The following is a 57,671-nucleotide window of genomic DNA, read 5'->3' as shown; positions in this document are numbered from 1 at the left end:
TTCAGAAGCAATTCGCTGCCTTGATTTTCAAAATCAAGCCCGATACCTATGTCCTGGTCTTTCGCGGCACAGACGACTCCATTGTTGGCTGGAAGGAAGACTTCCACATGACCTATATGGCTCAAATCCCTGCTCAGAAAATGGCCGCCCGCTACCTGCAGAAAGCCTTAGAAAATCTGCCCGGTAACTTTATCCTAACCGGCCATTCCAAAGGAGGAAACTTGGCTTCCTATGCAGCCAGTCAGATGGAAACGTCGCTTCAAGACCGTATTGAAGCCATCTACAGTTATGATTCTCCCGGTCTCAATCACTCTGTCACCGAAAGCGATGGCTATCAGGCCATAGTTGAAAGGATGAAACGCTACCTGCCTCAGAACTCTATTGTCGGCATAATGCTGGAAACACCTAAGGAAGCTAGGATTGTCAAAAGCAGTGCCATCGGCGGCTTTGCCCAGCACGATACCTTTTCGTGGAAGATCAAGGGGAACTCATTCCTATTGCTGGATACATTAGATGCAGAGAGCCTGCAGATAGACAAGACTTTTAAAAATTGGGTGAGCACCGTTTCAGATGAAGAACTTAAAGATTTTTTCGACCTCTTTTTCGGACTGATTTTGGATGCTGGTATCCAGTCTGTCGACGAACTATCCAATGTTGAAAACTTTAACAAAGTTCTCGATATCCTGAAAAATGCTCAATCTCTAACAGACCAAGAACGTGACATGCTGCTGCGCTTGTCCAAGCTCCTGCTGAATATGCGTGTTCAAAGCTGGAAGGATGACATTAGCATACCTAATCTTTCTGAAATTGGCAAAGATATCCGAGAAAACCTATCACGCTGGAGCAAGCAGTTGCCTTTTGGCCAGTCTGAGACTGACAAAGTGGAAGAGACTGCTACAGAAGTTCACGAGTAAAATCGTAAAAGTCCTCTTTATCTTATCCAACAGAAGACTTGTCCTATCCATACCAAAAAAGAAACAAGCTCTTATCTTGACAGCTTGTTTTTTCTTTGTTAGAATGTAACAAACCTATTTACAACTAAGTAGTAATAAAAATCAGAAAGGAAACCATCATGAAATCTATCAAAGGAATCGCCCTTATCGCCGTCAGCATAATCCTGACTATCTATGCTTGGGCTTCAGCTGGGATGACCAACTTTATCGTACCTGGTCTAGCCTTGACTACCCTCTCGCTGACCTTTTTACTTGCGACTCGGAACGCCCTATTGGAAAAATGGTTCCATGGCATCGAAAAGATGTACGCCTATCATAAGTTTACAGCTATCTTTTCCGTCGTTCTGCTTGCTCTCCACAATGTTGCCATGGGTGGCAGTCTCTGGGGCTCTCATCTGGCAGCCCAGCTTGGAAATGTCGGCATCTATCTCTTTGTCAGTATTGTTCTGGTGGCCTATCTTGGCAAGCACATCAAATATGAGGCTTGGCGCTGGATTCACCGCTTTGTGTATCTGGCCTATATCTTTGGTCTCTTTCACGCTTATATGCTGATGGGCGGTCGACTCCTGACACCGACCTTGCTAGGCTTCGTAGTCGGATTCTACGCTATCATCGGTTTAGCTTCTGGCTTTTATATCATCTTCCTCTATCAAAGTTTGGCCTTTCGACATCTGGGGAAAATTCTGCAGGTCAAACGACTGAACCACGATACCGTGGAGTTGAAAATCCAACTCAGTCAAAAGCTAGACTATCAGTACGGTCAGTTTGCCTTCGTCAAGATTTTCCAAGAAGGATTTGAACAAGCGCCACATCCTTTCTCTATCTCTGGCGGCCATGACAATATCGTCTACTTTACTATCAAGAACTCTGGCGATCACACTAAGAAACTTTATGACAAGATCCAAGAGGGAACCAAGGTCACCATTGACCGAGCTTATGGTCACATGATTCTGGACCAAGGGCAGGAAAAACAAATCTGGATTGCTGGTGGGATTGGCATTACGCCCTTCATCTCCTATATCCGAGAAAATCCTAATCTGAATCGTCCAGTCAGCTTCTACTATGCTTACACTGGAGCTGAAAATGCAGTCTACCTAGACCTACTCAAAGACTACGCAGCCAAGAATCCGCAGTTTGATCTTCATTTGGTCGATAGCAAGGTCTCCGGCTATTTAGACTTCAAGAATTATCCTCTGGATAACCAAACCACCGTCTTCATGTGCGGCCCTGTCAAGATGATGGAGAAGCTAGCCAACGAATTTAAAAAGACCAATCCTAAAGCAGATCTGGTCTATGAAGGCTTTAAATTTAAATAAAGAAACCAAAAAGAGGAGTTCTGAACCGCACCCCAAAAGTTAGACAGAAAAAATCTAACTTTTGGGGTGTTTTTAAATGAAATTAACTTATGAGGATAAAGTTCGAATCTATGAACTAAGAAAACAAGGAATCAGCTTAAAGCGACTTTCAGAAAAATATGGGATGAACCTTTCAAATCTTGACTACTTAATTCGATTGATTGATCGCTACGGAATAGATAGTGTCAAAAAAGGGAAAAACCGTTATTACTCTCCTGAATTAAAACAAGAAATCATCAATAAGGTTTTGATTGAAGGTCGTTCGCAACTAAGCGTATCTCTGGATTATGCTCTTCCAAGTAGTGGATTACTTCCAAATTGGCTGGCACAATACAAGAAAAACGGGTATACTATTGTTGAGAAAACAAGAGGGAGACCAGCTAAAATGGGACGTAAACGGAAGAAAACTTGGGAAGAAATGACAGAATTAGAGCGACTTCAAGAGGAGAATGAGCGTCTACGTACTGAGGTGGCCTACCTAAAAAAGTTAAAAGAGCTAGAAGACAGGGACGAAGCCTTACAGCGAGAAAGGCAGAGACAGTTAGAGAAATGGTTTCAGGAGGATTTCGATTAGATTTACTTCTTGAAACGGCACATTTAGCTCGCTCAACTTACTACTATCACTTAAAACAGCTAGATCAACCAGATAAGAATCAAGAACTTAAAGCTGAAATTCAGGCCATTTATAGTGAGCATAAAGGAAATTATGGCTATCGGAGAGTTACTCTTGAATTAAGAAATCATGGCTTCGTGGTGAATCATAAGAAGGTCCAACGGCTGATGAAAGTCCTTGGTTTAACGGCTCGAATTCGTCGAAAACGGAAGTATTCTTCCTACCAAGGAGAGATTGGCAAGAAAGCAGAGAATCTCATTCAACGCCAGTTTGAAGCAGCCAAGCCAATGGAAAAGTGCTATACGGATGTGACAGAGTTTGCCATTCCAGCAAGCAGGCAGAAACTCTATTTATCCCCTGTTCTGGATGGATATAACAGTGAAATCATCGCTTATCATCTTTCTACTTCACCAAATTTAGAACAAGTGAAGACCATGTTGGAACAGGCATTCACAGAGAAACACTACGAGAATACGATTCTCCATAGCGATCAAGGCTGGCAATACCAACATGATTCTTATCATCGGTTTCTAGAGAATAAGGGAATTCAGCCATCCATGTCACGCAAGGGTAACAGCCCAGACAACGGCATGATGGAGTCCTTCTTTGGCATTCTTAAGTCTGAGATGTTTTACGGTTATGAGAAGAACTTTAGGTCTTTAGAAGACCTTGAGCAAGCTATTGTGGACTACATTGATTACTACAATAACAAACGAATCAAAGTCAAACTAAAAGGACTTAGCCCTGTGCAATACAGAACTAAATCCTTTCAATAATTAATTGTCTAACTTTTTGGGGTCAGTACATTCAATCCTCTTTTTTAGTCTATTTGAATTCAACAGATTTTGAAAAAGATCAATGTTATATCCCTCAATATCCAAAAATAGACTTTTCAAACTACAAAAATATACGGAAAAGATTAATTCCAATCAGAATGAGAAAGAAAATAGAAAATCCGATAAACAAATATTTAAAATACTTTTCATTGCTGATGCAGCGCTCAACATATGCCTCTTCTGGATTCTTAGGATTATAATAGACCGTCATACCTGAGCCGATGGGAAATATTTTTTCAAATCTAGACTCCTATCCGAGCCGTAAACATAGTCACTTGAAAAAACATCTTTTTGGATTTTTCCTGAAGAGGCAGGGATAAACTGTTTATACTTAAGACTTTTTCGATATTGTTTTCCACGGACAGTATATTCTACAAGAGGCAAGGCTACCTGAGGTGGCTCGCCATAGCGACTATAGATAGAACTGTTCTATCCTATACTTTGCCTGATATTAAAGATGTAGATTTACTTCTAATAGAAATTTCTTTTCGGTAGTGCAGATAGAGTGGAAAAACAATGACTAGCCAGAGTAGCCCAAGCACCACAATCGTAATCATAGGATTCATTACTATCTCCTTCGTTACTTTGATATTCAATACATATTGTATCAAAATTTTCATCGATACCAAAGTCTCTATAGGATAGCTTTTTGACTTTATAAAAATTATCGTTTTTCGATATATTTTTCTTGAAATACAATAAAAAATAAATTATAATAAGAATAAAAGGAAAAGAAAATCTACTGCCGGCTGATTTTCGATAGAGGTAAGCATCATGAAAAAGATTGAATTAAAAAATAATTCTTTGCTCAAAGATATCGTTACTCTTCTGAATCTTATCATAGTGGGTTATGCTGCTATTCTGGTGTTTCTTACTATCCTAAGTGTGATTTCTTACACCGGTCTTTCCGACAGGTTTGGAATAAAGCTCAATGTTCAATTTCTGCCCTCAGTTGATTTTTCAAATTGGTGGAGTATTCTAGCCTTTGTTATAAACCTTCTCACAGCTTCTTTGACTATTTATCTCATCTATCTTGCTCGTAATTTCATCAAAAATTTGATTGGTGGAAAGATTTTTGATTCATCAAACACGCAACTAGCTGATAAGGCATGGAAAGTCTTTTTGGCTCTGACCTTTCTTTCCGTTAAGGTTGCTGCTTCAGGCAATCTCATCGCCCTCCCCTTCTCTTTTAACGCCAGTATGAGCTTTACACCTCTCTTGGGTGCTCTGATTATTTGGCTGATGATGAAAATTCTGGAAAAAGGGATTGATATAGCTGAAGAAAATGAATTTACCATCTAGGAGGCTGCTATCATGATTATCGTTAATCTTGATGTTCAGCTGGCCAAGAAAAAGATGAAACTGGGAGAACTAGCCGATATCATCGGCATCACAAACGCCAACCTTTCCATCCTCAAAACGGGCAAGGCCAAGGCTATTCGCTTTAGCACCCTCAATGCTATCTGTCAGGCCCTTGATTGCCAGCCCGGGGATATCCTAGAATTTACAGATGATGAAGAATAAAAAAACTCCCGTCCTAGCCGATTTCATTTAGCTAAGGATAGGAGTTTTTTTTGCCTATTCAATCATTTGTGTTTCAGCTAGTTTCTTATACCAGTGAGCGGATTTCTTCGGATAGCGTTCCTGCGTTTCGAAGTCTACGTAGAATAAGCCGTAACGCTTTTCATAACCGTTAGACCAAGAAAAGACATCCATCAGAGACCAAATAAAGTAGCCCTTGACATTAGCCCCGTCCGCAATCGCATCGGATAAAACTTCCAGATGCTGCTTGACGTAATCAATCCGAGCATCGTCGTAAACTGTATTGTCCACAAATTCATCTTTATAACCCAGACCATTTTCTGTGATATAAATCTTCTTGTAGTTTGGATAATCTTTCTTAATCCGCATGATCTGATCATAAAGACCTTGCGGATAGATAATCCAATCCCAATCAGTTTTCGGAATATGGGTTGGAGATTCTCTGCGTCCCACACCCTTAATCTGGTACTTGGAGCTTCCCTTTTCGCCTTTTCCGTTATGGATAATTTCTGTTTCACCGTCAAAGTCGCGCATCCAATCACTCATATAGTAGTTGATGCCAAGGAAGTCATTGAGGTCTTTAGCTGCTTCTAGAGCTGCAAAGTCTTCATCTCGCAGATCCAGCTGGCCACCATTGACTTTAAGGATGTGATTTACTCCTGCCAGAGTTACATCTGAATAGTGCCCCAGATAAGTCGCATCTAGGATAAACTTGTTATGAATAATATCTTCCAACTCTGCTGCTCTGACATCTGCTGGATTTTCTGGGTCATAAGGATATTTTGTCGGAAGTGCATGAACCACACCGATTTCACCCTTGTAGCCCTTATCCTTATAAAGCTTAACAGCACGGGCATGAGAGACCATCATATTGTGATGGGATTGGAAAACCTTGGCCAAGTCATACTGGATACCCGGAGGGAATTTTCCTACTAAATACTGACCATCACCAATGGGGCCAATTTCATTGAAAGTCGTCCAATAGCGAACTTCTGGAAATTCTTCAAAACAGAAAGCCGCATAGTCCACAAAGTGCTCAATGTTGTCCCGATTAAGGAAATCTCCATTTGAATGAAGGGCCTCTGGTGTATCAAAGTGGTGAAGGGTCACAAAAGGTTCTACATGACGCTTGTGGCATTCTGCGAAAAGATTATGGTAAAATTCTACACCTTTTGGATTGACCTCGCCATAGCCTGTCGGGAAAATCCGTGACCAAGCGATGGAGATTCGAATGCCATTGACACCATACTCTTCAGCCAATTTCAGATCCACAGGGTATTTGTGGTAAAAGTCGCTGGCAGGTTCTGCCGTATACCAGTAGTTATCCTCTAGGTATTTATCCCAGGCAACAGGTCCTTTTCCATCTGTGTGAGTTGCTCCCTCAGCTTGATAGGCCGCTGTTGCACCACCGAAAATAAAATCTTTAGGTAAGCTTTTTGTCATCTTATTTTCCTTTCAATAGCATTTGAGATGAAGGCAAGCTTGATGACATTCTTATCAAGTTGCTTCATCTCAAATAAACAGATTTAGTTGTTAAATTGCTCCTGAACGAAGGCAAGCGCCCCTTTACCATCACGAGTGAGCTTGATGTATTGGCCACCTTCAGTCTTAGCTAGCTTGATGCCTAATTTATCTGTTTCCGCTTTCATATCTTCAAAGTTGGAAGCAACTTGAGGAGCCAGGATAACGAGATTAAACTCAGGCAACATTTCACGGTGAGCACCGTAGCCGCCAGCTGCTGCTTTGACAGGAACATTGTATTCAGCTGCTGCTTTATTCAAAGCGTTGGCCAGCAATCCACTAGTACCACCGCCTGCACAGAGCACCAGAACATTGGTTTCTTCGCTAATATTGTTTTGAGATGGAGCTTCTTCATCCACTCCTGCTTTTTCAAGGATAGCGTCTGCTTTAGCAGTATTAAAGTTAGCTGCTACTTTTTCTTTCAGAGCATCGTTAGCTTTGCCGGAACGTTCTTCTTCTAGGATTTGTTCGTCATAAACCTTGACAAATGGATAGTAAATAATCACATCCACCACTACCAGAAGGGCTGCAAGAACAAAGGACAGAAGCTGGAAGTTGGTACCCAGCACAATTCCCAGAGGTCCAGGTGTCACCCAAGGAAGGTTGGCTGAGAAGGAGTTCATGTTCAAAGTATCAACAAAGAATTTGAAAATCCATACGTTTGCGATAGGTGCAAAGATAAATGGAATGAAGAAAATCGGATTCAGTACGATTGGAGCACCAAAGAGAATAGGCTCATTGACACCAAAGAAAGTTGGGACAACAGATGCTCGACCAATTGCACGGTTACGCTCGGACTTACAGATCCACATGAAGAGGAATGGAACAATCAAGGTCGCACCAGTACCACCCATGGTAACGATGAACATTTGAGTACCAGAAGTGATGACCTTATCCGCATGCTGACCAGCTTGTACCAGAGCCAAGTTGGCATCGATATTGGCATAAGTAATGGCAGCAATGGCAGGCTCAACGATAGACGGACCGTGAATTCCTACGAACCAGAAGAAAGCATAAGCACCAAAGATAAGAGTGATTCCCAGATAGCCATCAGCTGCTGAGAAAAGCGGAGCAAGAAGCGTTCCGATGGATTCAGCAACCGTTACTCCCAGACTTGCTTTAACAAGCAGTTCCAAACCGTAGAGCAGAACAACTGATACAGTAAATGGAATCAAGTCTTTAAATACTTGAGAGATATTTGGTGGAACTTCTTCTGGCATGCGGATGGTGACATTATTTTTTACACAAACCTTGTAGACATTAACCGTAACGAAGGCTGCGATGAAAGCTGTCAAAAGACCTTTGGTTCCCATGAAGGCAGTCAGGAAGCCACCTTCCTTGGCAGGCTCAGCTGCCATGAGGAGGAAGCCGACCATAGAAGCCAGCATAGTAGACAAGAAGTTAATCTGGTTTGTAGCAGGCAGGTCGCGATTGACAGAGTCTGTCAAAGCCTTGGCAGTGGTCCCACCCACAAAGAAAGCCAGAATCCCCATCGAATAGCTATAAGGGGTCATTAGGAAAGTTTCAATGTCCTTAGACCAATGGAAGCCCCATGCATTTGGAACATAGGCAATCAAGATAAAGATAGATGAGAAGAGGATGACTGGCATACCAGCGATAAAGCCATCCCGAATGGCACGGAGATAGATATTCCGAGAAATCTTCTCAAAGAAAGGCTTCCCTTTCTCAATAAGTCCGATGAGTTTGTTCATTATTTTACTCCTCTTTTATATAATTCAATCAAATGGTGCATCATGTCCTTTAGCAAAATAGTAGTCATTAAGTGATCTTGACCGTGCATCATGGTCACACTGTAAGCCAAGTCCTCACCAGCCGCTTCTTTTGTCAAAAGACTGGTCTGAGCATGGTGTGCTTCGGCGATACAGCCATTGGCTTCTTCTACCAAGGCGTCTGCCTTAGCAAAATCCCCAGCCTCTGCTGCTTTCAAAGCTTCTAGGAGCTTGGAGCGAGCGTCACCAGCGTAGGCTACAATTTCAAAACCGAGCAATGTTACTTCTTCTCTATTCATGAGAGTTCCTCCTTGTATTCTTATGTAAAATGTTATTATTTTCTATTTATAAAAGACGTTGAATATGCAGCACCAGGTAGACCCGTTCGCTGCGGTAGAGATCAATTCCCGTCTTCTGGGCAATAATTTGGTAAATATCACTTCCGACCTGATAGGCTTGAGGATAGGTCATCTGAATCTGACTTTCCATTTCCAGCAGGGAAACATTGTCATCACGGCTTCTGTCCAGATAGTCTAAAAAGTAGTTCAGGTGAATCATAAAACGGTCATAAAAATTGCTGTTTTCTGCACTTCTTTTAATGCCATTTTTCTTCAGCTCTGCTTCAACTGCAGCCAGAATATCTTTTCGCTTGCCCAAGTGACTTTGCCCCTCGGGATTGGTCTCCCCTTCGGCATTGATAAAGTGATAGGCAATGCGATTGACCTCGTCGCTAGGGAAATTATCCAACAACCGCTCGCGGTATATGGCTACCGCTTCCTGAGCAATCTGATAAGGGACAGGGTATTTGTCCGAAGCATCTGGCAGGTCACTCTCCTTGTACCGCCCCTGCTGCAGAGCCTGATATGAACAGTAGATGTGATCCGTCAGCGTGACATAGATATAGTCCTGGACAGGGTAATCATACTTCTTAGAAAGGGTATCAATCACATCATAGGTCACTGTGATAAAGTCCAGTGGAACATCTTTGAGCAAGGCCACAAAGTTTTCTTTAGACTCTTCCGTTCTTAGGCGAAAGATTTTCTCAATCTTACTTTCCAGAACGATGTCACCCTTCTTTTTATTAAAAGCTATGCCACTGCCAATCAGAACAACCTCTTCACCATTTTCATGTTTGGCTAGAGCAACATTGTTGTTCATAGGATGTATGATTCGATACATATCTCCTCCTCTTCATTTTCTAGGGTTCTGGCAAAACAAAAAGACCACAAACAAACCGAGGCTATATCTTCCCTCAATTTATTTGCGGTCACGCCTAATCCAACTTAGTAACGCTCACCCTATTCAATTTCTGATTTCATTATAGCATATCAGTCGCAGAATGTAAACCCTTACTTTATTTATTTTTTAACAAATTTTAGGCTCTTTCTTTCCAAGAGGTAGCTGTTTTTTGAAGAACCTTGTTGAGCTCATCAATATTTTCAAATCCTGTTGTACGAAGCCACTTGCGAGCTGCTTCTTCACCTTGCTCAATGTAGTCTTTGACACTGCCAGCCCAAGTCGCACGTCCGCAAAGAACACCGTTGAAGTTAGCACCTGACTCATGAGCAAACACAAGAGTTTCTTGAAAGAGTTTCGCAGATACACCCGCACTCAAGTAGATGTATGGCAGGTTAGTTGCCTCATCCTGTTCCTTGAAGAAGGCAGCTGCTTGTTCTTTAGTATGCACCACTTCACCATCACCAAAGCCTTCAACGTATTTAACATTGACTGGAACTTCCACTTTCAAGACATCAATGTTGAAACGTGGATCAGAGAAGACCTTCATAGCTCCGATAACCTTATGAGGCTTGACTTTAGCATACTCAGCGCTGGAAGCATCCGCAATCTTTTCATCGTAAGCCAAGATTTCAAGGAAGAATGGAATATCTTCTGCCACACACTCAGAACCCACACGCTCGATATAAGCCTGCTTTTGTTGGTTGAGTTCTTCGGAACTGTCTACGTCATAGTAAAGAAGGAATTTCACTGCATCCGCACCTTGTTCTTTGATGCGTTTTGCAGACCAAACATCCAGACAGTCTGGCAGGCGCTTGGTGCTTGAAGTATCATAGCCTGTCTTTTCATAGGCCAATAGCAAGCCAGCTTTCTTGTCCAAAGCCTTAGTAGCAGGCAGTCCATACTCAGGATCCAGCAACATAGATGAAGCATAAGGAGTTAGCTCTTCTGCGACCAAAACTTTCAGTTCTTCCATTTGAGCTACTGTTGGTTCTGCTTCCTGGTGTTGAGCCATAAGGCGTTTCAAAGCACCGCGTTGGTCAAATGCCAAAGCAGAAATGATGCCATTCTCATCAGAAAGTTTTTCCATGTACTTGCGTTTTTGTTCTGTTAATACCATTCTTTATACCTCTTTTACTGTGATTTGATTGTATAGGCCATCGTAGTTTTCAACGTTGACATGACCAGTCATTTTTTCTTGGGCATTGAGCATGCCCAGAACATTTGCTTTTTTGAGCAGAGAGACATCATCTTCTTGATGACTCAAGGCTGAAGAGATCCCTGCAACAGTTGAGTCTCCAGAGCCAACTGGATTGACCACTTGGATTTTAGGAATATCTACTTTATAGAAAGTATCCCAGTGCTTAGCAAAAGCTCCATCTGCACCGAGTGATACGATGATCCACTCGATTCCATCAAAGAGCGGTTCTGAAAGGACAGCTTTTAACTCATCCAAATCTTTGGAAACTTCGCGACCCAATAACTGAGAAAGTTCCTCGTTATTTGGTTTGATGGCAGTTGGTTTCACTTCTGATTTAAGTACAGCTTCCAGAGCTGCCCCAGAGCAATCCAGCACCACCTTATTACCAGCTTGATTAGCAATTTCAACCAATTGAATATAATATTCAACAGGTAAACCGGTTGGTAGACTTCCCGAGATACTGACAACATCTGCCTCAGCCATCAAAGACCGGAAGTGTTCTTGGAAATCCCTCGCCTCATCTGCTGTAATAGTCGGACCGGCTTCCAGGATTTCTGTTTGCTTACCTTCATGCAAGACAGCAATACAGTTTCTCGTATCTCCTGAAATGTTATAAAAGCATTGTTTAACATTAGGATGAAGGTTTTGTAATAAGAACTCTCCATTAGTCCCACCAATCAGTCCCGTCGCAGCGACATTGTCTCCAATTTCTGCCAAGACCCTGGTTACGTTGAGGCCTTTGCCGCCCGCTGTTTTACTGACTTCCGCAACACGATTAACAGTATCTATTTTCAATTCTTCTAAAGGATAGGAAATATCGATAGAAGGATTCATGGTCACTGTAAGAATCATCTGGCTACCTCACTAGTCGTGGTACTCTCCACGATCCCATTTTTCAAGAAATTCTGTAAAGAAGTTGGCATCTGTTTGATGAGCATTGTGAGTCTCAACGTGCTCAATTTTTGCGATCAATTTTTTATTTTCTTCAGTTGGCTTGTACTCCGCATGAATGAAAGCTTCAATGATGTCACACATAAGGAGCTCACCAGTGATTTTTCCGCCAAAACCGATAACGTTGGCGTTGAGCTCTTCTTTAGCATAGAGAGCTGAAGTCATGTCACGTACCAAAGCTGAACGAACACCAGGAACTTTATTTACAGCGTTGTTGATACCGACTCCTGTACCGCAAATACAAACACCAAGATCCGCTTGACCACTAACGACTGCTTCCCCTACTTTTTTACCAAAGATTGGGTAGTGAGTACGAGTATGGTCATAAGTACCAAAATCAAGAACTTCATAGCCTTTTGATTTTAGAAAATCTGAGACTGCCATTTTTTCATTGGTAACGATATGGTCACATCCAATTGCAATTTTCATTTGATTTCTCCTTTTCTTAGCACATCTTGTTGAGCATGTCGACCCGGATTTGGTGGCGGCCACCGTCGTATTTCCCATTGACAAAGCCTTTGGCAATGTTCTTAGCCAGACCTTCACCAACGATTTCAGCTCCCATTGTAATCATGCGAGAGTTGTTATGGCCGCGAGTCATGTAGGCAGAGCGTTCATCTGAGACTTCCGCCGCTACCATACCTTTGATTTTGGTCGCTACCATAAATGGACCAGCACCATAAGCGTCAATGACAATACCAAGATTTTCCTCTTGTTTATTCACCTCAGCCGCAACTGCAAGGGTCACATCAACAAAATCTTGACCTTCTTTCGTCACATCCACCACTTCAAAGTTTTCTCCGACGAGAAAATCCTTGACCACATCTTTCAGCTTGCTTCCAGCAGCATCTGCTCCAATAATAATTGCCATGAGCATTCTCCTTTGTTTGATTTTTTGCACAGAATATTGTTTATAAAAAACACTTTCTGTTTCCTATAAGCATACTATACTCCTTTAAAAGTTATTTGTCAACAGATTTTTGTTTATTTTAATCAAAATATTTTTAAAGATGATTAAAATAAACAAAAAAAGCCCTAAAAAGAGCTTTCTGATAATTTTTTCATCCATTTAAAATAAACTAAGAAATAATCTTGGTATAAACCTCCAGTTCTTCTTGAGCATTTTCAGACATCTGGTCTGTGATAACAGCTGTAATATCAGCCAAAGGACAGATAGAAGTGAAGTCTTCCTTGCCAATCTTAGAAGAATCAATCAATAGGTAAGTCTCTGTCGAGCGCTCCAAAGCTAGCTTCTGAGTATAGGCTTCTTCAAAAGAAGAGGTCATAATCTGCCCGTTTTTGATACCATTGCCACTGAAAAACATCTTAGTAAAGTACATCTTATCCATGATGGCATTGGTCATCTCGCCGACAAAGGCTTGAGTCGCTTCCCGCATCTCCCCACCAAGGAGAAAGACTTTGAAGGTATCCGACTTCTTCTTCAGAAGATCATGAAAGATCGGAAGGCAGTTGGTAATCACGCGCAGATGATGATTGCTGATTTCCTCAGCCAGCACTTCCACAGAAGTCCCCGGTCCAAGAAAAATAGTATCTCCATCTTCAATCAGCTCCACAGCCTTCTTGGCAACAGTCCGCTTGGCCTCGATATTCTGATAAAGCTTCTCTTCATGAGGTATTTCCCTGTACTTGAGGTGCTGATTACTTTTAGCCCCACCGTGAACACGAGTCAGCAACCCTTTACTTTCCAGCTCAATCAAGTCCCGCCGAACCGTCATATCTGAGACCTTCATACTCTCTACAATCTCAGCAACCGTCACTGTCCCAGCTCGATCAACCAGTTTAACTATTTCGTCCTGTCTCTGATTTTTACCCATACTATTCCCTCTCTACACTCTAGTTTTGTTTATTATAACTCATTTTTCTGTTTTTTTCCATATTATTTGTTTGTTTTAAACAAAATGTGATATAAAAATCCGAGAACAGAAATAGTTACTGTTCTCGGATTTTTAATTTTTCCTACTCTTTATAGTAGTATTGATCAGCAGGGACATTTCCGATATTCTGACCAAAAACTAATCTCGGTCTACTACTATCAGATTGATCACCATACGGATTTCTAAAGCCAATTTTAAATAAAGCAATCATAGCCCCTGAATTCCCTGACCGAATGTTGAGTGTTGGAAACTTAGAATTGGAAATCGAATTTGGTGAGATACTCTCATTTCTGTTCGTTTTTCCATCTGCGGATATAATTACTTCCAGACCTTCTCCATTTTTCCAGACACCTGCTAAAGTCGCATAATCACCTTTCATAATGGATTCAATGTCCAAATCTTGTTTCTCTACTGAGTCAGTAGTATATTTTTCCCACCACTTATCTTGATATTCTCTAAAACTAATTTGATTTGTTTGATCAAATATTATTCTTTTTTCTGAGCTAATATCTCCATTTGGTCCTTCAATATTTTCTGGAACCAATAACACTGAAATTTCTTTACCCTCTACAGCTATTTGGTTTACTCCAATAAAGTATGCTTCATAATAATCTCCTATTTTTCTAGGCAGTTTATTCTCATTCAACTTATATTGCATATGAGAAGAGCCACTCCAAAAATTCCAATCATTGCTTTTTCCAGTAATTCTTGGGAATACACTGGTTCGATTTTGAAAATAATCTTCAGGCTTATATGCATACAAAGTAAATCCTGAATCAGCTATTGATTGTTCCAAATCGTCATTGGAATAAACACCGTCAAATGAAGATAAGTTCCCCTTGAGTACTAAGTCCTGGTCTTTGGCATTATCTGATTTAAAAAAATCTTTTTGATTGGAAAATATCATTTCATGGTTCAAATCACCATCAGATAAAGTAACTGTAACAAGTTTAGATTTCTCATCAAATACTTCAATAGTAATATTAAAACTATCATAACCATCAGATTTTTTCATTTTGCTAGTAGATGTTTTTTTCTTTTCCTCTTCTTTCCAACTAGTCTCAAAAATACCAGAAACCTTACCATCGGAGGTTTGATAGTCTATTTTCCACTTATGATCAAGGGAACTAATTACAGCTTTACTGCCAGTATTAGAAATNTACTCCCCTGTAATATCAACTTTATCCGAACTATATATATGTTCACTAACTTCTTTAGTATTTTTCGAACTATATTGCTTATAGACAAAAAAACAAACTAAGCCTAGGATAGTTATAAAAATAATAGAACCCCAAAATATAAATTTCTGTTTTTTAACTCTATTTGTTCCCCTGTAACTTTTTCTCATATTTCCCTCCGATTCATTTAATAATTTTTAACTCCCTTATAAAACCAATGTCATTATAACTTTTTGATTTTGAATTGTAAATCCTTAAAATAAATATATGAGTTATTTCTAAATAGAAAATACTAATAAATCCCCCAGCAGCCTTCTGCTGGGGGATTGTCATTAGATAAAAGATTGTTATCCAATCAAACTTCCATTTGGGACTTTTTCATCCACGGTAAGGAGAGTCAGTTGGTCGCCGTGCTCGGCTGATAGAATCATACCTTGGCTGATGCGGCCCATCATTTTGCGCGGTTTGAGGTTAGCTACGATTTGGACTTTCTTACCGACCAGTTCTTGCTCGTTTGGATAATATTTAGCAATACCAGAGAGGATTTGGCGGTCCTCACCGTCTCCTGCATCCAAGCGGAATTGAAGAAGCTTATCTGAGCCTTCAACTTTAGAAACCTCTTTGACTTCTGCGACACGGATTTCTACCTTGTCAAAGTCGTCAAACTTGATTTCCTTGCGGTTAAGTTTGAGCTCGACTTCTTCTGGATTCCATTCTTTTTCAACCGCAGGTTTGTTGCCTTCCATTTGTCCCTTAATATAGGCAATTTCTTCTTCCATATCCAGACGAGGGAAGATTGGTGTTCCTTTTTCTACAACTGTCAGACCTGCTGGGAGTTGGTCAATTGCTAGGTTTTCCAGCGAAGTTGCTTGAGGCAAGCCAAGTTGGCTGAGGACAGCCTTGCTTGTTTCCATCATGAAAGGATCAATCATGTGTGCCACAACACGAAGGCTGGCTGCCAAGTGGCTCATAACTGCTGCCAGTTCTTTGATTTTGGTTTCATCCTTAGCCAGAACCCAAGGAGCGGTTTCATCGATATATTTATTGGTGCGGGAGATGAGCGTCCAGACTGCTTCTAGGGCGCGTGGGTAGTCTACTGCATCCATGTGTTTGTAGTAGTCAGCGATGGATTCAGATGCCACCTGAGCCAGAGCTCCGTCAAAATCCGTCACATTTTCTTCATAGGCTGGCACTTGACCGTCAAAGTACTTGTTAATCATAGAAACAGTACGGTTGAGCAAGTTTCCAAGGTCATTAGCTAACTCATAGTTGATACGACCTACATAGTCCTCAGGTGTGAATGTTCCATCAGATCCCACCGGAAGACTACGCATGAGGTAATAACGCAGGGCATCCAAACCATAACGTTCTACCAGCATTTCCGGATAGACCACATTCCCCTTAGACTTGGACATCTTGCCATCCTTCATGACAAACCAACCGTGGGCAATCAAGCGGTCGGGCAGCTTAATATCCAGCATCATGAGCAGGATTGGCCAGTAGATAGAGTGGAAACGCAGAATGTCCTTGCCCACCATGTGGAAGACTGTTCCATTCCAGAATTTATCGTAGTTAGCATGATCATCCTGACCGTAGCCAAGTGCTGTCGCATAGTTGAGTAGGGCATCAATCCAGACATAGATAACGTGTTTAGGATTGGATGGCACCGGCACACCCCAAGTAAAGGTCGTCCGAGATACCGCTAAATCTTCCAGGCCCGGCTCAATGAAGTTTTTCAGCATTTCATTAAGACGTCCGTCCGGCGTGATAAAGTCTGGATGAGATTTGAAAAATTCTACCAAGCGGTCTTGGTACTTGCTGAGACGGAGGAAATAAGACTCTTCTGATACCCACTCCACTTCATGTCCAGATGGTGCAATTCCGCCGGTTACCTTTCCATTTTCATCACGGAAGACTTCTGCTAGCTGGCTTTCAGTAAAGAATTCCTCATCAGAGACCGAATACCAGCCTGAATATTCACCCAAGTAGATATCATCTTGAGCTAAGAGTCGTTCAAAGACATCGGCTACAACCTTTTCATGGTAGTCATCTGTCGTCCGGATAAATTTATCATAAGAAATATCCAGCAGTTTCCAGAGTTCCTTGACCCCAACTGCCATACCATCGACATAAGCTTGAGGACTAATGCCAGCCTCCTCCGCCTTGGCCTGAATCTTCTGTCCATGCTCATCAAGACCAGTCAGATAGAAAACATCGTAGCCCATGAGACGCTTGTAGCGAGCCAGAACATCACAAGCAATGGTGGTATAGGCAGACCCGATGTGGAGCTTACCAGATGGGTAATAAATAGGTGTCGTAATATAAAACGATTGTTTCTCAGTCATTTTTTAATCCTTTCAAGGCTAATGAAACCTTTTTTGATAGCACTTCATTATATCATATTTTGTTAAGTTTGCGAAAAGACATTCATTTACAATAAAATCAATTAAAAAACCTAGAAAATATTCTAGGTTTAATAGGTCACAACATTCAAGTTGCCGCTTTCGTATTCTGCGATGAAGATGTTAGAAATATCAGTATAGCCGTCTTTAGCCAGTCTCGCCACCAGCCAGTCTTCTGTTTTGTCAATAGACTCCAGAATATCTATCTGGACAACACCATCTGTGATAAGGGGATATTTAGGATTCTCTTCACCAACCTGTACGATGATGAGTTGGCCATTTTGCTCCAAAACCGCTCTCTTGACCTGCTTGAGCTGGAAAATACCTTGGCTGCGCAGCTTCAAAGCTACATCTGCTGCTGAAAGACCAACTGAACGGCAGGCTTCGGGACTCAGTTCTCCATGCTTAATCAACGTTGTCGGCTTACCATCAATCAAATGCTTGACCGCACGGACATTGTTATTGAGCCACTTCAGGCTTAAGACCAGGATGGTCCACATGATGAGAATGACCGCATACTGGAGGATGTTAATGGAGCTATTGTAAATCACCCCACCGATAATACCACCAAGAACATAGTTTTGAATCTGGTCGATCGCTGAATTAGGCGCCAGATTTCCTTTTCCCGTCACGTTGATGACAAAAACTAGTGAGAAAAGCCCCAGCGCTAGTTTAATTAGGATTTCAAGAAAATTCAATGTCATTTTTCAACCTCCACTATTTCGATATCTGTTGTCTTATGCAAGTCAATTTTTTCAAGCAGATATTTATCCGGCTCACTGCCGCTCATAGCCCGATAAAAGTTCTTTCCGACCTTCAAAATCGCTCCATCCGTCGCGGCTGAAGTATTGACATAGACCTCCGACTTATCCACACCCAAATCTTCTGAAATGACCTCAATAAAATGCAGAGAGGTTTGAAACTGGTTGTTAGAGTCTTGGTCAGTCTGAAAATTGCTAATGCCAATCAAGACCATAGCCACTAAGGCCAAAACAGAAATAATGGCTAATTCCCGGAATTTTGAATCGCGCTTATTGCGATAGGCCTTAAAAGCAAAAAATCCTGTCACAAGCAGCAGCAAGACAGAAAGTGCAACTGTCACCCAGTTTTGCTGGCTAATCTGACTCAAAACATAATCATAAGAATAGAATTTCATGGTTTCTTCCCTCTATTTTTCTAGGATAATTATAGAAAAATTTTCATTATTTTTCAAGCTTTCTTACAATCACTTTGCTATAAATCAGTCCTAAATTTTGTTATAATAAACTCAGCAAACTTCTACTAGAAAAGGAAATTTTATGAAACTCATCTCTTGGAACATTGACTCTCTCAACGCTGCATTGACCAGTGATTCCGCCCGAGCTAAGCTCTCTCAGGCTGTCCTTCAAACCTTGCAAGCAGAAAATGCAGATATTATCGCCATTCAGGAAACAAAACTGTCTGCGACAGGTCCGACTAAAAAGCACTTGGAGATTTTGACAAATCTTTTCCCAGACTATGAAAACACTTGGCGCTCCTCTCAAGAGCCGGCCCGCAAGGGCTATGCTGGAACCATGTTCCTCTACAAAAAAGAACTGACGCCAACCGTAACCTTCCCAGAAATCGGCGCTCCGTCAACCATGGATGTCGAAGGCCGCATCATTACGCTGGAATTTGACAGCTTCTTTGTCACTCAAGTTTATACGCCTAATGCTGGCGATGGACTCAAACGTTTGGATGACCGTCAAGTCTGGGATGCCAAATACGCTGAATACTTGGCAACACTAGATGAACAAAAACCAGTCCTCGCTACTGGCGACTACAATGTGGCCCACAAGGAAATTGACTTGGCCAATCCAGCCAGCAACCGCCGTTCACCAGGCTTTACTGACGAAGAGCGCGCTGGCTTCACCAACCTGCTGGCTAAAGGCTTCACCGATACCTTCCGCCACCTACACGGCGATATCCCTAACCAATACACTTGGTGGGCGCAACGCAGCAAGACTTCTAAAATCAACAATACAGGCTGGAGAATCGACTACTGGCTGACCAGCAACCGTGTAGCTGACAAGGTAACCAAGTCTGATATGATTGACTCCGGTGCGCGCCAAGACCACACACCCATTGTCATGGAGATTGAGCTCTAAGGAGAAAGCTAATGGACTATCAAGCTGTCATTCCCGAATTTGTGGTATCCAACATCGAAAAGTCGCGCCACTTCTACTGCGACTTGCTGGGATTCTCTGTCGAATATGAGCGTCCAGAGGAGAAATTTCTCTTCCTCTCACTTGAAGACTGCCAACTTATGCTAGAAGAAGGCAGCGTAGAAGAATTAGCCCAACTAACCTATCCTTTCGGGCGCGGTGTCAATATTTCCTTTGGCATTGAAAATGTCCCTCAGCTCCACCAAAAACTACTGGAAGCTGACTATCCCATCCATCGTCCTCTGACGAAAAGAGAATTTCGAGTGGGAGATAGCTTTATTTATCCCCATGAATTTGCGATTTTGGATCCAGATGGTTATTTTTTAAGATTTAGTGAATAAGAAAAGGAGGCTTCTAGCCTCTTTTTCAGTAGGTAAATATGAATTAACAGACCTGTAAATCCAGTGAAAAAACCTTTGCTAAAGCCCATGAAATCAGTATGTCAAAGAACTTTGATAGTCATTTTTTGTATAATTGAGTAGAATGAAATCAGGAAGCGAGGAAATCTTATGCAAGTCGGAAAACAAATCCAGCACTATCGTAAAGAGAAAAATTTATCTCAAGACGATTTAGCTGAAATAATCTTTGTCAGCCGTCAATCCATTTCCAACTGGGAACGCGGCGCGACCTACCCTGATATTCAAAACCTGCTCTTACTGAGCAAGGTCTTTGAAGTGTCGTTGGACAAACTAGTAAAAGGAGATTTGGAAACCATGAAACAAATTATTCACGACCAAGAATTTATGCGCTATCAAAAAGATGGAGTGGTCTTTAGCTTGCTGCTAATTGGCAGTCCTATCATAAGCATTCCCCTAATTCTTTATTTGGATTGGTACGGCATCGCTATTAGTTGCTTGATTTTTGCTATCGCGATGTTCTACGCCCTACGCATTGAGAAATTCAAGAAAAAGCATAATCTTCGTACCTATCGCCAGATTGTCGCCTATGATCAAGGACGCAGTCTGAGCGAGATTGAAGAAGCCGAAGAAAGAGGTAAAGCTCCCTACCAAAGAATCATCCTTCCTATTCTATTCGGACTTGGAATTGGCACTATTGCTCTGCTGTTTTACTGGGGCTTACTTACTTTCTTCCCTATCAAATAAAAGCGAAGTCATCAGACCTCGCTTTTTAAATGTCTTTAAAGTTATAGAGTTGCGGATAGTGATCGCACTCGGGATTTTTAGGATGGCAGATGGCTCGGCCAAAGTAAATCATGGCCTGATGGGCAGGCAGCCAACGTTCCGGTGGAAGGACATCCATAACTCGCTTTTCTACTTCCAGTGGCGTTGCCGACTTTTTAACGATATCATGGTGCTTGCAGATGCGCTCCACATGAGTATCGACAGCAAAGGCTGGAATACCAAAGCCCACACTCATGACCACATTGGCCGTTTTTCGACCAACACCAGCCAGACTTTCCAATTCCGCCCGCGTTTGTGGCACTTGACCGTCAAAGTCGTCCAAAAGCTGCTGGGCGCATTTCTTCAAAAACTTGGCCTTGTTGCGATAGAGCCCTAGGCGGGAGATGTATTTGGCAATGTCTGCTTCACCAGCCGCAGCCATATCTTGAGGACTTGGATAGGCTTCAAACAGAGCTGGCGTTGCCTTATTGACCGCAGCATCTGTCGTCTGAGCCGACAGCATGACCGCTACCAAAAGCTCAAAGTGATTGCGAAAATCCAGACTGGGCTTGGCGTCAGGGAAAAGAGCAATAATCTCTTCAATCACATGACGAGCCCGTTTTTTTGATAAAACCATGATTCTTCTTTCTAAGGTTGAGATAGATTTATTATATCATGAAAGGAAGAAGCATCCAAAAAACATGATTGAGAAAGCAGCTGGTCTTAATATTTCACAAACCTAACTCTTCATACGCCTTTCGGTAGCCAATCTGCAAGATTTGGTTATCTCGAACCAAGAGCGGTCGTTTAATCAGCATGCCGTCTGTCGATAATAAATCAGCAGCTTCCTNGGATGTCAAATGCGGAACTTTTTCTTTGAGACCTAGCTCACGGTATTTGAGACCGCTGGTATTGAAAAAAGCCTTGAGCTCAAAATCAGAATTCTGGATCCAGTCTAGGAGTTGGTCCCGGCTAGGTGTATTTTGGACAATATCCACCGCTTCAAAGTCCACTCCTAATTGATTGAGCTCAGCCTTGGCCTTGCGGCAGGTAGAGCATTTTGGGTATTCGATAAATTGTAACATTGTTTTTCCTCCGTCCCTATGATAGCCCAGATAGCTCTTTCTTGTCAAGCCGAGACTCATTAGAAAAAGCCGACAAGCGAAAGGCTCATCGGCAGGCATAGACGCATTCCATAAAGAAACACGTCTATTTTTCGATTATTTCTTAATCAGACGCACGCGCACAATATTGTCGCTATTCTCAAATTTATCAACCAGCTCCTGAATCTTGCTTTCATCCGACTCATCCAGATCCAGCAAAGTATAGGCATAATCACCCTTGGAACGATTGATGATATTGTCGATATTGATATTCAAATCACTAACCGCTGTTGAAATTCGAGCCACAATATTCGGTACATTTTTGTTAATCAGGGTAATCCGATAAGGCGCTGAGAGAGCCTGACGGACATTAGGGAAATTCACTGAGTTAATAATCTCGCCTGTTTCCATGAAGCGTCGAATGGTTTTCCCAGCCATAATGGCACAGTTGAGCTCAGCTTCCTCTGTCGAGCCACCCAAATGCGGAAAGACTGTAATCTGCGGATGACGGAGTAGCTCTTCCACACCAAAGTCTGTGATATAGCGCTTGATAACACCAGCTTCTATAGCTTCAAAGAGGGCAGCATTATCCACCAGCTCGCCACGGGCAAAGTTGATAAGGGTTGTTCCCTTTTGCATGAGACCAAAAGCCTCCTGATCAAAAGTAGCACGTGTATCCTCAGTCAGGGGCACATGAATAGTGATATAATCACTCTTCTCAAAGATTTCCTTAATGTCTGCTACCCGCTTGACATGACTAGAGATATTCCAAGCTGTTTCAATGGATACATAAGGGTCATAGCCCAGGACATTCATTCCCAGACGATAGGCATCGTTAGCAATACGGCCACCGATTGCTCCTAACCCAATGACTCCCAAAGTCTTCTCTGCAATCTCTGTCCCAGCAAACTGCTTCTTACCAGCTTCCACTTGCTTGGGAACATCATCTCCAGAAAGGCCGTTAGCCCAACTGTTAGCTGCGATATAGTCACGCGCAGACAGGAGAATGGAAGCCAAGACCGCTTCTTTCACCGCATTGGCATTAGCTCCTGGTGTGTTGAAGACCACAATTCCCTGAGATGTTGCCTGGTCAACAGGAATATTATTAGTTCCTGCACCTGCTCTCGCAATGGCTTTGAGCTTGCTTGGAAATTCCTGTCCATGCAGGTTTTGACTGCGCAGGATATAAGCATCTGGATTGTCAGACTTGTCTCCGTCAATCTGAAAAGCATTGCCCAGCTCCTTAAGCCCGATTTGATTGATGTTGTTAAAGGTTTTGACACTAAAGACCATAGATTCCCTCCCTTAAGAATTTTCTTCTTCAAATTTCTGCATAAAGGCAATCAAGTCCTTGACACCTTGAAGCGGAAAAGCATTGTAGAGACTGGCTCTCATGCCGCCTACGCTGCGGTGCCCCTTGATATTCTTGAATCCCGCTGCTGCAGCCTCTTTGTTAAATTTGGCGTCCAGCTCTGGGCTAGGAGACACAAAGGGAATATTGGCGACTGAGCGCTGCTCCTTGTAACGGACTGGACTGCGATAAAAGTCAGACTGCTCAATGAAGTCGTATAAAAGGCTAGATTTTTCACGATTGCGCTTTTCCATTTCTGCTACACCACCCAGCTCCTTGACCCACTCAAAGACCAGTTTGGCCATATAGATGGCGAAAGTAGGTGGTGTATTGTAAAGAGAGCCATTGTCCGCCTGAATGCGGTAATCCAACATGCTAGATAGAACTGGTTCGTCATCCAGCAGGTCTTCTCGAATGATGACAACTGTCACGCCGGCAGGTCCGATATTCTTCTGAGCCCCAGCATAAATCAAACCAAAATCCTCTACTCGGTACTGAGCAGCCAGGATATTAGAAGACATGTCCGCCACAATCGGCACGCCATTGGTCGTAGGCAGATCATAAATAGCCGTTCCTTCGATTGTATTATTGGTTGTCAGATGCACATAAGCCGCCTGCGGATCAATCTCCTTCTCATCAAAAGAAGGAATTTCCGTGTAATTTAAATCCTCTGACGAAGCCAAAAGAATCGGCTCAAATGGAATGAACTTAGACAGCTTGACTGCTTCAGTGTAAGCTTTCTTTCCCCAAGATCCAGCTACTAGGTAGTAGGCCTTGCCGCCTTGGGCTAGATTAAGCGGAATCATACTAAACTGAGTAGAAGCTCCCCCCTGCAGAAAGAGCACGCGGTAATTGTCCGGAATATCCATAAGCTCACGCAGCAAGCTCTCAGCTTCTTTGATAATATCGTCAAATTCCTTGGATCGGTGGGACAGCTCCATCACACTCATGCCACTTTGGGCATAGTCTAAAAACTCAGCCTGAGCTTTTTTCAAGACTTCCTTGGGCAATACTGCCGGTCCAGCAGAAAAATTGTAAATCGTCATATCCTACCTCCAAAATTTATTTTGTATATCATATCACAAAGTTTAGAAAATATCTATTTTATTTCAGAAATCAAGCACTTTTTTAGCCAATTCCCGAACATTGTTGAAATATAGATAAGCAAAACCAACTGTCTAATCTAGATAACAAAAAAATCCTGAGTTTAAGTCAGGATTACTAAGTCTGAAGACATAGAAAAATTAAAGATTTAATTTCTATAGAAAGTGTTCAATCAATTTTCATAACTTCCTATATCTTCCTCTTCCAATAAATTCTATAATCCCTTTATCTCTTAGCAATTGCAATTGTTGGCGAATCTTGTCCTTAATATGATGGTTGTTAGGGAAAATGACTTTTATTCTTTCTTCAAAAGAATACATATCTTCAAGCGTAAACTCTCTCTCCTTGATTTTATCCAAGCATTTGAGAATTTCCAGCAACCATCCCCTAGTAGCAAAAGATTGCTTTCTAAGAAATAAGGTCTCTCTAAATTCTTTATGCACTAGTTCAGGCTCTTTAATCTGACCATTTTTAACTAGAAATATTCTTCCCTTTGACGGCACTTGTGACAAATCGATATTGCAGCCTACCCAACCCGCTCGTCTTGCAGTCGGACCAAGTGGNTTCCTCTTAATTATAGTGTCAACTGTTATAAATTGCTTGGGAAGGACTATAAAATTTTGAACTTCATAAGTTTCCGAATAGGTCAAAAAGAAAAAGTTTGGATTATTATCTGCTTGTACTCTCTCAACCATAGTTGCATAAGCACCGTCATTGATAATAGAAGAAAAATTTCCCTTCTTACTTTTTAGTTCAAATTCTTCTGAACAACTCTGGCAAAAGAAGTCTGCAACAGGGCGATTATTTTCAAAGTGTTTCAAAGGACTTTTACCACAATTTGGGCAATAGCTATGACGAGCAACCCAATCTTCTGTCAAAACACGAGCCTTTTGACTGTTGCTTTTATAATTTTTAATCAAAGCTAAGTTAAACTGTAATTGCATAAGAACCTCGAAGTACGATAAACATCAACAACCTACTATAAAAATTTGACAGCAAGGAGCATGATTAAACACATTTTTAAAGTCTTCAACTTTCTCTTAGTGCATGATAAACCGCATAGAGCTCGCTCTTGTTCCTGCCATATTTCTTGGCCACTTCCTTGATGGCCTGATTTTTTTTGCTGCCGGCTTCAACTAAAAAATCAATTTCAGCTAGGATCTGCTCTTGAGAAATTTCTTGTGGAGCATCTTCTGCCGCCCCAGCTACAATCAAGAGACACTCTCCTTTAGGCGGATGTTCAGCCGTATAGGCCAGCAACTCTGAAATCAGCCCTCGCTGATACTCTTCATGAATCTTAGTCAGCTCACGCACCAAGACCACTTGACGGTCACCATAAACTGCCAGCATATTTTCCAGCGTAGCCCGAACCCGGTGAGGGGATTCGTAGAAAATCTGGGTCTCAGGATAGAATTTTTTGCTAGTGAAAAATTCCTTCTGCTGGCCAGCCTTTCTAGGCAGAAAGCCATAGAAAATATGCGGTTGGGGAGCCAATCCGCTAGCAATCAAGGCTGTTATTCCAGCACTAGGACCAGGAATCGGCACTACAGTAATTCCAGCTTCTAGCGCTGCCTGAACCAATTCATGTCCAGGATCAGAAATACTGGGCAGACCAGCATCTGAAACCTGGGCTATATCACTTCCACTTTGAAGCATGTCCAAGAGAACTGGGATTTTCTCCTTGGCATTGTGCTCGTGAAAACTGATCTGCTTGGTCTCAATCCCAAAGTGCTTGAGCAGCAAACCCGTATTTCTTGTATCTTCAGCCGCAATCCTGTCAACCTCTTTCAAAGTATTAACCATACGGATGCTCATATCCTCCAGATTGCCGATAGGAGTTGCGACCAGATAAAGCTTGCCGTAGGCAGTTTCGCCCTTAAAACTTTTTTGAACCTGCATCGCTACTCCCTAAATAACAATTCATCACAGAACATGCACTCTGCGTCATTCTCCCGGCGCTGACCGTAGAAATCCGTACAGACATGAAAGCCGTCATAGTAAAGCTTACGCAGATTATCCCGGTTTTTCTTGGTCTTGGTCGGAGCTTCCTTCTCCACCTCTCCTAAGCGCTCCCGCAGCTTGTCATTTTCCAGATGCAGAGCAATATTTTCCTCTACCACATTCTTGAGATTTTTCTTGACGGCCTCCACCTCAGCAAGAGTCACTAAAAGCGTCTGTGAAAAATCATCCAAGGCGTCAAATAAATCTTTTTTATCCATTTTATACTCCTGTGATGCCTCTTTTTACTTTCCCTTCAAAGTCATATATTCTAAAGCATTTTGAAAAGATACATTGGCCTGCCACATCTTCCGAGCCAGCAAAAGCTGCTCCAAGGCCTGTCGACCGCTTTCTGTTGCTATGTCTTTATAAAATAATACTTCCAAGAGCTTGAAGACCTGTTCCTGCTTCTCCTTATCATCAGCCATCTTTGCCAGACGTGAAACCTGCAGAAATGCCTGACTGGAGAGAGTCTGAAAATCCTTGACAAAGCGCTCGCATTCACTGACTAATTCAAAAAAGGAATTATTATGAGCCAAGCTTTTCGCTTCTGACTGAGTCTGACTATAGGCAGCTAGTAGCTCTGCTCGACTTTTAATCAAGCCATCCTGCTCCAAGCCGTGCTGCAAAGCAGCTGTATTTTTCAAAAAATGATAAACCTGAGTCCGACTTCGAATTGTCGGCAGAATCAGCTGTTCATCAGCAGTCAGGAGAAAGATATAAATCTCGCTCTGCGGCTCCTCAATGACTTTAAGCAAAGAATTTGATGCATTGACGTGCATCCGATCCGCACCGCAGATAATGAAAACCTGCCGACTGCCTTCTAAACCACTTTGAGAGAAGTTTCGGACTAGCTCCCGAACTCGATCAGTTTTGATAATGTTATTAGCTGGTCGCACCACCGTTACATCAGAAAAATCTTCTTCTGCAATCAAACGGCAGGAACGACAAGACTGACAAGGCCAGACGCCCTGCTTATTCTCGCAAAAAAGACTTTGAGACAGGATTTGAGCCATTTCAAAACTGCCAAAAGCTCCGGTAAACAAGTAGGCGTGACTAAGCCGTCCCTGTTCCAAAATATGCTGAAACTGCTCAAACAAGCTGGGCTGGATTTGCTGTAAATCTTTTATCTTCATGACGGATTCCCAAATCGTTCCTGAATGATGGCCAAACTATCAGCCACTACCTTATCCAAAGGTTGGCTGGCATCTACCTTGACAAAGCGCTCAGGCTCCTTGTCAAGAATCGCCAAATAGCCCTGCCGAACCCGCTGGTGCAAGTCCAAACCTTCCAGATCAAGCCGATTCACCTCTCGGCTTTCACTCTTAGCAATCCGCGCCAGCCCTTCTTCCACATCAATATCAAAATAGAGGGTCAAATCAGGCTTGAGTCCATCTGTCGCAAACTGATTGAGCCATTCAATGTCTGCTACATCCAGACCCCGTCCGTATCCCTGATAGGCCACTGAACTATCAATAAAACGATCCATCAAGACAAGCTTCCCTTGCGTTAAAGCTGGCAAAACCCGTTCAGCCAAGTGCTGACGGCGGCTGGCAATGTACAGCAAAAGCTCAGTCTTAGCATCCATCGCAGTATGACTAGGTTCCAAAATCACTTCGCGGATAGCCTCAGCAATCTGGACGCCACCCGGCTCCCGCGTTGTAATCAGGCCAGTACCATAATTTTTCAAAAAAGGAAGCAAGGCTTCCAACACACTTGACTTTCCAGCCCCTTCTGGACCTTCCAGCGAAATCAAAATACCATTTTTCATCTTTACCTTGAATCTCTAACTTCTATTTTTCGTTCTTTATAAGAAAATGCAGATAAGACTTGCCCTAAAGCTTGATATAAGCTACTTTTACAGCATGTCCAAACGGCTGAGCAGCCTGATAAGAGCCGAATTCGTCAGCTCATTATTTTCATCCCACTCTTTTTTATCTATTGTTTATTTTACCAAAAAAAAAAGCTAAAAGCCCATCATAAGAAAAGACTTTAAAAATTTTTTCAAAGTCTTTCATAAAGGCTAAATTTTTGGTAAAATATATTCAGAAGAAATTTCTGGAAATAGATTTAGGAGGATCTTATGTTTAAATTAAAAAACGTACTGGCCATCATTTTTGGGGCTGGAATTTTTTCTTTTGGGATTCATTATTTGGTCATTCCCTTTCATTTGTATGAGGGTGGAGCAACGGGTCTGACCTTGATTACCTACTATCTATTTAAAATCCCTGTCTCGACGACCAACCTAGTGATTAACATTCCTCTCTTTATTATTGCATGGAAGCTACTNGGTTCGAGAACCCTCTACCTCAGTATTCTAGGGACTTTCTCTGTGTCAGCCTGGCTCAAAATTTTTGAAATCTTACCTGCCTCCAAACACCTGCAAGACTATTTTATCTCAGCTCTGGACGGCGATGTCTTACTAGCCTGTCTTGGAACGGGGATTATTATGGGGATTGGACTGGGCACCATCTTTAATGCTGGCGGAACAACTGGCGGTACGGACATTGTGGCCCGCATCTTCAATAAATACACCAGCATTTCCATGGGCAGACTCATGCTGACGGTTGACTTTGTAGTCATTACCTTGGTTCTCCTAGTCTTCAAAGACTTACGCATGGTATCTTACACCCTCATGTTTGTCTTTATCACCTCCCGCGTCATTGACCTAATTGCAGAAGGAGGTTTTGCTGGTAAGGGATTCCTTATCGTTACCAGTAAGCCCACTGAGCTAGCTGAAGCTATCAATGACAAGCTGGATCGTGGAGTGACCTACCTCAAGGGGCAAGGCTTCTATAGCAAGCAGGATCTGCAAATTGTCTACTGTGTTGTTTCCCGTAATGAAATGCAGCAAATGAAAAAACTCATTAACCAAGTCGATCCATTTGCCTTTACTACTATTAGCGAAGCCCATGAGATTTTGGGCGAAGGCTTCACTTTAGATGCTAACAAACAACCTATTGTACGTTAAAAACCTCATCTAACGATGAGGCTTTTTTATGTTATTTATAAAGTTTTTGGAGCAGTATGTGTAATCTCAGCCAGCTCAATAGCATGCTCTTCAAATTTTTTCTTGAGAAGCTCCATGTCTATATCACCAGCTAACTGTACTTCAATGACGACTTTGCCATCCTTGCGTGGTATATTGACTGTATTGGAGATGTTGAGATTTTCTTCCACCAGAAGACGGATAATCTGCTCAAGAACCCCCACCTTATTCTCAGTGACAAAACGCAGCCGAACTCCCTCTTCACCATAGCCAGATACTTCCAAGAAGGCCTTGAAAATATCACGGTCTGTGATAACTCCGTAAAGCTGTTCATTGTCCACGACAGGCAGGATGCCAATCTTATTTTTCAGCATCAGATAGGTCGCATCTTCCAGACTGGCAAACTGAGAAATCGTGACCACATCACGAATCATAACATCACCAACCTTGGTTTTGTTGAGAAGATAATTCATCTCATAAATGGACAGGCTCGTTGCCTTAGACGGACTAGCTTCTGCAATCGTTCCTTCTGTCACCAGTCCCACTAGTTGGTCATTCTCAATCACCGGCAGACGGTGGAGCTTCTGCTCACGCATCATATCTGCCGCATGAGCAATCGTTGTATCTGGGCTGATATAAACCACCTTACGCGTCATAAAATCTTTAACTGCCATAAGAGTTCCCCCTTCTTCCTATCCAAAATTCTTATACTTATTATACTTTATTTTGCAGCTAATTTCAAACGCTTCCAAGTTCTTTGCCTAAGTTTTCAAAATTTAGAAAAATCCTACGATTGGCAAAAATTGAAGATAGGAAATGCCTAGCTAAAATATTTTAAGCATCTAAGAGAAAAAAGTACAAAGGGCCTTATCAAGCGAAAACTCGCTACCGCGAGTTCCCATCTGCAACCTGAAACAATCCCCTAGGCATCTTGAAGAAAACACTGTTTTCTTTAGCTCCAACTTAAAAAGGTCCAATGGACCTTTTCAAAATGTTAAGTTACTACCGTAACTTTCTATCCACAACCTAAAAATGTCTCCCAGACATTTTGAAGAAAACTCGCTCTCGTGAGTTTCCATCTGCAACCTGAAACAATCCACCGACCATCTTGACGAAAACCTTGTTTTCTTTAGCTGCAACTTAAAAAGGTCCATTGGACCTTTTTAAACTGTTAAGTTATTACCGTAACTTTCTATCCACAGCCTAAAAATGTCTCCCAGACCTTTTGAAGAAAACTCGCTACCGCGAGTTCCCATCTGCAACCTGAAACAATCCCCCGGATTGTTTCAGCCACCTAGATATGCTTTGCGGACTTCGTCAGAAGCGAGGAGCTCTTGGCCGGTTCCGGACAGAACGATTTTGCCTGTTTCAAGAACATAGCCGCGGTCGGCGATAGAGAGAGCCTTGTTGGCATTCTGCTCAATCAAAAGCACAGTTGTTCCTTGTCGCTGAATATCTTGGATAATATCGAAGATTTCCTGGATAAAGATCGGCGCCAAGCCCATAGAAGGTTCATCCAAAAGCAAAAGTTTAGGAGTAGACATCAGCGCCCGTCCCATAGCCAGCATCTGCTGCTCACCACCTGAAAGGGTTGCAGCATCTTGATTTTTACGCTCTTCCAAGCGTGGGAAACGAGAGAAGACCTTTTTGAGATTGGCTTGATTTTCTTCGCGGTTTGTTTTGAGAAAGGCACCCATTTCCAAATTCTCCAAAACGGTCAGTCCTGGAAAGACATGTCGACCTTCTGGTACTTGCGAAAGTCCGGCTGCTACGATTTTTTGAGCAGGAACTTTTTGAATTTCATTGCCTACAAATTCAATTTTACCAGCACTTGGACGAACCAAGCCTGAAATAGTCCGGAGAATGGTTGTTTTCCCAGCGCCATTAGCACCAATCAGGGAAACGACTTCTCCTTCGTTTACTTCAAAGCTGACATCACGGACAGCCTGAATCATGCCATAATGGACAGAGAGATTCTCAACTTTAAGCATGGACATTAGGCTTCACCTCCTAGATAAGCTTCAATAACGCGTTTGTCATTCTTAATTTCATCAGGTGTTCCGTGCGCAATCAAGCGGCCGTACTCCAAAACATAGATTCGCTCAGTGACTTCCATTACCAGACTCATGTCATGCTCAATCAGCATGATGGTAATGTTAAATTCGTTTTTAATCCGTCGAATCAATGCAGTCAGCTCTGCTGTCTCCTGAGGGTTCATTCCTGCAGCTGGCTCATCCAAGAAGAGAATCTTTGGCTCCGTTGCCAAGGCCCGAACAATCTCCAAGCGACGCTGCTGACCATAAGCTAGGTTCTTAGCCAAGGTTTCTGCTTCCTTGTCCAAGTCAAAAATTTTCAGCAACTCCAAAGCCTTGTCTTTGAGTTCTTCTTCGTTTTTGTAGTAGGCTGGCAGGCGTAGGAAAGAAGCTAACACATGAGCCTTATGATGATTACCAAAGGCAATCAGAACATTATCCAAAACACTAAGATCCTTAAAGAGCCGGATGTTTTGGAAGGTTCGCCCTAGACCTAAAGCAGCAATCTTGTAAGGAACCTTACCATTTAGCAAGTGACCATCTAGTGTCACTGTCCCTTCACTCGGCTCATAAACGCCCGTTAAGAGATTGAAAAGAGTCGTTTTTCCTGCACCATTAGGGCCAATCAGACCAACCAGCTCACCCTCGTTGAGTTCCAAAGTCACATCGCTGACAGCAGTCAGACCGCCAAAGTTTTTAGTTAGATTTTTTACATCAAGAAGTGCCATTATTCTTTGACCTCCTTATTCTTTTTGAAGAGCTTAGACAGACTGAGCTCCCATGTTCCCAAAAGTCCGCCTGGACGGAAAATCATGACCAAAATCAAGGCCAAAGAATAGACAATCATCCGAATGCTGGATACATCCTGCAGCAGCATATTGAGAATTCCCAATACTACTGCAGCTACAATGGTTCCAGTCATAGAGCCTAGACCACCAAAAACGACAATAATCAAGATATTGATAGTGTTGGTAAAGGAATAGTCCTTAGGAACGACTGAACCAACGAAGCCAGCTTGAAGAGAGCCAGCAATAGAAGCCGTGATAGCTCCCAAGACAAAGGCTGTCACTTTGATTCTAGTAGTATTAACCCCAACAGACTCGGCAGCAATCTCATCCTCACGGACAGACAGAGTACTGCGGCCAATAGGACTGCGCAGGAAATTCAAGGTCAAAATAGTTGTGATAACAACAAAGACATAGACCATCTGCCAAGAAGTAAAGGGCGGAATAGATAGGATACCAGCTGCGCCATTAGTCAAAGTACCGCCATTAATAATCAGAATCCGGATAATCTCTGAGACACCAAGAGTCGCAATCGCGAGATAGTCCCCTTTAAGACGTAGTGTTGGCAAACCAACTGCCAAAGCTACAATACCAGCAATGACAGCTCCCGCCAGCATAGCAATAAAGAAAGCTCCATAAGTTGGCGATTTAGAGCCAATAATTGCTACAGCGTAGGCACCGATAGCCATAAAGCCAGCATGCCCAAGAGAGAATTGACCCGAGAATCCGACGATCAGGTTGAGCCCGACCGCCAGAATAATATTAATACCAATCTGTTCTAAGATTTGAATGTAAAAAGCGTTGAGAACACCGGCACTAACCAATACTGTCATCAGCAAGTAGCCGATTAAGACAAGGCCAAGCCAGAAAATATTTATCTTTAAATTCTTTTTCATACCTTACACCTTCTCTTTCACATTTTTTCCTAGGATACCAGCTGGACGGATCAGAAGAATGACAATCAAAATCGCATAGACAATGGCATCGCGGAAATCAGAAAGTCCAAGTGCTGTCGCAAAAGTTTCCAAAAGACCGATAACAAAGCCACCAAGCGCAGCACCAGGAATGATTCCAATACCACCGAGAACAGCCGCTACAAAGGACTTAATACCTGGAGTCATCCCCATCAAAGGCTCTAATGAATTATAGTAGAGGGCAATTAGAACACCGGCAGCTCCTGCAAGAGCTGAACCCAACGCAAAGGTGAAGCTGATTGTCCGATTGACATTGATTCCCATGAGCTGAGCAGCATCACTGTCTACGGATACAGCGCGCATAGCCTTACCCATCTTTGTCTTCTGCACGATGAACTGCAAAGCCACCATAAGGAAAATCGAAATTCCCAAAATCAGCAACTGAATATTTGAGATAGAAATAGGTCCTAAGTTAAAGCGGACTGTTTTAATAACCTGCGGGAAAGATCGAGTATTGGCACCGACAAAGAAAATCATGCCATACTCAAGGAGAAAGGAAACTCCAATGGCTGTAATCAAAGCCGCAATCCGAGTCGAATTTCTCAGAGGACGATAGGCTAAAAACTCAATAAGCACACCGAGAATCGCTGTCCCAATCATCGCTAAAATGAGAGAAAGGAAGAAATTAAACTTCAAGATATTAATCAAGTAATAACCCATAAAGGCACCGATCATATAGATATCGCCGTGGGCAAAGTTAATCAGCTTAATAATCCCATAAACCATGGTATAACCCAAAGCCAGAAGCGCATAAACACTACCCAGGATTAGACCGTTGACTAATTGTTGGAGCATTAGACACCACTCTTTCTATAATAAAATAAGGAATGGGACAAAAATCAGCAGACTAGGTCGTGATTTTATCATCCCACTCCCAAAATACAAATAATAGTTGATTGAGAAACGAAGAAAATAGATTATAAAACAATACTCTTTCAAATCCGTAGATTCAGAAAGAAATCATCTACTAACTTGCTCAAGCAACTAAAAATAGAAAACAAGTCAAAGACTGGGATAGCCCCAGCCTCGTAACTATTATTCCGCTTTAACTGTTTCTACAGTATCTACTTGACCGTCTTTCAAGCCAATCATCAGAGCTGTTTTCACTGGATTGTGATCTTTATCAATAGTGATTGAACCAGTCACTCCATCGAAATCTTTAAGCTTAGCCAAGTTGTCTTTGATATCTACAGAAGTTTTAGCACCTTTGGCTGCTTCTGCCGCCATATAAACAGAGTCGTATGCCAGAGCTGCAAACATAGATGGCTCTTCTTTGTACTTAGCTTTGTATGCTTCAATAAACTTCTTAGCTTTTTCTGACATTTCACCAGAAGTTGTAAAGCCAGATACATAGTAAACATTTGTAGCTGCAGCAGGAGTTGCTTGCTCAACGAACTTAGCATCACCAAAGCCATCAGGACCAACGATTGTTTGGTCGATACCCAAACCACGCGCTTGATTGACAATTTTACCAGCTTCTGTATAGTAACCTGGAACAACCAGAGCATCAAATTCTTTGCCCTTAATCTTTGTCAAAGCAGCTTGGAAGTCTGTATCCTTAGATTGGAAGGTTTCTGTTGCTACAATCTCACCCTTGAACTCCTTCTTGAAGGCATCCGCTATTCCTTTAGCGTAGTCACTAGATTGGTCGTAGTAAAGAACGACTTTCTTAGCTTTCAAGTTGTCAGTAACATACTTAGAAATGATTTTACCTTGGTAGCTATCAATAAAGGTAGCACGGAAAAGATAATCTTGCTTGTTGGTCAGGTCATCCTGTGTCGCACTTGGTGTAATGAGTGGTACACCCGCTTTAGCAGCATTTGCAGTAGCTGAAGCTGTAGCTCCAGAAGTCGCAGGGCCAATGATTGCATTTACCTTGCTTTGAGTAACCAAGCTAGTAGTGATGGTAGATGCTTCAGCAGTTTCTGATTTGTTATCCTTATCAGTAACTTCAATCTTCTTACCATCTACGCCGCCAGCAGCGTTGATTTCATCAACTGCCAACTGAGCACCATGTTGTTCAGCTGTACCGTAGGCTGCTACTTCACCTGATTCTTCAAAGTTAAAACCAAATTTAATCGTATCGCCAATTTCTGTACCAGTTGCTGTTGAGTTGTTATTGGATACTTCTCCACAAGCTGCGAGAAGAGCCGCACTAGCAAAAGCTACTAAGGATAGTGCAAATTTTTTCTTCATTCCGAAATCTCCTTAAGTGATTTGATTGATGATATAGTAAGAATATATCGAATTATCTGACAATTGTCAACCCCTTATAGAAATTTTATCAAATGATAACGTTTTCTTGCTCTCTATACAGGCTTCCGACAAAGTTTTGATCTAGTTCTTTTATATGAGAAATTCGGACTTGCTTAACATAGCGTTCCTTGGGCAGATTCTCCTGTAAGTTCTGGGCTTCCTCTTGATTGACATAGAGATGCAGATAGCGATGCTTCTTAGAATGATAAATAATATCCCCAAAGTTAGCTAGCTTTTTGGCATCTCGATTATAGTAAAGATAGACAATCAAGCCCACTCTTTCTTCTCTCTCTATCATAAAACTCCTTTCCAGTCCATGTAGTTCTTAGATGATTATAGCAAAGATAGGGCAAAAAAACTAGCCCTGAAAAGCTTTATGATTAGCTTAAAACACCTGAACTTGCTAGCTCGTCAGATTCAAAACAGCAAAAAAGGAGCCTCTTTTGGCTCCTCCTATGTTAGCTTAAATTGCTATTTTCCATGATTTCGTCAATAAAGCCGTATTCCAAGGTTTCCTGAGCACTCATCCAGTAATCACGTTCTGCATCCTTATGGATTTGCTCAACGGACTTACCAGAGTTCTCTGCCAAGATTTTTTCCAAGGTATTCCGAGTTCTAAGCAAGTGCTCAGCTACAATGGCCATATCTGTTTGCTGGGTACCACTTCCAGCTCCTCCCATTGGTTGGTGAATCAGATATTCTGCATTTGGAAGCATGAAGCGTTTGCCTTTGGCACCACTGGAAGCAATGACCGTTCCCATGCTGGCAGCTACACCCATAACAATGGTCTGAACATCAGACTTGATGAAGTTCATAGTGTCCACAATAGCCAGACCTGCTGAAACGGATCCGCCCGGCGTATTCACATAGAGATAAATATCTTTAGTATTGTCCTGTGCATCCAAGAAAAGAAGCTGGGCAATGACAGAATTAGCCATATTGTCCTCCACTGGACCAGTCAGCATGATAATGCGGTCTTTTAATAGCCGGGAGTAAATATCATAGGAGCGTTCTCCTCGGCTGGTTTGTTCAATAACTACAGGAATCATAGTTTTCTCTCTTTCTCTTTTTAAAATTTTCTATCAAACTAGGGAATAGAATTTCAAATTACGGAACTATTATATCCTTTTGGTCAAAAAAGGTCAAATAGAAACTTTTATTTAGTTCCGAACAGACGATCTCCTGCATCTCCCAGTCCTGGTACGATATAACCATGGTCATTGAGATGGTCATCCAGAGCCGCTGTGAAAATATCAACATCTGGATGAGCTTCCTGCAAGGCTTTTACTCCTTCAGGCGCAGAAACCAAGCAGACAAATGTAATGTGGCTAGCACCACGTTTCTTCAGAGAATCCACAGCCAAGATAGCAGAACCACCCGTTGCCAACATTGGATCTACAACAAAAATCTGACGTTGGTCAATATCTTCTGGCAACTTGACCAAATATTCAACCGGCTTCAGGGTTTCTTCATCACGGTACATTCCGATATGCCCAACTTTAGCTGCTGGAACCAAGCTCAGAAGTCCATCCACCATGCCAATACCAGCCCGCAGGATTGGTACAATAGCCAATTTTTTCCCTGCAATCTGCTTTTGGACCGTTTTCGTAATCGGTGTTTCAATTTCTACATCTTCAAGTGGTAAATCGCGCAAAACTTCATATCCCATGAGCATTGCGATTTCATCAACTAATTCACGAAAAGCCTTGGTAGAGGTATCTGTACGACGCAAGATAGACAATTTATGCTGAATTAGTGGATGAGCGATAACTTCAAGTTTTCCCATGATTGGATTTCCTTCTTTCAATTTATTCTTCTTATTATATCAAAAAAAGAGTGAAAAGGCTTGCCATAAGCAAGCCTTTTCAAAGATTTTCTTCACCTTATAGCCATTCTCTATAGCGCTTGATATAAAGGTGTTTAACAAGAGTTACACTAACCATATAAAGCACAATAATCAAGAAGAGGAAAAGGAAATAAGTGCCATTCAACGGAGCTGTCTTCAGAACTGACGCAAAGAGGCTGTATGGCAAGGAAGTAACAAAGAGAGCTGCTGCCATGGTCGTCACAATAACGGATAAAGCAGGACGGCTCTGCACAAATGGCAGCTTAGGTGAGCGCAGCATGTAGATGACCATGGTCTGGGTCCACATGGACTCAACGAACCAGCCTGTTTGAAAAAGAGTGATAAAGGTCTCTGCCTGTTCAGTGCCAGCTTGATAACTGCTTACTGTTATCATAGGAACAATGATAAAGTAGAGGGCTAAGTATGTCAAAACATCAAAAATGGATGAGATAGGCCCAATCCAAGCCATAAAGCGGGTAATAGAGTTAGCAGACCAAATCCGTGGTTTCTTGAGAAATTCACTGTCAACGTTATCAAAGGGCAGAGCGATACAGGACAGATCATAAACCAGATTAAGGACAATCAGATGAACTGGTGCCATAGGAAGAAATGGCAAAAAGATGCTGGCAAAGAGGAGAGAAAAGATATTCCCAAAATTGGAACTGACCGTCATCTTAATGTACTTGGTCATGTTGGCATAGACCTTGCGTCCCTCTACCAACCCCTTCTCCAGAACCATGAGATCCTTGTCCAGCAGAATGACATCTGCTGTTTCCTTGGCTATATCGACAGCTGTATCAACAGAAATACCCACATCTGCTACCTTCATAGAAGGTGCATCATTGATACCATCACCCATGTAGCCAACCTTGTGACCATTGTCCTTGAGTTGGAGAATGATCCGAGCTTTTTGGTCAGGTGAGAGCTTGGCAAAGACCGTTGTATTCTCTACCGCTTGGCTCAATTCTTCATCAGATAAGACATCCACCTCTACACCCAGCAAGATATTGTCTACATCTAGCCCAACCTTTTCACAGACTGCCTGGGACACCTTATCATTATCACCGGTCAAAATCTTAGTAGCAACGCCGTACTCAGCCAAGGTTTCAATAGCTGGAGCCGCAGATGACTTAGGTGGATCTAGAAAGGCCAGATAGCCCGTCAAAATCATGTTAGATTCATCCTTGACTTCATAGTCGTAATCTTCTTCTAAGTCTGACTTGTAGCTAACACCAAGCACGCGCAGCCCTTGCTCATTGAGTTGAGCCACTTCCGAAAGGATTTCCTGACGAATCTCCTCAGTCAATTCAGTAATGCGTTTCTTGTATTCTACATGGCTAGAGATAGCCAGCATTTCCTCCAAGGCCCCCTTGGTCACCATGCTGATAACATCCTCATCATCCTTGACAATGACACTCATGCGACGGCGTTCAAAGTCAAAGGGCAGTTCATCAATTTTCTTAAAGGTTTGGTCTAAATTACGGACAATCTCATGCTTTTCTGCTTCTTTCTCCGTCCGATTGATAATAGCTCGATCCATGAGATTTTTGAGACCAGTTTGATAGTAGGAATTGAGAAAGGCACGACGGAGCACTGCTAAGTCCAAATCACCATGAATATCCAGCGGGTATTCTAACACAATCTCATCTTGAGTCAGTGTGCCTGTCTTATCCGTACAAAGGATATCAATAGCTCCTAGATCCTGAATAGCGTTCAGCTTCTTAATCACGACCTTTTCCTGAGCCATAATAATGGAACCTTTAGCCAAGCTCGCCGTGATAATCATAGGCAGCATTTCTGGAGTTAGGCCGACCCCAACGCTGAGGGCAAAGACACCTGCTTCCAGCCAGTCGCCGTCTGTCAGACCGTTTATGAAGAACACGACTGGAACCATGACGAGCATCAGACGAATCAAGAGCCAGGAAATGCTATTCATCTCGCGCTCAAAAGAGGTCGGCTCATCATAGGTGTTAAGCGTCTGCTCAATGGCTCCCATCATGGTCTCATCGCCAACCACCAGCACCAGAGCTGTAGCTCTTCCGGAAATAACGTTGGTTCCCATAAAAGCCAGCGACTCTGTTTCTAAAAGGCTATCTAGATTTTGCCCATCCGACTTGGCCAAATAGACCTTTTCTACTGCATCGCTTTCGCCTGTCAGGCCGGACTGCTGAACAAAGAAATCACGCGAATCCAGTAGCAGCACATCTGCAGGAATCATGTCTCCGGCACTAAGCTTGATGATGTCTCCTACAACAAGCTCATCAATCGGCAGTTCCTGCTCTGCTCCTTCACGGATAACCGTAGCCGTGTTGACAATCAACTGAGACAGATTGCTAGCAGCGCGGTCGCTCCGCAATTCCTGAACAAAACGAATGCCTCCAGAAATCAGCACCAGAACAACAATGATGATGGAAGTTGTCGGATCTTCCTCACCAGGCTTAGCCAGCCAAACATTGGTCACTAAAGACACGAGGGCAATCACCAATAAGATGACTGTAAAGGGGTTAATGATAGACTCGTAAATTTTCTTTAGGATAGAGTCTTCCTGACCCTTTGTGATGATATTTTCACCATAAAGGTCACGATTTTCTTCAACCTGTTCTTCTGTCAGGCCGCGAAAAGAACTCTTGTAAAAAGCCAGAGTTTCTTTTACAGGAAGCTGCAGAGCAGCAACTAATCTTTCTTTTACTGTTTTCATTGGTTTCTCCTTGATGTATGATTAATAATTTTCATACACAGGGACCAATCACTTTATAAGGACAGAACGACACAAATCAGCGATTGGCTGTGTATGTGCGGTTCCGGATAATCGTCAATTTGCATCGCGTGTCTCCTTTCTTAATTTATAAAAACAATTAAAAGTCCCAAGATGCCTGCAAGACGTCAAAGGTGGCATTCATCTTCTGTGTCCAATCTTGCAATTCTGGAAAATTTTCTTTTAAAGAAAATCCAATAACTTCTTCACGTAAATTCCACCAATCTACAAGAGCAACTACTTGGATTGTTGCAATATTTAAAGAGAGCCCCTGCTCAGTAGCCAGTTTCTCTAACAAAGACAAACTCCGTATATTTCTCTCTTCAATTTGCTGATGTCTGTCTTTCCACCAATGTTCTTTTTCATGGAAAAATTTTTCCGCAACAATCGGCATTGTATTTTCCAAAATTCCTTCAGCAACGGACAGTATATTTAAAACATGCCATTTCTCCATTCCATTGGGGAAAAGTGAGACTTCCTGACCTAGTTCGTCTAAATATTGAGAAATTAAATCACTACCATATAACCATTCTCCACTGGAAGCTTGAAAAGCAGGAATTCTACCTAAAGGATTATCTTGATTGTGCGGTGAATTTCTATCAAAAGCCACCTGAACTTTCTGAATATCCACTTGCTCCTCTAAATGATGATGTAAAATTGTAACATATACTTTACGCGCAAAAGGACTGGTACTAGAATACCAAAATTTCATCACTATTCCTCCTTCTTTTTTCTTGAGAGGCAGGCAATCAACTATTTGCACTCTTGAAATATTTTCAGCAAAAAAGAATACCCTGCCAATTTCTCGGCAGGGTTGTTTGCATGTCAGGTTATTCGCTTCATTGTTTTAAGCACAGATAAAACAAGCATTCACCGTTCAAGCTTTAACTCCATAAGGCGATGAAATGAGCTTAGTCTTGACCTTGGCGATCAGGACTGTTGACCAACGAGTAGTGTCTCCACTGCTTTGCGGTAGTCATCCGTATCCTTATGGTAGCCTCACCTACCGATTTTCCACTATTACTATACTCCTCTTTGGAAGGATTGTCAATCATTTTTCTCACTTGAAACAAATTTCAAAAAATTTTTGATTTATTTTGGCAATACCTCTGCAATACGGGAGCAGATTTCTTCAACCATGGTCTCTGGAGCAGCAACATTTAGGCGGGCATGGCCTTTGCCTTCTTGACCAAAATCACTTCCTCTATTCAGGACGACCTTTGCCTCTTCTCGTAGCAGCTGAAAGAGCTGGTCATCTGTCAGGCCATAATCTGAAAAGTCCAGCCAAATCAGATAAGTCCCTTGAGGCTTCATGACCCGCAGGCGCGGTGCTTCCTTGGCAAAATAATCAACTACAAAATTCACATTCTTCTCAAGAACTTCCTTAAGCTCCATCAACCAAGACCAACCGTAACGATAGGCTGCTTCTGTCGCTAAAAATCCAAGACCAGGAATTTCATGCTGGTTGTTGGCCAGCTGGCGTTTTTTAAACTGATGCCGCAAGCTAGGATTCTCAATCACAGCATAGGAATTTTTGGTTCCAGCAATATTAAAGGTCTTAGTCGCACTGGCTAAAATCAGGCTAAAGTCCTTAAAGTCAGGCGAAACAGTATTAAAAGACTGATGTTCATGACCAAACAGCGTCAAATCTTGATGGATTTCGTCTGAGACCAAGAGGACGCCATACTTTTGGCAGAGGCGGCCAATTTTCTCTAACACTTCCCGTTCCCAAACTCGACCTCCGGGATTGTGCGGATTGCAAAGAACATAAATCTTGACTTCATTGTCTGCAATGTCCCGCTCCAACTGCTCAAAGTCAATCTGAAAGAGACCATCCTGCTCTATCAAAGAATTGGTAATAAGCTGACGATTATTGAGCTTGACACTGCGGGCAAAAGGTGGGTAAACAGGAGTGTTGATTAGAACGGCATCACCTTCCTTGGTAAAGGCTTGGATAGCTGTCGAAATAGCAGGAACAACTCCTTCTATAAATACCAAGGCTTCCCTATCAAACGTATAGTCGTGCTCATCCCGCTCCCAATCTAGCACGGCATTAATCAGCTCTTCACTGGCATAGGTATAGCCATAAACTAGCTGATTAGCATAGTCATGAACAGCTTGCTGGATTTCAGGCAGGACTTCAAAATCCATATCTGCAATCCAGGCTGGCAGAACTTCTTTGTCCTTCTCCACTTCTTTCCATTTATAAGTATGATGCCCTACACGACAGGGGGCTTTTTCAAAATTATATCTTCCCATATTATTCATTCTCCAAGGCTGCACGTAAATCGTCTACCAAATCTCGGCTATCCTCAATTCCAATCGACAGGCGCAGCAAATCATCAGTTAAGCCATAAGAATGACGCACTTCCACTGGAATGTCAGCGTGAGTCTGGGTAGTCGGATAGGTAATCAAGCTCTCTACTCCACCCAAACTTTCCGCAAAGGTAAAGACTTTCAGGCTATTTAGGAGATGAGGAATCTTCCCTTCGTCCACAACTTTAAAGGAAATCATACCACCCTTTCCTGGATAGAGAACTTCCTTTACCGCAGAAGATTTTTTCAGAAAAGCGAATACTTCTTGTGCATTCTGAGTAGAGCGCTCCATACGGAGAGCCAGTGTCTTGAGACCGCGCAAAAGCAGATAGCTGTCAAAAGGAGACAGGACTGGCCCAGTTGTATTGAGGTTATAGAATAGCTTGTCATAAATAGCAGCGTCATTAGTCATGATGGCTCCAGCCAAGACATCATTGTGCCCGCCCAGATACTTGGTTGCAGAGTGCAGAACAATATCAGCTCCATCCTCCAGCGGTCTTTGATAAATGGGACTGTAGAAGGTATTGTCCACAATGACAGCTGCTCCTCGCTCATGAGCCGCTTGGGAAATGCGGGCAATGTCAAACTCTACCATAAGAGGATTGGTCGGTGTCTCGATATAGACAATATCTATATCCTCTGTTAGACTATTCAGAAGTTCTTCTTCTGTATTGGCATAGGTAAAGGCAAAGAGCCCTTCTGCTTCAGCTTGGGCAAACCAGCGGAAAGAGCCACCATAGAGATCCCGAACAGCCAAAACCTTGCTACCGACCGAAAAGGCACTAAAGGCCAGCACAATAGCCGACATACCTGAGCTAGTCGCTAGGGCATAGTCTGCACTTTCGATAGCAGCCAGAGTCTCTTCCAAGCTAACCCGCGTTGGATTCTTGGTCCGAGTATAGTCATAACCTGTTGACTGGCCAAACTCAGGGTGCTGGTAGGTCGTTGAAAAATGCAGGGGTGTTGTCAAAGCACCGGTTGCTTCATCTTTTTTTACCCCAGCCTGAGCTAGTAGTGTATTTAATTTTACGTCCTTACTCATATTAACCTTCCAATCCTTCGCTAATATTTCACCCTCTATTGTAACATCTTTTGAAAACATTTTTCTTTTTTCTTTTCAAGAGCTAGCTATAGTTTGAAACTATAATGTTAATGTTTTAGAAAAACAAAGCTAAAAATTAAAAAGCCTAGCGGCTTTTTAATAGATATGAAAGCGTCGTCGCAGACTAGCCGCTTTTGAACCGATAAAGCGATCCATAAGGCGAACTTTGAGCGCTAGACCGCCATAGACAGCAAGACCGATACCGCCAATCAGAGCGATATAGACAAAGCTGGAAATCCGACCACTTGGATGAAGGAAGAGACCGATAAGAAGCTCTGCTACCAAGACAAAGATAGTCATCAGAACCGTCAGAATCACTGACAGGAGACTCCGTTTAAAGAGGTTCTTAGGATTCAGACCAGTTACCTGACGGATTTCCCGATACATGAGCAGGATTGGGATAATCAAGCCAACTGTCGTCGCAAGAAGAGGACCATAAGCTTTAAAAATATAAATCAACGGCACTTGCAGTACCAACTTGACTCCCACTCCGTAGAGGAAGTAGATAATTGCCTTTCTATTTTGGAAGAGGGCCTGAATCATCGGAGCCAACACCGTGTATAGACTGAGGATAATGGTCTGCAGCATAGCAAAGATGAATAGTCCCAGTGCTAAGCCATCTGGCTTGCCATAGAAGACAGTATACAGAGGCTCCGCAACCAAAACAGCACCAATAGTTGCTGGCAGGATAAAGAAAATCAGCATGCTGAGATTATCCTGCACCAAGCGGGCAGCCGAGCGAAAATCACCTTTGACATAGTTTTCGGTCAAGAGAGGAATCCCGACACCGCCGATCGAGGTAGCCACTGCAATCAAAATCATGGTAATTTTATTAGGATTGGCTGAGAAATAGGCAAACTGAACCAAGAGCTCGGACCTGCTGTGCTTACTAATCCAACCCATGACATGGATAAAGGTAGCTTGGTCAATAATCTGAAAAAGCTGAATAGCCGATCCTGTGATAATGAAAGGAATGGCTTCACGGATGGTATCCCAGAGCAGGGCACGGCCATTAATCTCTGTAGCATTCGATGGCTTATGAAGGATGGAAGTCAGCATCCCTGTCTTCCAAAGATAGAAGGCCAAGACAGCCATACTAGCCAGCATACCGATAAAAGCGGCAAAAGTTGATTGGGTAACCGCTTCTACATAGTTGCCAGAACCGATTTTCATGATGAAAAAGGCTGTCAGCAACATCCAAATCACCCGAATGACCTGCTCCGCAATCTGACTGATGGCATAAGGCTTGAGATTGTTAAAACCTTGGAAAAAGCCTCGGATAACACTCATCGATGGGAAAATCAAAACAGCCCAGGACAGACTCTGCATAACAGGCACCAAGTCTGAACCACCACCGGACATAGAAGCGAAAACTGGTGAGAGCAGGTACATGATGACCGCAAAGACAGCTCCTAAAAGCAACATAAACTTGAGAAACTCTCGAATCAGAGTGAAGCTATGCTCTTCCTTGTCAATGGTATTGTACTTAGCCACCTGCTTGGCCACAGCCACGGGCACACCAGCAGTAGAAATCAGTAAAAACCAGGCATAGATATTGTAGCCCATAGTAAAAAGGCCGTTGGCCTCGGCGCCGTGCTTGCCCATCCAAATATACCAAGGAATGATATAAATGGCACCCAGAAGACGACTGATAAAATTGCTGGCAGTTAACCAGGCAGTTCCCCGCAGCATCTGCTGCTGCTGGCTTGTTGTTTCTTGGCTCATAGAAAACCTCTTCTATTTATTCTTCTTTTATTATAAACTTTTCCTTGCCTCTTGTAAAACCCAGCCATAAGGTTTACAATAGATTTATGATTAAAATTGAAACCGTATTAGATATTTTAAAAAAAGACCATAATTTTCGGGATATTGTTAAAGACGGAGAATACTTCTTCTCCTACAGCGGCTTAACTTTCGATAGTATCAGCTATGACAGTAGGGAAGCGGATGCCTCTACCCTCTTTTTTGTCAAGGGTGAGGCTTTCAAGAAAGAATTTCTAGAAAAAGCCGTCACAGCTGGCCTGCGCTTTTATATCAGCGAGACAGACTTTCAAGTGGGCATTCCGGTTCTCTTGGTCAACGATGTCAAGCAAGCCATGAGTCTCTTAGCCATGGAATTTTACGACCATCCTGAGAAAAAGCTCAAACTGCTAGCCTTTACAGGCACCAAGGGCAAGACAACTACAGCTTATTTTGCCTATCAAATCCTTTCCCAAAGTCATCGGCCTGCCCTGCTCTCGACTATGAATACCACTTTGGATGGCGAGACCTTCTTCAAGTCAACTCTGACCACACCAGAGAGTCTGGATCTCATTAAAATGATGGCCCAAGCCCTTTCTAATGATCGGACTCATCTCATCATGGAAGTTTCCAGTCAGGCTTATCTCAAGAAAAGGGTTTATGGCCTTACCTTTGATGTGGGTGTCTTTCTCAATATCAGCCCCGACCATATCGGTCCTATTGAGCATCCTACTTTTGAGGATTACTTTTACAATAAGCGGCTCTTGATGGACAATAGCCGAGCAGTTATCGTGAATAGCGGCATGGATCATTTCCAAATCGTGAAAGAGCAAGTCGCTTCTATGGAACACGATTTCTATGGAGCAGACTCTAGCAACACCATCACGGATTCTCAGGCTTTCAGCTTTGAAGCCACTGGCAAGTTAGCTGGCCACTACGATATCCAGCTCATCGGCCGCTTCAATCAGGAAAATGCAGTAGCGGCTGGTCTTGCCTGTCTGCGTCTGGGTGCTAGCCTCGAAGACATCAAAAAAGGAATTGCCGCAACCCGAGTCCCAGGCCGTATGGAAGTTCTGACTCAGAAAAATGGCGCCAAGGTCTTCGTTGACTATGCCCACAATGGTGTCAGCCTAAGCAACCTTCTGTCTGTGGTACAGGAACACCAGAAGGGCAAAATCATCCTCCTCTTGGGTGCTACCGGCAACAAGGGTGAAAGTCGCCGCAAAGACTTCGGTCTCCTACTTAATCAGCATCCTGAGCTGACCGTTATCCTAACGGCGGACGATCCCAACTATGAAGATCCTCTAGCCATTGCGGAGGAAATCGCATCCTATATCTCCTATCCAGTGGAAAAAATAGCCGACCGTGAAGAAGCCATCAAAAAAGCTCTCAGTCTGACAGAACGAGAGGGAGAAGCCGTCATTCTAGCCGGTAAAGGAGCGGATGCTTACCAGATCGTGGAAGGAGAAAAAGTACCCTATCCAGGAGACTATGCCCTAGCAGAAAAGTATTTATAAGAAAAAAGGCGAGCATTTCGCCTTTTTATTGTTGTTTTGTAAAATTACCGCCATTTAATCAGAACGTACATCAAACTGGAGCCAAACATATCCGCCAAGGCGTGCATGAGAAAGAAAGGCAAGAGGTTCTTGACCTTGTACTTGTAAAGGAAATAGTAAAAGAGACCGTACACTACTCCGATAACCAAGGCCCACAGCATGCCCTGATAGGTATGGAAAGAAATCCGAATGATAGTAGAGTAGGCCAGCGCCCACCACTTATACTTATCCTTAACAGAGGTCATAAGACCCAGAAAGAAGAATTCTTCATAGAAGCCATTGAGAAGTCCATAGAGAATAGCCATAGGTGTCAGCTCAGCAAATTTCCGAAAGATTTCTAGCAAATCCACATAAGACCAAAGAGTTGGATCAAAGTAATTATACTCGCCGCTCAGTGTCGTCACAATGTCACCAAAAAAACCTACCACTACAAAAATAAGAGGAGTCCAAAGGAGAACCGACCAGCTCATACGGATGGGAAGCTGCTTAAAGTCAAAGCGCCGAAGCAAGAGATAAAGAATTGTCAAAAACAGCATCAGTAGCTGAAAATTGAAATTGCTAGAAAAAGCCGCTCCTTCACTGGCTGTATTGGTCGCCGTTTCAGTCGCTCCTGTGCTGGCGGCTGGTGCAAAGCTAGCTAGATAAAGCTCCGTTGAGCGGTAAATAAACTGCCCAAACATAAGCAGGGTGATCACAGCAATATCAAACCACCTCAACTCTTTCAAAGGCTTTGAGGGGCATAAGTGCGTCAATCGTTTCATCATCTTTCCTTTCACCACCTGTAAATTCATATCACCATTGCAGGTTCTTTTTTATATTTCTATCTTAGCATCAAAAGCTTAAATTTTTATTATTTACAATTTTATAAAACTTTTTTATTGCTGTTTACTGCTACCTGTTTCGTTTTTCATTTACAAACAGAAGGTGAAAAAAGATTTCATCTCTACTTGGAAAGGAAAAAAGAGAGTTAAATTTTAACTCTCTTCTCACTATTCTTATTTATCCAAGCTGTTTTTGATACCTTCAACGGCACCTTCTACAGCTTCTTTAGCATCTTCAGCAACTTCTTTGGCTTTAGCAACTGTTTTTTCTACAAAGCCTTCTGCTTCTGTCTTGTTATCTCCTGTAACTTTGCCCACGCCTTCTTTAACAGCACCCTTAGCTTGATCGAATTTATTTTCTAGTGACATATGATTGCCTCCATTCTTTTTTACGGTTTTTGACTCCGTTTACAATAGTATAAGTTTTTTCTTTTCAAAGGTCAAATATTCTGCTCATTCCATGGGAAGATCAGTCTAGCTGGAAAGTCAATCTCTCCTTGTCAAAGCTGGCCTGCAACTCATACTTGCCTACTTCGTTTTGTCGAATATAACCTAAGATTACTAGGCTATCGACAAAAATGTCCCGCCGCTTCTGCATGAGCTCATCCTTGCGGACATACTTAAGGAGAAAGGTTGTCATATACTTTAGTGCATACTCGGGATTGACATCGCCCAAGACAGCATAGAGGGGCTTTTGTGTCTCAGACAGGGGATATTGGCGTTGCATCTTGTAAAAATAATTAGCCAAGGTCAGCTTATCTCGCAGAAAATCTGTATCTTCCAGCAAGACCGCCGCATTTGTCTGATTGGAAAGCTGGGTCTCAAAGCGCAGCTCCAACAATTCCTGATAGAGGGGACTATCATCACGGATAAAGACCTCCTGATCCAAACGCAAGTCCTCCAAACTTTCCACAAAAGGCAGCGTCAGATAATATCGCTTGTTCTCTCGCCGGATGTAGCCAGCTTTGATATACTCTTCTATCGAGCGGTCAATATTAGCCACGCCCTCAAACTCTCGCTTAATCTCACGTAGAATCACCGCCTCATGCTGATCCAAATAATCAATCAGCTCCTGAAAAAAAGGCTGGCGCGTCAAACGGCTGGGATTGATGATTTTAATCATGGAGTTCTCCTTTGTAGATGAGTTTTCTTGACTGAGCCAACTGGCTAGGATTCGTCCCAGGCTGGCCTAGGGGAACCGTTAAGCCCAAATCCCGATAATACTCCTGCCAAAAATCAGAAATCAGATTTTCCTCATCGCCAAACTGCATAGGAATCGTATCAAAAATCGGCAAAATTTCCGCAATATACTCCGAACAGTAAAAAACATCGGACTGAGGATAAAAGCTGAAATTGTATGACTTTCCTAGATGTAATTTGGCCCTTTTAAAGACAGCTTCTGCTTCAATAGCTGGATAGCGGTACACGTCATAAACGTCCTCATCCTGCAAAAAATCAGACAAGTCTTGATTGACAACACCCTTCTCCTGGGTTGCATGAAAAATCTCACCATAAAAAAAGATGGCCACGTGGCTGTATGAACCAGTCGCTGCTCGGATTGCTGCAGCAATTTCTGAAGATCCGACTGTAAAAATCAAATCTCCGTCTTGTAAATCTTGAATCTTCATTTCTCTCGTCTATCAAAAAAGGAGCCGAAACTCCTTTTTAGTATGAGGGGAATAGCCCCCATCTAGTAACCTATTTCGTCAAATGAGCTCTTTAAGCATTAAAACTTGCTGTCAGTTGAGGCACCACTTNCTTCTTACGAGAAACAGCGCCTGCTAGGAAAGCATGATTATTCTCAAGAGTAAAGTTAAAGGCTGCTTCGACCTTGTCCATATTGCTGCCAATAGCCAGAATCTCTGAGTCTGAGTTGATAATGTCTGTAATCATCAAGACGAAGTCAGAGTAGCCATTATCAGAAATTGCTTTTTCAATAGCGGCTTCGATTTCTGCCTGACGCTCCAAAACTTCGGAAATGTCAACAGTGTTGACTTGTGCTACACGGACATTGTTTCCGTTCAATTCAAAGGTTTTAGCATCAATATCAATCAATTCTTCTGCAGACTTGCTAGCCAAGTTTGTACCTGCCTTGAGCATAGCCAGACCATACTCTTCCAAGTTGACACCAGCCAGCTCAGCCAATTCTGGTGCAATGGCCTTGTCAGTCGGATGAGTTGTTGGTGACTTGAGCAAGAGAGTATCAGAGATCAAACCAGACAGCATCAATCCTGCAATCTCTTTTGGAACTACTACGCCGTGCTCCTTGAACATGCGGTAAACAATAGAGGAAGCTGAACCAACTGGCTCCAAGCGCATGTAGAGGGGACTTGCTGTTTCAAAGTTGCCTACACGGTGGTGGTCCACCACGCCATAAACTTCAACTTCTGCAATATCTGCCACAGACTGCTGGAATTCATTGTGGTCTGTCAGGATAACTTGCTCAGCTCCCTCAGCCTTGGCAGATGTAATCACGCGCGGTGCCGCCACGCCAAAGTAATCCAAAACAAAGGCTGTTTCTTCATTAGGCTCACCCAGTGCAACCACTTCTGTATCCAAGCCATAAGCTTCACGAGCCAAGTAAGCAAAAGCGTAAGATGAACCGATGGCATCTGAGTCAGGATTTTGGTGACCGAAAACTAAAATTTTAGACATGATAAACCTCTTCTTTTATATAATGTTTATTGCATTTATTTTACCACAATTACAGGCATTTCACAAAAGCATAAGGACATTTTCTTAAGAAAAATGGACTGGTCAGCCCACCAGCCCATTTATTCATACTCAAAGTAGATTAGCTATTATGCACCCGATTCATATACTCTGTATAGGATTCAGTCTGCATGAGTTCCTTGGCATTCTTGACCCGATCGGCTGTTGGAGGCTTAACACCTTCCAGCTTGTAAGGGATACCCAGTTCCCGCCATTTGAATTCTCCCATGGTATGGTAAGGTAGAATTTCAAACTTATCAACATTCTTCAGCGTCTTTACAAATTTACCCAGCTCAATCAAGTCATCATCGCGGTCGGTCAATCCCGGCACCAAGACGTGACGAATCCAGACTGGCTTTCCAATGTCAGACAAGTACTTGGCACAAGCCAAGATATTTTTGTTGGTCTGGCTGGTCACAATTTTGTGCTGTTCTTCGTTAATCTCCTTAATATCAAGCAGGACTAAGTCGGTTACTGCCATGAGCTTGTCAAATTTTTTCAGATAGCGAGGCGTATTTCTGAAGGGCAGGGCACAGGTATCCAAAGTACAGTGGATGCCCAGTTCCTTAGCCTTGGTAAAAAGGGCAATCAGAAAATCAATCTGCAACAAGGCTTCTCCACCACTGACGGTGATACCGCCTTTATTGCCCCAGAAACCCTTATAACGGAGAGCTTCTTGCAAGACATCATCTACTGTCCGCAGCTGAGATTTGTTGGTCTCCATCTCCCATGTATCGGGATTATGGCAATACTGGCAGCGCATGTGGCAACCCTGCAAAAAAACAATAAAACGGATACCCGGTCCATCAACAGCTCCAAAACTTTCGGTGGAGTGGACCATGCCCGTTACCTTTCCATAATCAACTGTTTCTTCAATTTTCTCTTCAACCATCGCGCAACCTCTTAACTCTGAAAACGTTTTATAACTAACTACATTATAACATGATTAAAGCAAAAATAGACTTAATTTGCCTATTTTTTAGAAAACAAACTGTTTTTCAGTTTCATTTTCATTGTTTTACAACAGATAAAACTTTAGGGCGAAAGCGGTAGGCAAAAGAAATCAGGCCAGAATCTTTATTCCACCCTGATTTCACTTTTTAAATTGATTTTAGTTAATTTCTGCTTCTCTTTTTGAGAGTAAAAGCAAACATCAGCAAGGTCAATCCCAAGACTGTCCAGCCACTGTTATTTTGGCCGGTCTGCGGGAGTCCCTTCTTCTTGCTGCCAGCAGCCTGACCTTGTCCAGTTTGATTGGACGATGGAGGATTGGTCTGAGACGAAGCTCCTTGTTCTACTGCTACAGAAGATTGTCCAGCTGAATGAGATGGTTGGGAACTGTCAGATGTTGAAGCTGCGACATCCTTAGAAAAGTCCAGCTGAACCACTACTGGATCATGGTCTGAAGCTCTGCCATGTTCCTCCATGAAAGAGGCATTGATATGGACAGGCGCAAAGACAGCCTTGCCTGCTAGGTTCTTCGAAATGAAAATATTGTCCAAGCTTTGGTTGCTGCCGCGGTAGAAGTAGGAATAACGGTCAGCTGCATCATGCTCCTGCATGAGATTAATCAGTTCATTACCCGCCAGTGCTTTAGCCGTTTCGGAAAATTCAAAATCATTAAAATCACCAGTCAGTACAAACTTGAGGTTAGGATTTTGTCTCAGCCCTTCTTGAACAAAGCTATTTAAAATTTTAGCCTGCTCAATTCGGGCTGCCTGCGTATGCTGAACTGCTGGCTGAGCGGATCCATAAACGGCATCATCCCCAATCTTGGACTTCAAATGATTGGCGATAACGACGATATGCTGTCCCTTAAATTCAAACTCAGCTGCCAAGGATTTACGAACCTTGGTAAAGGCTGGATTTGTTGGAGCAATTCGGGCAGGATTCTTAACCAAATGGCCACCGGAGAAGCTAGCTGCTTCGTCACTCGTACCAGCTTCTTTTTCGACTAACTTCACCCGATTTGGATCGTAGAGAAAGGCCACACGGATGTTAGAGCCAGGCTTACCGCCATCTTGACCATCAAGGGGGGCAACTTCGGTGTACTTATAAGTTTTTCCGCCCAGTTCTTTGATGCGGGCCGCTAGTTTCTCACCGCTTTTGACACCGCTGGTCGTTCCGTCATTGACACTGCCATTCTCGTCTTGAACCTCAATGAGCGTGATGATATCTGGACTATGGATTTCATTGATAAAGGAATTAGCGATTCTAGTAACTTTTTCCTCAGGCGTTTCACCTTTTTTAGCATTAGCAGAAAAATTCTCGATATTGTAGGAAGCAATAGTCAGCTTGTCCTCGCTTGGATAGATAGGAGAGACCTGTCTCTGCAAGCCCCCGTCCACTAAATCAGGCAGCTGATTCGGCTCCAACTTGTAAATCTTCCCACGATAGGTCACGACTCCGACCACATCGCCATTGAAATAATCCTTGGCCTTGGCAATAAATTTATTGCCAACATAGACTGGAATGGTTGCGGTATTTTGAGCGTTTGGACGAAGATTGAGGCCACCGATATTGTTTAATGGCAAGGCTTGGTAGCCTTCAGGTAAGAGATAAATGTCTCCGCGGTACTGCGGGCCTAAAACGCGGGGCCTCTTCACCGTCGTCAACATTCCTTCCAAACTTTCCCAGTAGTCCAAAGCTTCACTTTGAGGCTGATAGTTATTAATATCGTTATCGACCGTATCCTGAGGCATATTAGCCACGATGTCAACTGGAGCAGGTAAGTCAGCTTTCCCCTCCTTGGTCACCTTGGAGGCGACAAGCATGGTGACTGTCAAACTACCACTGGGCTTGTTGAAAGTTTGCCCCTGACGAACGCTGAGCTCTTCCATATAGCCTTCTTTGACACGACCTTCAAGACTAAGTTTGTCTCCAACATCGACTTTTTCTTTAGAAACAACATAAAGGGCATCAGAAGTCCTGCTATTTCCATCAAGAGTCACGTCTTGAACATAAAAACCATAGCGGTCTGTTTTCGTCACAACTACATTGGAAACTTGAACTTCTTTGTCCTCATAGGGAGAGGCTTGTGATTCTCCCTGAATGGTTCCCACATTGGGCACAGCTTCTGGTCCGCTAGCCGCAGCTTGTGCTGCAGCAGTGGCTTGGTCTGCCTTTTCTACTGTCTCTGTAGAAGCCGGCCTTGACTCTCCCGATTCTGCAGATGGACTCTCAGCTTGACTAGCAATCGAGGCATCGCTTACAGCCGGATTCTCTGTAAGAGCAGCCGCCTCAGAAGTCGACGAACTTACCGCTTCTTCTGCTCCGACTGATTGGACAGAAAAAAGCAGAGACAGAAAAGCAGCTAGCAAGACCGCTATGGGAAAGAGCTGCCTGTAAGAAACTTGTTTTTTCATGAACTTCTCCTTTTCTGTATAAATGTATATTATCCTATTTAATTTTTATTATAAAGAAAAGAATCAAATTTTGCAAAGGCTTTCTTAAAATTCTGTATTAGTTTCTCTCTCTTCAGAGAAATACTTGTCTAGGCTGGCCCAACACATGAAAAAGAATCTGGAATTTTTCCCAGATTCTTTCGAGACTTTAGTTTTCTCCTACTAAGATAGCCAAGGTTTCGTATGGCTGCAGAGTCATCACATGGTCAACCTGATTCTTGCCGTAATTGGACAGGAGAACCTGACCATTTTGATAATCCGGCAGGATGTCCACAGTAATCGGATCAGCATAGAAGTTGTTAAGGACTAAAAGTTTTTGTCCTTGCCACTCCCGCTCAAAGGCATAGACCTGAGGACTATCCTCATAGGCTGGCTGATAACTGCCCTCTGCGATGATAGGTAGTTCCTTACGCAGGGCAATCAATTTCTGATAAAAGGTAAAGATCGGTCCCTTGATTTCATTTTCCACATTGATAAGAGGATAGGATTTGCCCACCTTCAGCCATGGAGTTCCTGTTGTAAAACCTGAATTGACTGAATCATCCCACTGCATAGGCGTCCGAGAATTATCACGAGATTTAGCCTTGATAATCCTGAAGGCTGCCTCTGGCGATTGACCTTCAGCAAGCAAAGTCTTGTAAGCATTGAGAGACTCAACATCCACATAATCTTCCATGGATTCATAGTCAGGATCCACCATGCCAATCTCCTCCCCCATGTAGATATAAGGCGTCCCGCGCGACAGGTGAATACTGGCTGCCAACATGGTTGCCCCTTCATTGCGGAAATTTTCTACATCGACAAAGCGGTTGAGAGCTCGCGGCTGATCATGGTTGTTCCAAAAGAGAGCCGACCATCCTTCATGATTACTCATTTCCTTGCCCCAAGTATGGAAGAGGCGTTTTAACTCTTCAAAGTCAAAGGCCTTAAGCGTCCACTTCTGTCCAGCTTCATAGTCCACCTTGAGATGATGGAAATTAAAAGCCATGGATAGCTCCTGCCGGTCTGGTGCGGTGTAAAGGATACAGTTTTCAATCGTCGTAGCACTCATTTCGCCAACCGTCATAACGGAATCGTCCTGACCAAAGGTTGCTTCGTTCATCATACGCAGATAGTCATGGACGATAGGCTTATCGGTATAGGCTGGCTTACCCTCCTGCTCTGGACAGTCCGTCAGCACTTCATCTTTTCCGATGACATTGATGACATCAAAGCGGAAGCCCTTGACTCCTTTATCTCGCCAAAAATTCACCACCTTGAAGAGCTCTTGACGAACATTGGGGTTGCGCCAGTTAAGATCAGCTTGAGTCACATCATAGAGATGCAGATAATATTTGCCCGTATCGCCAAATGGCGCCCAGGCACTGCCACCAAACTTGGACAGCCAGTCCGTTGGCTCATCCCGCAGGATAAAGAATTCCTGATAGTAGGAATCCCCAGCCAGCGCTTTTTGGAACCACTCATGCTCAATCGAGCAATGATTGAGAACCATATCCAGCATAAAGTCAATACCATGCTGCTGGCCGACCTTGACCATCTCTTCAAAATCTGCCATATCTCCAAAGATAGGGTCTACCGCAGTGTAATCAGAAATATCGTAACCATTGTCCCTCTGTGGACTCGGGTAGAAAGGATTGAGCCAGATCATATCCACTCCCAGCTCTTTCAGATAAGGAAGCTTTTCAATAATCCCGCGAAAATCTCCCAAACCGTTGCCAGACGTATCTTTAAAAGATTTTGGATAGATCTGGTAGACAACCTTTGTTTTATCAAGTGTCATATTTTCTCCTTTTTTGAGAAAAGGGACAGGTTTTAAAGCACCGTCCCTCTCTATAGTCATTTCATTTTTCTTTAAAGTGGCTTAGCGTTCATCAACTGACTACCTCGCTCAACTGCCCGAGGAAGTTGTTCAAGCTCCTCCACCTGATACTTGTCTGAGTTCGTAATGATGACTGGTGTTTCCGTTACATAGCCAGCTTTCTTGATCATGTCTATATCAAAGGAAATGAGCTTGTCGCCTTCCTTGACCTTATCTCCTTGAGACACATAGCCCTCAAAGCCTTTACCTTCCAGATTGACCGTGTCCATTCCGATATGTATGAGGATTTCAACCCCTTCATCTGATAAGATGCCGATGGCATGCTTGGTTGGGAAGAAGACTGTTACAGTACCATTGACAGGTGAAACCAACTCACCTTGGCTAGGAACAATGACAACTCCACGCCCCATCAAACCTTGTGCAAAGACAGGATCTGTTGCTTGACTCAATTCTTTGACTTCTCCTGCCAGCGGACTAGTAATCGTTACAGGAGCTGATAAATCAGCTGCTTTCACCTCTGGAGACGACTCGGTTTTGGATGGCCCGGCAAATTCTGCCTCTTCCTGAGCTGCAAACTCTGCCTGCAATTCTGGATCTTCCTCAGTCTTCGTTAAGAAGCCTGTCTTGTGGAAGAAGAAAGTCAAGAACATTGGTACAAGAATTGCTACAAGCATAACTAGAAGGAAAGGAAGCCAGTAGTTTGCCTGAATAGAAAGGATAGCTGGTAAGCCCCCTACACCAATACCAGTTGCTGTAATATTAAAGTTAAGGGATAAAACTCCAGCAATTGAAGATCCAATCATCCCGGCAACAAATGGATAAACGTACTTGAGATTGACCCCGAAGAGGGCTGGCTCAGTAACTCCAAGGTAAGCAGAAATGGTCGCTGGAAGCGAAATTTGTGCTTCTCTTTCATCACGACGATGCATGAGATAGTAGGCAAATACAGCTGAACCTTGAGCGATATTGGACAGAGCAATCATAGGCCAAAGAGCTGTTCCACCATAATCATTGGCCAACTGTGTATCAATAGCATTGGTCATATGGTGAAGACCTGTAATAACAAATGGAGCGTAAAGGGCACCAAATACTGCACCAAACAACCATTTGAATGATCCTGTCAAACCAAGAAATACAAACTTAGACATGCCTTGTCCAACCCACCATCCAAAGGGACCTAAAACCGTGTGGGCTAAAATCAGAGCAGGAAGCAAAGAAAGCAAAGGAACAAAAATCATAGAAATCACTTCTGGAATCCGTTTACGCCAGAAAATTTCTAAGTAAGAGAGAGACAGACCAGACAAGAGAGCCGGAATGACCTGACCTTGGTAACCATATTTGTGAAACTCAAGTATCCCAAAATACCAAGTGTAGTCTTTAGCAATCACAGCTTTAGAGGTATTGGCTACCTGATAAGCATTCAACAAATGTGGAGAAACCAAGCAAATCCCTAAAACAATCCCAAGTATCTGACTGGTTCCCATCTTACGGGATATAGACCAAGTAATCCCCACCGGCAAGAAGTGGAAGACTGCTTGTGCCGGCAGCCAAAGAAAGTCGTTGACATTGCTCCAGAATTTAGATACATCAACAATTGTATTATAAACGGGCTGCCCATTTTTTACTTGTGCAACTCCGTCAACAATCTTTCTCCCCAAAGCTTCAATTTGGACTCCTTCAAGGACATTACGAAAACCAAGAATCAACCCTCCGACAATCAAGGCTGGAATCAAGGGTGTAAAAATTTCCGCCAGAGTGGCCATAACCCGCTGAAGGGGATTTTGATTGCTCTTAGCAGCAGACTTTGCTGCTTCTTTTGATACTCCCTCAATACCTGAAACAGCAGTGAAGTCATTGTAAAAGATTGGCACATCATTTCCAATGATAACTTGGAATTGCCCAGCATTCGTAAAAGTTCCTTTGACCACCGGGATTGCCTCAATAGTCTTGACATTGGCCTTTTTACCGTCGCCAAGTACAAAGCGCATCCGCGTTGCGCAGTGGCTAACTGCTGTGACATTCTCTTTGCCGCCGATTGCATCTAGCAGATCTTTGGCTTCCTTCTCAAATTTTCCCATTTGACTACTGGCTGAATGAGAATCCAGCACTCTCCTTATATTTTTTTACGAGTCGGTTTTTCAACACACTCCTACAAATTATTGTAATCGATTTCAAACATGTAGGCAAGTTGTTTGTTGAAAAAAGCCCTCATTTTTGATAAAATTTTCTAGGTTGTATGCAAAAAAGAAAACAAGTGGGGTTTATGATGAAGAAATACAAACAATTATTC

General features: G+C 42.8%; 56 protein-coding genes and 1 riboswitch (1 of these 57 running past the window's edge). Of the genes, 10 read left to right on the top strand and 46 right to left on the bottom strand.

Translation table 11 applies throughout. The features are described from left to right. From D8886_RS07215 to D8886_RS07205, 3 genes are all read left to right on the top strand, one after another. Positions 1-914: the 3' portion of a DUF2974 domain-containing protein gene (locus D8886_RS07215; RefSeq protein ID WP_125434822.1), read on the top strand. It extends 301 nt beyond the left edge of the window; the window shows 914 of its 1,215 coding nt (coding positions 302-1,215); its start codon lies off the left edge, out of view; it ends in the stop codon at positions 912-914. Positions 915-1,072: 158 nt separating this feature from the next. After that, positions 1,073-2,269 (top strand): ferredoxin reductase family protein, encoded by a 1,197-nt coding sequence (locus tag D8886_RS07210; RefSeq protein WP_009659101.1) that lies wholly within the window; start codon positions 1,073-1,075, stop codon positions 2,267-2,269. A 76-nt stretch (positions 2,270-2,345) separates the two neighbouring features. Continuing rightward, a protein-coding gene (locus tag D8886_RS07205; RefSeq protein WP_125434820.1) for an IS3 family transposase occupies positions 2,346-3,697 on the top strand; the annotation gives its coding sequence in 2 pieces (ribosomal slippage) (positions 2,346-2,787 and positions 2,787-3,697; 1,353 coding nt in all). Between the two features lie 121 nt (positions 3,698-3,818). On the opposite strand, the gene D8886_RS11925 is transcribed toward D8886_RS07205, so the two are convergent. Beyond that, positions 3,819-3,968, bottom strand: a complete 150-nt coding sequence (locus D8886_RS11925) for a DUF3592 domain-containing protein (protein WP_080555524.1) — start codon at positions 3,966-3,968, stop codon at positions 3,819-3,821. 563 nt (positions 3,969-4,531) lie between these two features. Here D8886_RS11925 and D8886_RS07195 point away from each other — a divergent pair. Together D8886_RS07195 and D8886_RS07190 are read left to right on the top strand one after the other, a co-directional pair. Continuing rightward, positions 4,532-5,059, top strand: a complete 528-nt coding sequence (locus D8886_RS07195) for a DUF2975 domain-containing protein (RefSeq protein ID WP_002905069.1) — start codon at positions 4,532-4,534, stop codon at positions 5,057-5,059. 12 nt (positions 5,060-5,071) lie between these two features. Further along, positions 5,072-5,281: a helix-turn-helix domain-containing protein gene (locus D8886_RS07190; RefSeq protein WP_002894739.1), complete on the top strand. Its 210-nt coding sequence runs from the start codon at positions 5,072-5,074 to the stop codon at positions 5,279-5,281. 54 nt (positions 5,282-5,335) lie between these two features. On the opposite strand, the gene lacG is transcribed toward D8886_RS07190, so the two are convergent. The 13 genes from lacG to D8886_RS07120 form a co-directional block, all read right to left on the bottom strand. Further along, positions 5,336-6,742, bottom strand: coding sequence for a 6-phospho-beta-galactosidase (gene lacG, locus D8886_RS07185; protein WP_008809446.1), 1,407 nt, complete (start codon positions 6,740-6,742; stop codon positions 5,336-5,338). A gap of 83 nt (positions 6,743-6,825) precedes the next feature. After that, complete coding sequence (locus D8886_RS07180; protein ID WP_125434818.1) at positions 6,826-8,532, bottom strand: lactose-specific PTS transporter subunit EIIC; 1,707 nt, start codon at positions 8,530-8,532, stop codon at positions 6,826-6,828. Next, positions 8,532-8,849 (bottom strand): PTS lactose/cellobiose transporter subunit IIA, encoded by a 318-nt coding sequence (locus tag D8886_RS07175; RefSeq protein WP_002894735.1) that lies wholly within the window; start codon positions 8,847-8,849, stop codon positions 8,532-8,534. Before D8886_RS07175 ends, D8886_RS07180 begins: the two co-directional genes overlap by 1 nt. Positions 8,850-8,895: 46 nt before the next feature. Next, entirely contained in the window at positions 8,896-9,729 is an 834-nt protein-coding gene (locus tag D8886_RS07170) for a PRD domain-containing protein (protein WP_125434816.1), read from the bottom strand. 196 nt (positions 9,730-9,925) lie between these two features. Continuing rightward, positions 9,926-10,906, bottom strand: coding sequence for a tagatose-bisphosphate aldolase (lacD, locus tag D8886_RS07165; RefSeq protein ID WP_125434814.1), 981 nt, complete (start codon positions 10,904-10,906; stop codon positions 9,926-9,928). A gap of 3 nt (positions 10,907-10,909) precedes the next feature. Then, entirely contained in the window at positions 10,910-11,839 is a 930-nt protein-coding gene (locus D8886_RS07160; protein WP_125434812.1) for a tagatose-6-phosphate kinase, read from the bottom strand. Positions 11,840-11,851: 12 nt separating this feature from the next. Next, positions 11,852-12,367 (bottom strand): galactose-6-phosphate isomerase subunit LacB, encoded by a 516-nt coding sequence (gene lacB, locus D8886_RS07155; protein WP_002894723.1) that lies wholly within the window; start codon positions 12,365-12,367, stop codon positions 11,852-11,854. Positions 12,368-12,383: 16 nt separating this feature from the next. Then, on the bottom strand, positions 12,384-12,809 hold the full coding sequence (gene lacA / locus D8886_RS07150; protein WP_009659075.1) for a galactose-6-phosphate isomerase subunit LacA: 426 nt from the start codon (positions 12,807-12,809) through the stop codon (positions 12,384-12,386). Positions 12,810-13,017: 208 nt separating this feature from the next. Further along, positions 13,018-13,773, bottom strand: a complete 756-nt coding sequence (locus D8886_RS07140) for a DeoR/GlpR family DNA-binding transcription regulator (RefSeq protein ID WP_125331178.1) — start codon at positions 13,771-13,773, stop codon at positions 13,018-13,020. Between the two features lie 142 nt (positions 13,774-13,915). Continuing rightward, positions 13,916-14,212 (bottom strand): DUF6287 domain-containing protein, encoded by a 297-nt coding sequence (locus D8886_RS11970; RefSeq protein WP_446677711.1) that lies wholly within the window; start codon positions 14,210-14,212, stop codon positions 13,916-13,918. Between the two features lie 1,146 nt (positions 14,213-15,358). After that, entirely contained in the window at positions 15,359-17,356 is a 1,998-nt protein-coding gene (gene metG, locus D8886_RS07130) for a methionine--tRNA ligase (RefSeq protein ID WP_125434808.1), read from the bottom strand. 128 nt (positions 17,357-17,484) lie between these two features. Then, positions 17,485-18,117, bottom strand: a complete 633-nt coding sequence (locus tag D8886_RS07125; protein ID WP_125434806.1) for a DUF421 domain-containing protein — start codon at positions 18,115-18,117, stop codon at positions 17,485-17,487. Continuing rightward, positions 18,114-18,569 (bottom strand): DUF3290 family protein, encoded by a 456-nt coding sequence (locus D8886_RS07120; protein WP_002897090.1) that lies wholly within the window; start codon positions 18,567-18,569, stop codon positions 18,114-18,116. The genes D8886_RS07125 and D8886_RS07120 overlap by 4 nt, the downstream gene beginning before the upstream one ends. Positions 18,570-18,711: 142 nt before the next feature. Here D8886_RS07120 and D8886_RS07115 point away from each other — a divergent pair, with 142 nt between their 5' ends. From D8886_RS07115 to D8886_RS07095, 3 genes are all read left to right on the top strand, one after another. Beyond that, positions 18,712-19,539: an exodeoxyribonuclease III gene (locus D8886_RS07115; RefSeq protein ID WP_125434804.1), complete on the top strand. Its 828-nt coding sequence runs from the start codon at positions 18,712-18,714 to the stop codon at positions 19,537-19,539. 11 nt (positions 19,540-19,550) lie between these two features. Next, on the top strand, positions 19,551-19,937 hold the full coding sequence (locus D8886_RS07110; protein ID WP_125434802.1) for a bleomycin resistance protein: 387 nt from the start codon (positions 19,551-19,553) through the stop codon (positions 19,935-19,937). Between the two features lie 168 nt (positions 19,938-20,105). Next, positions 20,106-20,699, top strand: coding sequence for a helix-turn-helix domain-containing protein (locus D8886_RS07095; protein ID WP_125434798.1), 594 nt, complete (start codon positions 20,106-20,108; stop codon positions 20,697-20,699). A gap of 25 nt (positions 20,700-20,724) precedes the next feature. Here the strand turns inward: D8886_RS07095 and nth are convergent, their stop codons facing one another. From nth to tmk, 9 genes are all read right to left on the bottom strand, one after another. After that, on the bottom strand, positions 20,725-21,354 hold the full coding sequence (nth, locus tag D8886_RS07090) for an endonuclease III (protein ID WP_002905943.1): 630 nt from the start codon (positions 21,352-21,354) through the stop codon (positions 20,725-20,727). 94 nt (positions 21,355-21,448) lie between these two features. Continuing rightward, a complete protein-coding gene (locus tag D8886_RS07085) occupies positions 21,449-21,802 on the bottom strand; it encodes an arsenate reductase family protein (protein WP_125434796.1) in 354 nt (117 codons plus the stop codon). Between the two features lie 135 nt (positions 21,803-21,937). After that, entirely contained in the window at positions 21,938-23,113 is a 1,176-nt protein-coding gene (locus D8886_RS07080; RefSeq protein WP_125434794.1) for a 3-phosphoglycerate dehydrogenase family protein, read from the bottom strand. 12 nt (positions 23,114-23,125) lie between these two features. Beyond that, on the bottom strand, positions 23,126-24,217 hold the full coding sequence (gene serC, locus D8886_RS07075) for a 3-phosphoserine/phosphohydroxythreonine transaminase (RefSeq protein ID WP_125434792.1): 1,092 nt from the start codon (positions 24,215-24,217) through the stop codon (positions 23,126-23,128). Between the two features lie 237 nt (positions 24,218-24,454). Continuing rightward, complete coding sequence (locus D8886_RS07070; protein ID WP_125434790.1) at positions 24,455-25,219, bottom strand: DpnI domain-containing protein; 765 nt, start codon at positions 25,217-25,219, stop codon at positions 24,455-24,457. A gap of 85 nt (positions 25,220-25,304) precedes the next feature. Then, on the bottom strand, positions 25,305-26,174 hold the full coding sequence (gene rsmI, locus D8886_RS07065; protein WP_125434788.1) for a 16S rRNA (cytidine(1402)-2'-O)-methyltransferase: 870 nt from the start codon (positions 26,172-26,174) through the stop codon (positions 25,305-25,307). Between the two features lie 2 nt (positions 26,175-26,176). After that, a complete protein-coding gene (gene yabA / locus D8886_RS07060; protein WP_125434786.1) occupies positions 26,177-26,494 on the bottom strand; it encodes a DNA replication initiation control protein YabA in 318 nt (105 codons plus the stop codon). A 24-nt stretch (positions 26,495-26,518) separates the two neighbouring features. Next, positions 26,519-27,409: a DNA polymerase III subunit delta' gene (locus D8886_RS07055; protein ID WP_125434784.1), complete on the bottom strand. Its 891-nt coding sequence runs from the start codon at positions 27,407-27,409 to the stop codon at positions 26,519-26,521. Beyond that, positions 27,406-28,044, bottom strand: a complete 639-nt coding sequence (tmk, locus tag D8886_RS07050; RefSeq protein ID WP_048773035.1) for a dTMP kinase — start codon at positions 28,042-28,044, stop codon at positions 27,406-27,408. The genes D8886_RS07055 and tmk overlap by 4 nt, the downstream gene beginning before the upstream one ends. Before the next feature lie 312 nt (positions 28,045-28,356). Here tmk and D8886_RS07040 point away from each other — a divergent pair, with 312 nt between their 5' ends. Beyond that, positions 28,357-29,244: a YitT family protein gene (locus D8886_RS07040; RefSeq protein WP_125434782.1), complete on the top strand. Its 888-nt coding sequence runs from the start codon at positions 28,357-28,359 to the stop codon at positions 29,242-29,244. Positions 29,245-29,279: 35 nt separating this feature from the next. Here the strand turns inward: D8886_RS07040 and D8886_RS07035 are convergent, their stop codons facing one another. The 14 genes from D8886_RS07035 to D8886_RS06965 form a co-directional block, all read right to left on the bottom strand. Further along, on the bottom strand, positions 29,280-29,936 hold the full coding sequence (locus D8886_RS07035) for a CBS domain-containing protein (protein WP_125434780.1): 657 nt from the start codon (positions 29,934-29,936) through the stop codon (positions 29,280-29,282). A 612-nt stretch (positions 29,937-30,548) separates the two neighbouring features. Then, a complete protein-coding gene (locus tag D8886_RS07030; RefSeq protein ID WP_002894681.1) occupies positions 30,549-31,259 on the bottom strand; it encodes an ABC transporter ATP-binding protein in 711 nt (236 codons plus the stop codon). Beyond that, positions 31,259-32,023 (bottom strand): ABC transporter ATP-binding protein, encoded by a 765-nt coding sequence (locus tag D8886_RS07025; RefSeq protein WP_002931321.1) that lies wholly within the window; start codon positions 32,021-32,023, stop codon positions 31,259-31,261. Before D8886_RS07025 ends, D8886_RS07030 begins: the two co-directional genes overlap by 1 nt. Then, the gene (locus tag D8886_RS07020) at positions 32,023-32,976 is read right to left on the bottom strand and encodes a branched-chain amino acid ABC transporter permease (protein WP_125402485.1); all 954 of its coding nucleotides are present in this window, start codon (positions 32,974-32,976) and stop codon (positions 32,023-32,025) included. The genes D8886_RS07025 and D8886_RS07020 overlap by 1 nt, the downstream gene beginning before the upstream one ends. 3 nt (positions 32,977-32,979) lie before the next feature. Continuing rightward, complete coding sequence (locus tag D8886_RS07015; RefSeq protein ID WP_002894678.1) at positions 32,980-33,849, bottom strand: branched-chain amino acid ABC transporter permease; 870 nt, start codon at positions 33,847-33,849, stop codon at positions 32,980-32,982. Between the two features lie 240 nt (positions 33,850-34,089). Continuing rightward, positions 34,090-35,250, bottom strand: a complete 1,161-nt coding sequence (locus D8886_RS07010) for an ABC transporter substrate-binding protein (protein ID WP_125331159.1) — start codon at positions 35,248-35,250, stop codon at positions 34,090-34,092. A gap of 88 nt (positions 35,251-35,338) precedes the next feature. Next, positions 35,339-35,608: a YlbG family protein gene (locus D8886_RS07005; RefSeq protein ID WP_002918525.1), complete on the bottom strand. Its 270-nt coding sequence runs from the start codon at positions 35,606-35,608 to the stop codon at positions 35,339-35,341. Positions 35,609-35,768: 160 nt separating this feature from the next. Next, entirely contained in the window at positions 35,769-36,386 is a 618-nt protein-coding gene (locus D8886_RS07000) for an ATP-dependent Clp protease proteolytic subunit (protein WP_223313447.1), read from the bottom strand. Positions 36,387-36,466: 80 nt separating this feature from the next. After that, on the bottom strand, positions 36,467-37,096 hold the full coding sequence (upp, locus tag D8886_RS06995) for a uracil phosphoribosyltransferase (RefSeq protein ID WP_002894672.1): 630 nt from the start codon (positions 37,094-37,096) through the stop codon (positions 36,467-36,469). Between the two features lie 97 nt (positions 37,097-37,193). Beyond that, entirely contained in the window at positions 37,194-39,854 is a 2,661-nt protein-coding gene (mgtA, locus tag D8886_RS06985) for a magnesium-translocating P-type ATPase (protein WP_125434778.1), read from the bottom strand. A 157-nt stretch (positions 39,855-40,011) separates the two neighbouring features. Next, positions 40,012-40,623, bottom strand: coding sequence for a glutathione S-transferase family protein (locus tag D8886_RS06980; protein WP_009659077.1), 612 nt, complete (start codon positions 40,621-40,623; stop codon positions 40,012-40,014). A 149-nt stretch (positions 40,624-40,772) separates the two neighbouring features. Then, positions 40,773-40,929, bottom strand: a riboswitch (M-box (ykoK) riboswitch). A gap of 74 nt (positions 40,930-41,003) precedes the next feature. After that, the gene (locus tag D8886_RS06975; RefSeq protein ID WP_125434776.1) at positions 41,004-42,170 is read right to left on the bottom strand and encodes a MalY/PatB family protein; all 1,167 of its coding nucleotides are present in this window, start codon (positions 42,168-42,170) and stop codon (positions 41,004-41,006) included. 1 nt (position 42,171) lies between these two features. After that, on the bottom strand, positions 42,172-43,329 hold the full coding sequence (locus tag D8886_RS06970) for a cystathionine gamma-synthase (protein WP_125434774.1): 1,158 nt from the start codon (positions 43,327-43,329) through the stop codon (positions 42,172-42,174). A gap of 96 nt (positions 43,330-43,425) precedes the next feature. Then, on the bottom strand, positions 43,426-45,054 hold the full coding sequence (locus D8886_RS06965) for a putative polysaccharide biosynthesis protein (RefSeq protein WP_125434772.1): 1,629 nt from the start codon (positions 45,052-45,054) through the stop codon (positions 43,426-43,428). 86 nt (positions 45,055-45,140) lie between these two features. On the opposite strand from D8886_RS06965, the gene D8886_RS06960 reads away from it, so the two are divergent. After that, positions 45,141-46,586 (top strand): UDP-N-acetylmuramoyl-L-alanyl-D-glutamate--L-lysine ligase, encoded by a 1,446-nt coding sequence (locus tag D8886_RS06960; protein WP_125434770.1) that lies wholly within the window; start codon positions 45,141-45,143, stop codon positions 46,584-46,586. 44 nt (positions 46,587-46,630) lie between these two features. Here D8886_RS06960 and D8886_RS06955 read toward each other — a convergent pair whose 3' ends face one another. From D8886_RS06955 to treP, 9 genes are all read right to left on the bottom strand, one after another. Then, positions 46,631-47,389, bottom strand: coding sequence for a CPBP family intramembrane glutamic endopeptidase (locus D8886_RS06955; RefSeq protein WP_216725493.1), 759 nt, complete (start codon positions 47,387-47,389; stop codon positions 46,631-46,633). 231 nt (positions 47,390-47,620) lie between these two features. Next, positions 47,621-47,815 (bottom strand): CsbD family protein, encoded by a 195-nt coding sequence (locus tag D8886_RS06950; protein WP_002894655.1) that lies wholly within the window; start codon positions 47,813-47,815, stop codon positions 47,621-47,623. Positions 47,816-47,915: 100 nt separating this feature from the next. Further along, positions 47,916-48,569, bottom strand: a complete 654-nt coding sequence (locus D8886_RS06945; protein ID WP_125434768.1) for a DUF1803 domain-containing protein — start codon at positions 48,567-48,569, stop codon at positions 47,916-47,918. After that, positions 48,562-49,074, bottom strand: a complete 513-nt coding sequence (locus D8886_RS06940; protein WP_125434766.1) for a YiiX/YebB-like N1pC/P60 family cysteine hydrolase — start codon at positions 49,072-49,074, stop codon at positions 48,562-48,564. The genes D8886_RS06945 and D8886_RS06940 overlap by 8 nt, the downstream gene beginning before the upstream one ends. Before the next feature lie 91 nt (positions 49,075-49,165). Next, positions 49,166-50,101, bottom strand: coding sequence for a manganese-dependent inorganic pyrophosphatase (locus D8886_RS06935; RefSeq protein WP_125434764.1), 936 nt, complete (start codon positions 50,099-50,101; stop codon positions 49,166-49,168). Between the two features lie 139 nt (positions 50,102-50,240). Beyond that, a complete protein-coding gene (gene pflA / locus D8886_RS06930; RefSeq protein ID WP_125434761.1) occupies positions 50,241-51,050 on the bottom strand; it encodes a pyruvate formate-lyase-activating protein in 810 nt (269 codons plus the stop codon). A 223-nt stretch (positions 51,051-51,273) separates the two neighbouring features. Then, a complete protein-coding gene (locus tag D8886_RS06925; RefSeq protein ID WP_125434759.1) occupies positions 51,274-53,523 on the bottom strand; it encodes a DUF8508 domain-containing protein in 2,250 nt (749 codons plus the stop codon). A gap of 187 nt (positions 53,524-53,710) precedes the next feature. Beyond that, positions 53,711-55,342 (bottom strand): alpha,alpha-phosphotrehalase, encoded by a 1,632-nt coding sequence (gene treC / locus D8886_RS06920; RefSeq protein WP_185761270.1) that lies wholly within the window; start codon positions 55,340-55,342, stop codon positions 53,711-53,713. Between the two features lie 71 nt (positions 55,343-55,413). Further along, the gene (gene treP, locus D8886_RS06915; protein ID WP_125434755.1) at positions 55,414-57,459 is read right to left on the bottom strand and encodes a PTS system trehalose-specific EIIBC component; all 2,046 of its coding nucleotides are present in this window, start codon (positions 57,457-57,459) and stop codon (positions 55,414-55,416) included. Between the last annotated feature and the right edge of the window lie 212 nt (positions 57,460-57,671).

Source organism: Streptococcus sanguinis (assembly GCF_003943655.1).
GTDB classification, from domain to species: Bacteria; Bacillota; Bacilli; order Lactobacillales; family Streptococcaceae; genus Streptococcus; species Streptococcus sanguinis_F.
The sequence above is the reverse complement of the archived record's forward strand: the minus strand, read 5'-3'. Positions and strand labels throughout refer to the sequence as shown.

Coding starts and splice junctions, on each gene's coding strand:
- D8886_RS07005 (WP_002918525.1), bottom strand. CDS start 35,608: ATGATAGAGAGAGAAGAAAGAGTGGGCTTGATTGTCTATCTTTACTAT.
- D8886_RS06945 (WP_125434768.1), bottom strand. CDS start 48,569: ATGATTAAAATCATCAATCCCAGCCGTTTGACGCGCCAGCCTTTTTTT.
- D8886_RS07110 (WP_125434802.1), top strand. CDS start 19,551: ATGGACTATCAAGCTGTCATTCCCGAATTTGTGGTATCCAACATCGAA.
- pflA (WP_125434761.1), bottom strand. CDS start 51,050: ATGGTTGAAGAGAAAATTGAAGAAACAGTTGATTATGGAAAGGTAACG.
- D8886_RS06965 (WP_125434772.1), bottom strand. CDS start 45,054: ATGAGCCAAGAAACAACAAGCCAGCAGCAGCAGATGCTGCGGGGAACT.
- lacG (WP_008809446.1), bottom strand. CDS start 6,742: ATGACAAAAAGCTTACCTAAAGATTTTATTTTCGGTGGTGCAACAGCG.
- serC (WP_125434792.1), bottom strand. CDS start 24,217: ATGACGATTTACAATTTTTCTGCTGGACCGGCAGTATTGCCCAAGGAA.
- D8886_RS07175 (WP_002894735.1), bottom strand. CDS start 8,849: ATGAATAGAGAAGAAGTAACATTGCTCGGTTTTGAAATTGTAGCCTAC.
- D8886_RS07180 (WP_125434818.1), bottom strand. CDS start 8,532: ATGAACAAACTCATCGGACTTATTGAGAAAGGGAAGCCTTTCTTTGAG.
- D8886_RS07055 (WP_125434784.1), bottom strand. CDS start 27,409: ATGAAGATAAAAGATTTACAGCAAATCCAGCCCAGCTTGTTTGAGCAG.
- D8886_RS07010 (WP_125331159.1), bottom strand. CDS start 35,250: ATGAAGAAAAAATTTGCACTATCCTTAGTAGCTTTTGCTAGTGCGGCT.
- D8886_RS07095 (WP_125434798.1), top strand. CDS start 20,106: ATGCAAGTCGGAAAACAAATCCAGCACTATCGTAAAGAGAAAAATTTA.
- rsmI (WP_125434788.1), bottom strand. CDS start 26,174: ATGCAGGTTCAAAAAAGTTTTAAGGGCGAAACTGCCTACGGCAAGCTT.
- D8886_RS07020 (WP_125402485.1), bottom strand. CDS start 32,976: ATGAAAAAGAATTTAAAGATAAATATTTTCTGGCTTGGCCTTGTCTTA.
- D8886_RS11970 (WP_446677711.1), bottom strand. CDS start 14,212: ATGAAAGGTGATTATGCGACTTTAGCAGGTGTCTGGAAAAATGGAGAA.
- nth (WP_002905943.1), bottom strand. CDS start 21,354: ATGGTTTTATCAAAAAAACGGGCTCGTCATGTGATTGAAGAGATTATT.
- tmk (WP_048773035.1), bottom strand. CDS start 28,044: ATGAAAAATGGTATTTTGATTTCGCTGGAAGGTCCAGAAGGGGCTGGA.
- upp (WP_002894672.1), bottom strand. CDS start 37,096: ATGGGAAAACTTGAAGTTATCGCTCATCCACTAATTCAGCATAAATTG.
- lacD (WP_125434814.1), bottom strand. CDS start 10,906: ATGGTATTAACAGAACAAAAACGCAAGTACATGGAAAAACTTTCTGAT.
- lacB (WP_002894723.1), bottom strand. CDS start 12,367: ATGAAAATTGCAATTGGATGTGACCATATCGTTACCAATGAAAAAATG.
- D8886_RS06970 (WP_125434774.1), bottom strand. CDS start 43,329: ATGTTTTCAAAAGATGTTACAATAGAGGGTGAAATATTAGCGAAGGAT.
- D8886_RS07170 (WP_125434816.1), bottom strand. CDS start 9,729: ATGTATCGAATCATACATCCTATGAACAACAATGTTGCTCTAGCCAAA.
- D8886_RS06960 (WP_125434770.1), top strand. CDS start 45,141: ATGATTAAAATTGAAACCGTATTAGATATTTTAAAAAAAGACCATAAT.
- D8886_RS07125 (WP_125434806.1), bottom strand. CDS start 18,117: ATGACATTGAATTTTCTTGAAATCCTAATTAAACTAGCGCTGGGGCTT.
- D8886_RS07160 (WP_125434812.1), bottom strand. CDS start 11,839: ATGATTCTTACAGTGACCATGAATCCTTCTATCGATATTTCCTATCCT.
- D8886_RS07035 (WP_125434780.1), bottom strand. CDS start 29,936: ATGGCAGTTAAAGATTTTATGACGCGTAAGGTGGTTTATATCAGCCCA.
- D8886_RS06975 (WP_125434776.1), bottom strand. CDS start 42,170: ATGGGAAGATATAATTTTGAAAAAGCCCCCTGTCGTGTAGGGCATCAT.
- D8886_RS07030 (WP_002894681.1), bottom strand. CDS start 31,259: ATGTCCATGCTTAAAGTTGAGAATCTCTCTGTCCATTATGGCATGATT.
- mgtA (WP_125434778.1), bottom strand. CDS start 39,854: ATGAAAACAGTAAAAGAAAGATTAGTTGCTGCTCTGCAGCTTCCTGTA.
- D8886_RS06925 (WP_125434759.1), bottom strand. CDS start 53,523: ATGAAAAAACAAGTTTCTTACAGGCAGCTCTTTCCCATAGCGGTCTTG.
- D8886_RS07015 (WP_002894678.1), bottom strand. CDS start 33,849: ATGCTCCAACAATTAGTCAACGGTCTAATCCTGGGTAGTGTTTATGCG.
- D8886_RS06955 (WP_216725493.1), bottom strand. CDS start 47,389: ATGATGAAACGATTGACGCACTTATGCCCCTCAAAGCCTTTGAAAGAG.
- D8886_RS07080 (WP_125434794.1), bottom strand. CDS start 23,113: ATGGTCTTTAGTGTCAAAACCTTTAACAACATCAATCAAATCGGGCTT.
- D8886_RS07115 (WP_125434804.1), top strand. CDS start 18,712: ATGAAACTCATCTCTTGGAACATTGACTCTCTCAACGCTGCATTGACC.
- D8886_RS07120 (WP_002897090.1), bottom strand. CDS start 18,569: ATGAAATTCTATTCTTATGATTATGTTTTGAGTCAGATTAGCCAGCAA.
- lacA (WP_009659075.1), bottom strand. CDS start 12,809: ATGGCAATTATTATTGGAGCAGATGCTGCTGGAAGCAAGCTGAAAGAT.
- D8886_RS07195 (WP_002905069.1), top strand. CDS start 4,532: ATGAAAAAGATTGAATTAAAAAATAATTCTTTGCTCAAAGATATCGTT.
- D8886_RS07190 (WP_002894739.1), top strand. CDS start 5,072: ATGATTATCGTTAATCTTGATGTTCAGCTGGCCAAGAAAAAGATGAAA.
- D8886_RS06950 (WP_002894655.1), bottom strand. CDS start 47,815: ATGTCACTAGAAAATAAATTCGATCAAGCTAAGGGTGCTGTTAAAGAA.
- yabA (WP_125434786.1), bottom strand. CDS start 26,494: ATGGATAAAAAAGATTTATTTGACGCCTTGGATGATTTTTCACAGACG.
- D8886_RS06980 (WP_009659077.1), bottom strand. CDS start 40,623: ATGAAATTTTGGTATTCTAGTACCAGTCCTTTTGCGCGTAAAGTATAT.
- D8886_RS06940 (WP_125434766.1), bottom strand. CDS start 49,074: ATGAAGATTCAAGATTTACAAGACGGAGATTTGATTTTTACAGTCGGA.
- treP (WP_125434755.1), bottom strand. CDS start 57,459: ATGGGAAAATTTGAGAAGGAAGCCAAAGATCTGCTAGATGCAATCGGC.
- D8886_RS07025 (WP_002931321.1), bottom strand. CDS start 32,023: ATGGCACTTCTTGATGTAAAAAATCTAACTAAAAACTTTGGCGGTCTG.
- metG (WP_125434808.1), bottom strand. CDS start 17,356: ATGACTGAGAAACAATCGTTTTATATTACGACACCTATTTATTACCCA.
- D8886_RS07210 (WP_009659101.1), top strand. CDS start 1,073: ATGAAATCTATCAAAGGAATCGCCCTTATCGCCGTCAGCATAATCCTG.
- treC (WP_185761270.1), bottom strand. CDS start 55,342: ATGACACTTGATAAAACAAAGGTTGTCTACCAGATCTATCCAAAATCT.
- D8886_RS11925 (WP_080555524.1), bottom strand. CDS start 3,968: ATGACGGTCTATTATAATCCTAAGAATCCAGAAGAGGCATATGTTGAG.
- D8886_RS07140 (WP_125331178.1), bottom strand. CDS start 13,773: ATGGGTAAAAATCAGAGACAGGACGAAATAGTTAAACTGGTTGATCGA.